Origin of the sequence: Pseudomonas sp. HB05 (genome assembly GCF_016756915.1) — a bacterium.
Lineage (GTDB): Bacteria > Pseudomonadota > Gammaproteobacteria > Pseudomonadales > Pseudomonadaceae > Aquipseudomonas > Aquipseudomonas alvandae.
Genome location: NZ_JAESPG010000037.1, coordinates 1 through 43,826, shown reverse-complemented (window position 1 = coordinate 43,826; position 43,826 = coordinate 1). Strand labels below are relative to the sequence as shown.

Below are 43,826 nucleotides of genomic sequence, written 5' to 3'. Positions count from 1 at the left end.
TTTGTCGGGCCTTAAAGAACCCCCGTGTGGCGAGGGGATTTATCCCCGCTGGGCCGCGCAGCGGCCCTAAAAACTTGGGGCTGCTGCGCAACCCAGAGGGGATAAATCCCCTCGCCACAGAAGCTAAAGCTCCGCCCTCAGGCCTGAATCGCCTCCGCCTTTTCCCTCACAACGCTGTCCTCACCTGCAAACCGATTCGCCCGCCCAAACGTGCCGAAATCATTGAACCGTACGCCCATCTCCCGCATCACTTCATGCGCCACCGGCACCGTCATCTGGCGAATATAGAACGGCTCCTTCACCACGAAATGATGAATGCCATGGCTGCTCCCGAAGTTGAAGCAGAACGCCTGCAACGGCCACAACCACCAAGGATTCAACACCTGAGTCTGCTGGATGACATTGCCCGGCTCGATGTCGCCGTAGTAGTGCATGTTCGAGCTGACGAAGTGCAGGCAAAAGGTGCGCAGCACATTCGGGCCGATGATCACCACCGCGGCGATATCGATGACGTGCATCGTCGCCAGGGTGCTCGCTGACCAATCAATGGAAGTGCCCAACAGCCCAGCCACCGCGTTGATCCCATGGAAACCGAGGAACACGTACCAGGCGCCCCAGTGCAACAGCGCCAGCGGGAAGTACACCTTCAGCGTGCGCTTGAGGATGCTGCGCTTGTGTGCCCAGGTCTTGGCTCGCAGCAGGCGGATGAACGCCGACATCACGTTGTCACCGACCATCAGCAAGCGCGCCAGTCCCCATGGTTCGCCGTTGGTAATGGCCCGCTCTTCCATGTCCGCTTCGCTGCCGGACACCTTGTGGTGGTTGAGGTGCAGATGGCGGCGGATCCACGGGTTGATGGTGCTCGGCCGTGCCAGCCACACCAGGCCCATCATCAGGTTATGGGGCAAGCGCTGCTTGCGAAAATACATGCTGTGGATCAGGTCATGCTCCAGCTCGTGGGTCAGCGAGGCGAAAAACGCGTTGAGCAGCAGGCAGGCCCAACCGGCCAGGTAACCGTTGATGTAGAGCAGCGCCGAACCGATCATCCCCGCCAGGGCGAACGCCAGGATGCCCGCGCCCAACGCATCCTGATGCCGCAGGATCGGATAGCGCCGGCGCAATTCCTCGCCCCGGGCCAGGACAACCTGGCGAATGTGGACGGCTCGCTGTTGTGCATTCAATCGCTCTGGGCTTGCGCAAGTGCCGTGCATGGCTTACATCCTCTGTTAACGATGTGCTCATCCTGCCGGGCGTTGTCCCATCGGGTGGTAGCCGTAAACGCCAACCTGTTGACCGCAAGCGCCAATTGTCATGACCGAACCCACCTCCCTCGCCAGCTGGACCCGCGCCCTGCGCAAGCAGCTCGATGCACTGGGCCTGGACAGCCAGGCCTTGTGCGTGGAAGCGGGCCTGGACCCGGCGTTGATGGACGACCCGAACGCCCGCTACCCGCTCTCGGCCACCACGCGCCTGTGGACGTTGGCGGTGCAGGCCAGCGGCGACCCGGCGATCGGCCTGCGGGTGTCGCGCTTCGTCAGTCCCACCACGTTCCATGCGTTGGGCTACGCCTTGGTGGCCAGCGGCAGCCTGCGGGAGGTGTTCGAGCGGATCGTGCGGTATCACCCGGTGGTCAGCGATGCGCTGGCCTTGCAACTGAGCCGCGGCGAAGACCGCTATCGTTTCAGTCTCGATGTGCCGGCGGGACGCCCCGCCCCCGCCTTCGAAGCCATCGACGCGTTTGCCGCGATCTACGTGCGCACCTGCCGCAACCGACTGGGCCGCGACTACGCACCGCTGGCGGTCTACCTGCGCCGGCCGGAACCGCTGGACCCCAGCCCATGGCACAAGGTGTTTCGGGCACCGGTGCATTTCGATGCCGGCCAGGATTGCCTGGAATTCAGCCTCGTGGATTTCGACAGCCACCTGGACGACGCGAACCCGGAGCTGGCCGAACACAACGAAACCGTGCTCAAGCGCACCCTCGCCCAGCTCCAGCCACTGACCTGGGAGCGCAAGGTCCGCGCCGCCATCGAAGCCCAGTTGCCCGAAGGCGAACCCAGCGCCGAACGCATCGCCCAGGCCATGCACCTGAGCCTGCGCAGCCTGCAGCGACACCTGGCCGACGAAGGCTGCCGCTTCGACGCGCTGCTCAACGAATGCCGGGAGAATCTGGCGCTGCTACACCTGCGCGATCCGCAATGCTCGCTGAGTGAGGTCAGCTATCTGCTGGGCTTCGCCGACACCAGCAGCTTCAGCCGCGCGTTCAAGCGCTGGACGGGCATGACGCCGGGGCAGTTTCGGGATGGGTTGCGGTAGGGATTTGCAGTGCCTCGGCTGGCCCTATCGCGAGCAAGCTCGCTCCCACATTGGAAGCGGTGTGACCACAATAGCTGCGACAACACCAAGCCCCTGTGGGAGCGAGCTTGCTCGCGATGGCGGTGTATCAGTCACTATCGATGTCGACTGACCTGACGTCTTCGCGAGCAAGCTCGCTCCCACAGGGTCCAGGTCGGTTTCAGATTGTGGTCAGGGCTCGCAACCGTTCGATGTCGAGGATTTCGATTTCGCCATAACTCAGGTGAACAATGCCCTGCCCCTGCAAATCCTTGAGGATCTGGTTGGTGGTCTGGCGAGACAGGGATAGCATCAGTGCCAGTTGTTCCTGGGGCAATTGCAAGATCCGGCGCGCCGGTTCGATTTCGCCGTAGCCTTCGGCGATCATCAGCAGGCGGTGGGCCAAGCGGGCCGGGGCGGGCATCAGGCTCAGGTGTTCGAGATTGATGAACGTCAGGCGCAGTTTGTGGCTCATCAACAGGGCAAGATGACGCCAATGAACGGGTTGTTCTTCCAGAAAGGCCAGTAGCGCAGCCTGCGGCAAATGCAGCAACGAACATTGCCCGACGCCTACGGCGTCATGGGTGCGCGGCTGGCCGTCGAACAGGCAGATCTCACCGAACCAGTGGGGTGGCTCCACCACGCTCAGCAGCGCTTCCTTGCCCTGCTCGCTGACCGCACCGATGCGCACCGCCCCTTCGAGCACCGCGTACAAGCCACACGGCGGATCGCCGCGCTGGAACAGCCGTTGCCCCGGCGCCAGGCGGCGCACCCGCGACATGCCCAGCAGGCTAACCTGAAACTCGGCGGGCAAATGGCTGTACCAATGTCCGGTCAGCAGATGCGTGTGCCAGGGGTGCGAATTCATGGAAACTCCGGGACAAGTGTCGGCTAGCTGACAGAGCGCCTGGTGAAACCCGATCATCATGCAGGCATCACCTCAGGAGGAACAACAATGAAAAGCCTCGTCGATCATCTCAGTCAATACGCGGCCTACCACCGCGACCCGCGCAACATCGCCAGCCACTTCATCGGTATCCCGCTGATCTTCGTCGCCGTCGCCGTGCTGCTGTCACGGCCGGGATGGCCGGTTGGCGCGATCCTGGTTTCCCCGGCGCTGCTCGTGGCCGTCGCGAGTGCCTGGTTCTACCTGCGCCTGGAACTGCGCCTGGGTGTGCTGATGACCGTGCTGCTGGGTCTCGCCGTCTGGCTGGGCCAGGTGCTCGCCGCGCAGAGCACAGCGATCTGGTTGTCCAGCGGACTGGGCATGTTCGTGGTGGGCTGGGTGATCCAGTTTGTCGGTCATTATTACGAAGGGCGCAAACCGGCGTTCGTCGATGACCTCACCGGGTTGATTGTCGGGCCGTTGTTCGTGGTGGTGGAAGCGGGCTTCCTGTTGGGACTTCGCGGTGACCTGAAACGCGCCATCGAGGAGCGCGCCGGGCCGGTGGCGTTGCGCAACCAACGTTCGGCGGCCTGAAAGCTACGCCACGCAGGTAGCGGTTAGGCTATCTCTGTGGGAGCGAGCTTGCTCGCGATTGCGCTCGGCCAGTCACCGATGTGTCAACTGCTCCACCGCCATCGCGAGCAAGCTAGCTCCCACAATGGATCTCCATATGAATACCATTATTGTGTTCACTAAAGTTCTACTATGGGAGCGAGCCTGCTCGCGATGCTTTTGCTTGTTCTTTTGCTCTTAGAGGTTGGAAACTTTCTGCCAGACCTTCGGCTTGAAGAACAACGTCTCGCCCTTCGCCAACCCCACCAGGCTGTCGTGGTCCTTCACCACTTCGGCTTCGATCAACTCGCTCTGGCCCTCGACCTTCAAGGTCACCCGAGTGGTCGCGCCGAGCGGGCGAATGTCGCGCACTTCGGCGGCGTGATGATCTTCCAGCTCCGAGCGTGACAGCGAGACTTCGTGCGGGCGGAACAGTACATGCCGGTCCTCACCCAAATGCAGCCGGTTCGAGTCGCCGAGGAAGTGATACACGAAATCGCTGGCCGGGTTTTCATAGACGTCCCCCGGCGAGCCGATCTGTTCGATCACACCCTTGTTCATCACCACGATACGGTCGGCCACTTCCATGGCTTCTTCTTGGTCGTGGGTCACGAAGACCGAGGTCAAGTTGATGTCCTCGTGCAGCCGCGCCAGCCAGCGGCGCAATTCCTTGCGGACCTTGGCGTCGAGGGCGCCGAATGGTTCGTCCAGCAGCAATACCTTGGGCTCCACCGCCAACGCGCGGGCCAGGGCGATACGCTGGCGCTGGCCGCCGGACAGCTGCTCCGGGTAGCGGTCGGCGAGCCAATCCAGTTGCACCATGTTCAGCAGCTCGTGGACCTTGGTCGCGATCTGGCTTTCGCTCGGGCGCTGGCCCTTGGGTTTCATGCGCAGACCGAAGGCGACGTTGTCGAACACCGTCATGTGGCGGAACAAGGCGTAGTGCTGGAACACGAAACCGACGTTGCGATCACGCACGTCGTGGCCGGACACGTCCTCGCCGTGGAAGACGATGCTGCCCTGGTCCGGGGTTTCAAGGCCGGCGATGATCCGCAGCAAGGTGGTCTTGCCACAACCCGACGGCCCCAGCAGCGCCACCAGCTCGCCGCTCTGGATGTCCAGGCTGATCTCGTCCAGTGCCCTGAACGCGTTGAAATTCTTGCTGACGTTACGGACTTCGATCGACATGACTTATTCCTCCGCGGCGCTGGCGCGCAGGCGGTTGATTCGGTTTTCGCTCCACTGCTTGAGCAGCAGGATGAAGAGCGCCAGGATCAGCAACAGGCTCGCCACGGCGAACGCGGCCACGTGGTTGTATTCGTTGTAGAGGATCTCGACGTGCAGCGGCAGGGTGTTGGTCACCCCGCGAATGTGCCCGGAGACCACCGACACCGCGCCGAACTCACCCATGGCCCGGGCGGTACACAGCACCACGCCATAGATCAGGCCCCACTTGATGTTCGGCACGGTGACATGCCAGAACATCTGCCAGCCATTGGCGCCCAGCAGGCGCGCGGCCTCTTCTTCCTGGGTGCCTTGTTCCTGCATCAGCGGGATCAACTCACGGGCCACGAACGGCACGGTGACGAAGATTGTCGCCAGGACGATGCCCGGCAGCGCGAACACGATCTGGATATCGTGATCCGACAGCCACGGCCCGAACAGGCCCTGGGCGCCGAACATCAGCACGTAGACCAGGCCCGCGATCACTGGCGACACCGAGAACGGCAGGTCGATCAGCGTCACCAGCATGCTCTTGCCACGGAATGAATATTTGCTCACGCACCACGCGGCACTGACGCCGAACACCAGGTTCAGCGGCACCGAGATCAGCACGGCGATCACCGTGAGCTTCAACGCCGACAGTGCGTCAGGTTCGAAGATCGCGGTGAAGAACGCCCCCAGCCCGAGCTTCAGGCCCTGGGACACGACGATGAACAACGGCAACAGCAGAAACAGCGCAAAAATCAGCCAGCCGAGGCCGATCAGCACGCGCCGCGACGTCGCGCTGCCACGACGGGCAGCGTTGGTGGAGGCAGCGGAAATAGACGATTGGGACATGGTTCGCGCCTCCTTATGGGGTTTCGATGCGCCGCTGCAGCAAGTTGATCAGCAGCAACAGGACGAAGGAAACCACCAGCATCAGCACGCCGATGGAAGTGGCGCCGGTGTAGTCGTATTGGTCGAGCTTGACCATGATCAGCAGCGGCAGGATCTCGGTTTTCATCGGCATGTTGCCGGCGATGAAAATCACCGAACCGTACTCGCCCACACCCCGGGCAAAGGCCAGGGCGAAGCCGGTCAACCAGGCAGGCAACAGCGCCGGCATCAGGATATGGCGGAACACTTGCCACGGTTTCGCACCCAGGCACGCGGCGGCTTCTTCGACTTCACGGGGAATGTCGGCCAGCACCGGCTGCACCGTGCGCACCACGAACGGCAGCGTCACGAAGGTCAGCGCCAGGGTAATGCCCAGCGGGGTGTAGGCGATCTTGAAACCCAGGTCGGTGGCGAATTGACCCACCAGGCCGGTCGGCGCGTACAACGCCGTCAGCGCGATGCCGGCCACGGCGGTGGGCAGGGCGAACGGCAGGTCGATCATCGCGTCGATGATCTTGCGGCCGGGGAAGGTGTAGCGCACCAGCACCCAGGCCAGCAACGTGCCGATCACGCCATTGATGATCGCGGCGTACAGCGCGGTGCCGAAGCTGAGCTTCAAGGCTGCCAGAACCCGCGGCGCCGAGATGATCGCCCAGAACTGCTCCCAGGTGAGTTGGGCGGCATGCACGAACATTGCCGCCAGCGGTATGAGCACAATCAGACTGAGGTACACCAGGGTGTAGCCCAGCGTCAGCCCGAAGCCGGGTATGACGGGGGATATGCGACGCGACATAAAGGTCCTTGGTTGAGAACGCACTTCCTGTGGCGTGGGAGCTTGCTCCCGCTGGGCTACGAAGTAGCCCCAGAAATTCTGGGAGCGCTTCGCACTCCAGCGGGAGCAAGCTCCCTCGCCACAATGAATTACGGCCTGGATCCGACTAGCCCAGCTTACTGCGCCTGATAGATCTGGTCGAACACCCCGCCATCGTTGAAGAATTTCGGCTGGGCCGTTTTCCAGCCGCCGAAGTCCTTGTCGATGGTCACCAGTTCCACCTTCGGGAACTGCCGGGAATACTTGGCGGCCACGTCCTTGTCACGCGGGCGATAGAAGTTCTTCGCAGCAATTTCCTGGCCGGCCGGGCTGTACAGGTGCTTGAGGTACGCTTCGGCGATCTCCGCATTGCCCTTTTTCTCGGCGTTCTTGTCCACCACCGCCACCGGCGGTTCGGCGAGGATCGACAGGGACGGCACGACGATGTCGAACTTGTCGGCGCCACCCTCCTCTTTCAGCGCCAGGAAGGCTTCGTTTTCCCAGGCCAGCAACACGTCGCCCTGACCGTTGTTGACAAAGGTGATGGTCGAGCCACGGGCGCCGGTGTCGAGGATCGGCACGTGCTTGAACAATGCCTGCACGTATTCCTTGGCCTTGGCCTCGTCGCCGCCGTTGGCTTTCAGGCCGTAGGCCCAGGCGGCGAGGAAGTTCCAGCGAGCACCGCCAGACGTTTTCGGGTTCGGCGTGATGACCGACACATCATTCTTGATCAGGTCGCCCCAGTCCTTGATGCCTTTGGGGTTGCCCTTGCGCACCAGGAAAACGATGGTCGAAGTGTAGGGCGTGCTGGCGTCCGGCAGGCGGGTTTGCCAGTCCGCTGGCAGGGACTTGCCCAGCTTGGCGATTTCATCGATGTCACCGGCCAAGGCCAGCGTCACGACGTCGGCGCGCAGGCCATCGATCACCGCCCGGCCTTGCTTGCCCGAGCCGCCGTGGGACTGCTGGATCTTCACGCTATCGTCCGGATGGGCTTTCTTCCAGAAATTGACGAATTCGGCGTTGTAGTCCTGGTACAGCTCGCGCGTCGGGTCGTAGGACACGTTGAGCAGCTCGTAATCCTTGGCGATGGCGGAACCTGCAAAAACAGCACTGGCCAGGGCGGCCAAGGCATAACGGCGAATCGGCGACATGGTGAAAGCTCCTGGAATTCTGGTTTTTATGGCTTCTGGAAATCGAGTGGCTTGTAGAAAAGATCGCAGCCTTTGGCAGCTCCTACACCTAGCCCCCCTGTAGGAGCTGCCGAAGGCTGCGATCTTTTTGGCGTTTCAAGACGGCTTATGACTCGGTTGTTGCAAGCGGAATTTTTCCTTGCGTTCGATCTGGACCACCTGGGCGTTGTGCACGGTGATCTCCACCGCGCCAAAGCGCAGGTCACGCAAAGCACTCTGGATCTCGCGCAAAATGGTTGCTTCGTCCTGGCCGTCAACGCTACGTAGGGATGCGCTCATGCTGCTGCTCCTTTGAATGATTGCCTGGCAGTGGGCGGCACTGCTTGCGGCGTGGGAGCAATACTAGATAAAGCGGGATATTCTTAAAAAGACTATTTAAGAATTTTTATATAACCAAAATGATGCTGGGATTTTGGCGTCCTACGACGGGCGTGATGGCGGGTCTTTTTACCTGCCATGTCGTCGGAGATTTCCTTCAATACGTGGTGCCTTTGATGAACTAGGCAGCACTGCCGAGCGCAGCTAACCTCTGATCGTCATCGCAAAAAACGGTGACACGGACGTGCAAGTCCGGTACATATCGGCGCGCAACTGCTATGCCAGCGGCACATGCTCGTATTGGCGTATTTATGGCGGCTGCGCGCGGGAGACTCTCGAGGTCTGCCGGGGTCCGATATGCCCGGTCTTGCACACCCGCGCACAGCTGCCACCCCTTCGGTGCAACGAAAGGTGCCAGCACCCACTCAATTACATATCGGAAATACAATCATGGCCAAAGTAACGCCTAATCCGCCAAAAGGCGGTCACAAATCCCGCGTCGAAAAACTCGAAGAAAAACGCCTGGAAGACGCCACCAACCGCGCCCTCGACTATTACCTCAAGCCCCACCCCACCTCACCGCCGGAATCTGACAAAGACCAGCTCTTCATCGTCTCCCCGCACATCGACACCGAAACCCTGCTCGCCAACGCTTCCGAAGACCTGCTCTCCATCAGCACCATCGCCGCCGACCTGGCCGACGACATCGACGAATCACGCCGTTGCGTCGCCCTGGCGATCAGTCGCATGGCCGATGGGGTTCAGTTGTTGGTTGAACGAGCATTGGATCATTTGGAAACGAAGGGGGTGGCGGCGCCTGCAGCCAAGGGTTAGCGCTGTGTCATTTCGGTATTGATGTCAGCCGAGCCGACGCCATCGTCGGATCGCCGCCCGGAGCAAGCCCGCTCCCACAATGAACCGATTTGTGTCAGGAGAAACAGGTCAACTGTGGGAGCGAGCTTGCTCGCGATGGCGGTGCATCAGTCGACATCAATGCCGCGGGGATCAAGCAATCACCGGCGCCCGCTCCCAATCCAACTGCACCGCCGCCACCGGCCGGCCAAACCAATACCCCTGCCCCAACTCACAAGCCTGGCCCAGCAAAAACGCCGCCTGCTCACGCTGCTCAATACCTTCGGCATGCACCTGCATGCCCATGCTGTGGGCCAGGGCAATGATCACGCGGACGATCGCCACGTCGTCCTCGTCCCACGGCAGCCCGGCGACAAAGCCCTGGTCGATCTTCAGTTTCTGCACCGGTAGGCGCTTGAGCCGCAGCAGCGACGAATAACCCGTGCCGAAGTCATCGATGGCCAGCCGCACGCCCAATTCGCGCAAGCGATGCATTTGTTCCAGCGCGACTTCCGGGTCTTCCATGACTGCGCTTTCGGTGACTTCCAATTCGAGGAAAGCCGGATCGAGGCCGGTCTCGTGCAGCACGCGAGCAACTTGCTCATACAGTTCACGCCGGGCGAACAAGCGGCTGGACACGTTGACCGCGACGAACGAAAGGGCCACGCCCGCCTGCTGCCACTGACACATCTGCCGGCAGGCCTGCTCCATGACCCAGGCATCGATCTGGGCGATCAGCCCCGTACGTTCGGCGATGGGAATGAACTCTGCCGGAGAAACCAGCCCACGCGTTGGATGCTCCCAGCGTACGAGCGCCTCGACGCCCACCAGACGGCTGGTCGCCAGGTCGTGCACCGGTTGGTAATGCACCCGCAACTCCTCTTGCTGCAGGGCGCGTCGAAGTTCGAAAGCGACTTCGACCCGTTGCTGAGCGTGGGCGGTGAGCTCTTCGGTGTACAGGGCGTAGCCATCCCGTCCGCTGCTCTTGGCCTTGAACAGCGCCGAATCGGCGTTGCGCAACAGTTGACCAGCGCTGAGGGCATCGCCGGGGAACAGGCTGATACCGATGCTGGCGTTGACAAACAGGGATTGCTCGCCGAGCTGCAACGGCTCTTTCAATGCATCGAGGATGCGCCGGGCCAACGCCGCTGCCTGCCCAGGCTGGGAGCAGTTTTCCACCAGCACCGCGAATTCGTCACCGCCCAGCCGGGCCAGGGTGATGCCCGGCGCAAACAGGTCGAGAAAGCGCTTGGCCACGCCCTTGAGCAACTCATCACCCACGCTGTGGCCCAGGCTGTCGTTGATGTTCTTGAAATGGTCGAGATCCAACAGCAACAGCGCACACCCGCGCTTGTGAAGCTGCGCCGAGGCCACGGCCTGTTCGGTACGATCGGAAAACAGCAGGCGATTGGGCAGGCCGGTCAGCGGGTCGTGATGGGCCAGGTGCGCCAGCTCATGCTCCGAATCCTTGATCGCACTGATGTCGGAAAACACCGCGACGTATTGGCTGACTTCGCCGTTGTCGTCGACGACGGCACGGATGGTCTGCCATTGCGGGTAGATTTCGCCGCTTTTGCGGCGGTTCCAGATTTCGCCGCTCCATTCGCCGCGGCTGGACAACGACGCAAACATATCGCGATAGAAAGCCGGTCCGTGCCGGCCGGATTTGAACAGATTGGGTTGGCGCCCCAATACTTCATCCCGGCCATAACCGGTGATCGCCATGAACGCCCGGTTGACGTGCACGATCAGGCCCTGGCGGTCCGTGACCAGGACCCCTTCGCGGGTGCAATCGAAGACAGCGGCGGCCTGGCGCAATCGTTCACGGTCGAGGCTGCCCTCGCCCTTGTCGAAACACCGCACGATCCGCACCCGAGCCATGAACATCAGCCCGGCGCTGACCAGCACCCAGGCATAACCGTTGATCAGTTGCCAGCGAAGCCGGTCGGCGGAATGATCGAAGAAACTGCTCAATAAATAACCAACCAGCTGCAGCCAGGCGACGGATAGCAGAAGGTAAAGCAGTGCTCCACGCATGGCAGTGCGTTGGTAGACAGTCATGCGGTCATCCATGTCCCTGTAATGTGAGGGGATTATAGAGTAAGAAACATCCTGCCACTCTTATCTGAAAGGCCGACTGGTTTTATCGGTCGAGCTGGTGATAATGCAACGGCAGTTTCTATTTTTATCGAGGGCCCTACAGCCTATGTGGTACGAAGGTTTTCTTGGCTTGTCGCCCTGGTCGCTGGTGGCAGTCACCTTGCTGATGACCCATGTGACGATCATCAGCGTCACGGTCTACCTGCACCGTTATTCGGCCCACCGTTCCCTGGAACTCAACGCCGGCCTCAAACATTTTTTCCGCTTCTGGCTGTGGCTGACCACAGCGCAGAACACCCGCGAGTGGACGGCCATCCACCGCAAGCACCACGCCAAATGCGAAACCGAGGATGACCCCCACAGCCCGGTCATCAAAGGCTTGTCCACGGTACTGCGCAAAGGCGCCGAGCTGTATCGCGCCGAGGCGCAAAACCCGGAAACCCTGCGTATCTATGGCAAGAACTGCCCGGAAGACTGGATCGAGCGCAACCTCTATAGCCGCTTCCCTTTGTTGGGCGTGGCGATCATGGGCGTCATCGACCTGCTGCTGTTCGGCACGATCGGCATCACCATCTGGGCCATCCAGATGATGTGGATCCCCGTCTGGGCCGCCGGCGTGGTCAACGGCCTGGGGCATGCCGTGGGTTACCGCAACTTCGAATGTCGCGACGCGGCGACCAACCTGGTGCCCTGGGGCATCCTGATCGGTGGCGAAGAGCTGCACAATAACCACCACACCTACCCCAATTCGGCCAAGCTGTCGGTGCGCAAATGGGAATTCGACCTGGGCTGGGCCTGGATCAAGGTCTTCAGCTTCCTGCGCCTGGCGAAGGTCCAGCGGGTCGCGCCGATCGCCCACCGTGTCGAAGGCAAGGGCCACCTGGACATGGACACCGCCATGGCAATTCTCAACAACCGCTTCCAGATCATGGCCCAGTACCGCCGGCTGGTCATCGCGCCGCTGGTCAAGCAGGAACTGGATAAAGTCGATCACTCCGTGCGCCACCAGTTTCATCGGGCCAAACGCCTGCTGTCACGGGAAACCAGCCTGCTGGACGATCGCCATCACCTGCGCATCCAGAACATGCTGGAGCACAGCCAGGCGCTGAAGGTGATCTACGAAAAACGCCTGGCCTTGCAGCAGATCTGGGTCAAGACCAGCAGCAACGGCCATGACATGCTCGCGGCCATCAAGGAATGGGTTCACGAGGCCGAGGCCAGTGGCATCCAGTCCCTGAGGGACTTTGCCGATCAGCTCAAGACCTACTCGCTGCGGCCGGCCACGGCCTGACAATCACTGTGGTGAGGGGCTCCTGTGGCGAGGGAGCTTGCTCCCGCTGGGCTGCGCAGCAGCCCTAAAACCTGATGGCTCGGTGTGTCAGGCTCACTCAAATTGGCTGTCTTGGGGCCGCTTCGCAGCCCAGCGGGGATAAATCCCCTCGCCACAGATTCAACCCCATACTTTGACTCGCGAAATCCCCCGCCCTTCGTCGCCTGAAAAGGAACTTCGCCCACAATCCCCTATCTCAAGAGCACTTCGCCATCCTGGCGGGCTTTGGAGTAAGCGCGTGCAAATCCATAGCAATGCACGTTCTTTGAGATTTGTGCCGATGGTCGACAAGAACCTACAGGATTCATCCCAGCCTCATTGGCCCGAAGCGGCCCAGACACTCATGGCGCTGATGCACGCCCAAGGCGAAGTGGCACGCCTGAGCGAGCGGGAGCAGTTGTTCAGTTCGTTGCTCGTCAGCGTCAATGCGGTGCTGTGGGCATTCAATTGGGAAACCCGGCAGGTGCTGTATGTCAGCCCCGCCTACGAACGGATTTTCGGTCGGCCCGCGGGCCTGGTACTGGCGGACTACAACGAGTGGCGTGACGCCATCTACCCGGACGACCTGGATTACGCCGAACGCAGCCTGGCCGAAGTGTTGGTCAAGGGGGCCGTCGAAGACCGCGAATACCGGATCATCGCCGCCGATGGGCAGATTCGCTGGCTAAGCGACAAATGCTTCATCAACCGCCAAGCCGACCCGGGACAGCCGGTGATCGTCGTCGGTATCGCCGAAGACATCACCGAGAAAAAACTGCTCGAAAGCGAACTGCAGCGGCTGGCGACCACCGATGTGCTGACCCAGAGCAGCAACCGCCGGCACTTCTTCGAGTGCGCCCATCGCGAGTTCGAGCAGGCTCGGCTGCAAGGCACGCCCATGGCGTTCCTGTTGCTGGACATCGATGATTTCAAGTTGATCAACGACACCTACGGCCATCAGGAAGGCGATACGGTGCTGCAGAAAATCGCTGAAAGCGGAAGGACCGTGCTCAGGCGTGGCGACCTGTTCGGGCGGATCGGCGGCGAGGAATTTGCCGCTGTGTTTCCAGGCTGCCCACCGGACATGGCGTTGCAGGTGGCCGAGCGCCTGCAACGGGAAATCCAACGCCTGGCGTTCCGCTGCGGGGAGCAGAACTTCGGCATCACAGTCAGCCAGGGCCTGACCGGGATCACCGCTGAAGACCAGACCCTCGATAGCTTGTTTGCCCGTGCTGACGCGGCGATGTACGAGGCCAAGCGCCAGGGTAAGAACCGCATAATCGCCGCCTGAGGCCAATCTCAGCGCAATCGAATCCGGCCATGCCGCTGATCCTGTGGGAGCGAGCTTGCTCGCGAAGGCGTCAGGTCAGTCGACATCAATATTGACTGGTACACCGCCATCGCGAGCAAGCTCGCTCCCACAGGGTTGGGCGGTGACTTTATTTACGGCGCAACCGCATCAATTCCGGCAACCCGATCTTCAGCAGACGCGCCGTGCGCCCCCGAGCGAGTTCTTCCAGGCCTTCATGGGCTGGCAAATGGGCCAGCTGCGCGGCCATGTTCATCACCAGCGCCTCGCGGGAATACACCCCACCACCGAGGCCATAGACCGCCGCGATCAATTCCCGCAGTTCCAGCGGCAGGCGCCAGCGGGTGCGCAGCGCCGAACCGAAACCGGCCCCGAACTGCTCGAGCGAATCCCCGACTTCCTCCGGCTCATCCAAATCGCCACCAGCCTGCTTCCATTCTTCCAGACAGCGCAGCAGCGCCAAGTCGCCCAAGCGATGCAACAGGCCCGCGCAATAACAGCGCTCCTGCTCCAGGTCCAGCATCCGGGCGATCGTCCGGGCGTATTCGGCAGTGTGCAGCGATAACTCCCAATAACGTTCGGCATAGTCCGCCAGGCACGGAACACTCAGCCTGGCACAGCGCTTGATGGTCAAGCCGAGGATCAGGTTCATGCTCTGTCCGGTACCGAGCTGGTGCAACGCCTGGGCCACGGTCTGTACCGGGCCGCCGCCCTGATGCTGGGCAGCGCTGTTGGCCGCGGCGATCAGCACGGCGGTGATCTGCGGATCGGTGCGGATCTCTTCTTCCAGTAGCTTCAGATCCAGCCCGCCGGGATTGAGGCTGCGCTTGATCGCCACTTGCACATCGGTCATCAACGGCGCGCCTTCGGCCAGGTCCCGTCGGCGCTCAAGGAACGTGGCCAACGTCAGCCCCGGCCCCGGGGTCGGCGCGGGATTGGAAGTGTCTTCGCCGCTCAGTAGCAAGCCTTGCAAACGCTGGGTCAGGTTCTCGCGGTTCAAGGGCTTGGTCAGGTACGCCGTCGGCGCCAGCGGCAAGACCTCGCGCACGCTGGCGCCGTCGTTGCGGCGGCTCACCAGGATGAACGGCAACGCCGGTGTACGGTGCTGCTGGCGCAAGCTGCGCAAAATGCTCAGGCCATCGACACCTGGCAACTCCCAGTCGGCGATCACCAGGTCATAGGGGTTATGCGCCAGCAATTCCAGGGCCTGCCGTCCCTCGTCACAGGTGTCCACCCGGGCATCGCAACGCACGCCCGACAAGACCTGTTCAAGCAGCTCCCTGGACGCTGGATCGGCCTCGGCGATCAGCACACGCGGTACAGCAGGTAAATCCACAGCAGTCATGCCGCATCGCTCCCTTGCAATACATGCACCTTAGACAATTGCGGCCGTTCCAGACAGTCCAAAAACACCGGCCCCTTTCCTCGGGCATGAAAAAACCCGCCGAAGCGGGTTTTTTGTGGATCAACGCACAGCTCAAGGCTCTTGAATATCAGAGCTCGGAGAAGCACTCTTCGATGATCGCCAGGCCTTTGTCCAGTTGCTCGTCTGGCGAAGTCAGCGGCACCAGCACCCGCAGGACGTTGCCGTAAGTGCCGCAGGACAGCAGGATCAAGCCCTTGTCACGGGCCTTGGCGACGACTTGCGCCACCGCGGCAGCGTTCGGCTTGTGGCTGTCGCCATTTTCGAACAGTTCCACGGCGATCATCGCGCCCAGGGCACGCACTTCACCAATCACCGGGTACTTTTTCTGGATAGCCTTGAGGCCAGTGACCAGGCGCTCGCCCACGGCCTTGCAGCGATCCAGCAGGTGTTCTTCTTCGAACACTTCCATCACCGCCAGCGCTGCGGCGCAAGCGATCGGGCTGCCCGCATAGGTGCCACCCAAGCCACCCGGCGCGATGGCATCCATGTACTCGGCCTTGCCGCACACACCGGCCAGCGGGAAGCCGCCAGCGATGGATTTGGCGAAGGTGGTCAGGTCGGCGGCGACGCCCATCTGCTCCATGGCGAAGAAGGTGCCGGTACGGCCAGCGCCGGTCTGCACTTCGTCAGCGATCAGCAGGATGCCGTGCTGGTCGCACAGGGCGCGCAGGCGCTTCATGAATTCTTTCGGCGCTACATAGAAACCACCCTCGCCCTGGACTGGCTCGATGATGATGGCGGCGATGTCACGCGGCTCGGCGTCGTTCTTGAAGATGCGCTCGATGCTGGCGATGGAATCGTCGATGCTCACGCCGTGCAATTCGTTCGGGTACAGCGCGCGGAAGATACCGCCGGGCATCAGGCCCATGCCGGCCGAGTACGGCACGACTTTACCGGTCAGGCCCAAGGTCATCATGGTGCGACCGTGGTAAGCGCCGGTGAAGGCGATCACACCGGCACGGCCAGTGGCGGCGCGGGCGATTTTCACGGCGTTTTCCACGGCTTCGGAACCGGTGGTGACCAGCAGGGTTTTCTTGGCGAAATCACCAGGAACCTTGGCGTTGATTTTTTCGCACAGTTCCACGTACGGCTCGTAGGCCAGGACCTGGAAGCAGGTGTGAGTCAGCTTGTTCAACTGTGCGGTCACGGCGGCGATGATTTTCGGGTGCACGTGGCCGGTGTTCAGCACGGCGATACCGCCAGCGAAGTCGATGAACTCGCGACCCTCAACGTCGGTTACCGTGGCGTTCTTCGCCGATTCGGCGAAGATCGGGTGGATCTGGCCGACGCCACGTGGAACAGCGGCGGTACGGCGGGCCATCAAGTCAGCGTTAGTCTTGCTCATTACAGTCCTCATTCGCCGCTCATCGGTCGGCGTGGCTCAAGGAATACATGGCGGGGAGGCAACTGCGACAGCATGCGATGATCGACTGCCACAGCGTTCCGGCCACAAGAAACAGAACGGGTGAAACGCGCAAAGGGACAGCGCTCTCGTGCCCCTTGCGCTTGAAGCGGTATCAGATACCCAGGCAGAGGTATTTGATTTCCAGGTAGTCCTCGATGCCGTACTTGGAACCTTCACGGCCCAGGCCCGAAGCCTTGATGCCGCCGAACGGCGCGACTTCGTTGGAGATCAACCCGGTGTTGACGCCAACCATGCCGTATTCCAGGGCTTCGGCCACACGGAACACACGGCCCAGGTCACGGGCATAGAAGTACGAAGCCAGGCCGAACTCGGTGTCGTTGGACATCGCGATCACTTCGGCTTCGTCTTTGAAGCGGAACAGCGGCGCCAGCGGGCCGAAGGTTTCTTCCTTCGCCACGGCGGCGTTTTTCGGTACGTTGGTCAGGATGGTCGGCTCGAAGAAGTTGCCTTCCATCTGCTTGCCGCCCGCCAGCACGGTGGCGCCTTTGCTGACGGCATCGGCGATGTGTTCCTGGACCTTGGCGACGGCTTTTTCGTCGATCAACGGGCCAGTGGTGGTGCCGTCTTCCAGGCCGTTGCCGATCTTGAGTTTGGCCACTGCGGCCTTGAGTTTTTCGGCGAACGCGTCGTACACCGAATCCTGGATGTACAGGCGGTTGGCGCAGACGCAGGTCTGGCCGTTGTTGCGGTACTTGGAAATGATCGCGCCTTCGACGGCCTTATCCAGGTCGGCGTCGTCGAACACAATGAATGGCGCGTTGCCGCCCAGTTCCAGGGAGACTTTCTTGATGTCCTTGGCGCATTCGGCCATCAGCTGGCGACCGATCTCGGTCGAGCCGGTGAAGGACAGCTTGCGCACGGTCGGGTTGCTGGTCAGCTCGCCGCCGATGTCGCCGGCGCTGCCGGTGACCACGCTCAGCACGCCTTGCGGAATACCGGCACGGTGCGCCAGTTCAACCAGGGCCAGGGCCGAGAACGGGGTTTGCGAAGCGGGCTTGATGACCATGGTGCAACCGGCAGCCAGGGCCGGGCCGGCCTTGCGGGTGATCATCGCCGCCGGGAAGTTCCACGGGGTAATGGCCGCGGTCACACCGATCGGCTGCTTGATCACGATCAGGCGCTTGTCGGGCTGGTGGCCAGGAATCACATCACCGTAGATGCGCTTGGCTTCCTCGGCGAACCATTCGATAAACGAAGCGGCGTAGACGATTTCGCCCTTGGCTTCGGCCAATGGCTTGCCCTGCTCCAGCGTCATCAGGCGACCCAGGTCGTCCTGGTTTTCGATCAGCAATTCGTACCAGCGGCGCAGCTTGTTGGCGCGCTCCTTGGCGGTCAACGCACGCCAGGCCGGCAGCGCCTTGTCGGCGGCTTCAATCGCACGACGGGTTTCGGCAGCGCCCATCTTCGGCACCGTGCCCAGTACTTCGCCCGTTGCCGGGTTGGTGACCTTGATCGTCTGACCATTGTCCGCATCGACCCAAGCGCCATCGATGAAGGCTTGCTGGCGGAACAACTGGGTGTCTTTAAGCTGCATGTCGGCTTTCCTTAACAGCACCGCGCGCACGCGGAGCGAATTAGAGTTGTAGAAAGGCGCCTTATGGGCTGCCGTCAGGGAAATCATTCACCGGGCTGAAGCACAGAAATAACGCACATAAGCACAGACGTGCGGTTCAGCACCCAGACAAGAGCGTTTGAAATCTCAAACGAATCCTAGGGCGGATGGGGGTGAAGGACAATAGGCTGTTCGAAAAAAAGAACGAAAAAGCCGCATTTGCCCGCTTTTTCTGATCAGCGTAGCCAAGAGCCGCCGAGCTGCCCAAAAACGCAGGCGATTCAGCAGCATGGACGCCCGCCATGCATATGAGTATCATGGCGCCCGCGTCGCACCAGTAGCTCAGCTGGATAGAGTACTGCCCTCCGAAGGCAGGGGTCGTGGGTTCGAATCCCGCCTGGTGCACCATACATGGAAAATCAAAAGCCCCAGCTCGCAAGAGCTGGGGCTTTTTTGTGGTCTCAGGGAAGGGAGATAATGACAAAAATGTGGATGGCCTACGGATCCCATAAGGGCTAGCCCAGCTTCCCGTACTGGAATTTATATCCACCATTTAACATCACCGAGCTTAATCTCAAGGAGTGCCAACTCAACCATAGCTAAGGCTGCTTTGGTATTTCACCCACCATTCTTCTGCCTCGATTAAAAGGCCCTGTAGATCAGCTTCTGATGACTCGCCAGACTTTAATGAGGCTCGCAACGTTTGGAATGTGTTAAATGGCAACGTGCCTAGTTGCATTTGCTCGTTCATCATCCTCTCCATTTCCTGTTTCATTACTGCTGAGGCGTGTTCCATATTTCTCAGCATATCTAACGCAGCCTTAAGTGATACGACGGGATCTCTATCCCACAGCTTCTTGCGCTCCATAAAAGCTTCAATAGCGGGCCCAACCTTGGCCTCACAAAAAAAAACTATGACAGTCAAAAAAGGTGACAGACGCGCAAAACTCCTCCCACCCCGCCTCTCAGTGAGAGTCGGAGGAGCCAGCGGACAGATGATGCCATTTATTTCGACTCCAGCATTCGTAACGTCTGCCCCCCGATGAATTATCGCGTGCCGAAGGAGCCGAACGTACTGGAAATTGTTTTTCCCTGAGTGACCGCCATATCCATCAAATATGGTTTCAATAGAATCATTGAATGACTTATCAAAATCACTCAGAAGCTCAATTGCACTGACTAAATATAAAAAATACTCTCCGTAAAACCGACGGGCGCTGGCGCTGAAAGTCAATGCGTTCATCGACTCGAATCCTCGATATGCTTCCATTTTTCGAGACCAGTACCAGTCGAGGCCATCGAGTAATTCGCCGTGCTTATCTTCCATATAGAACCTCCTAGATGATTGATGCTATTTCCTTTACGGCGCTCGTAAATAGCTGGACCATCAGACCAACGTCGGAAGGCTGTCATGAATTGATGCGAAAGAGACAGTAATAAACCACTTGTTTACTACTGCCACCAACCCTCAAGCCGCAAAAAACTGGTCAGACCGACGCCTCCATAACATACGGACAAGCAAAAAACGAGGCACAAGGACTCAAGATTGTTCTGCATCGACAATTGCAGCAGTGCACCTACTCATGCCTTACTCATCATCCAATCGCTCGACCAACTTCGGCAGTTTTTTTGCCTCAGCCGTATGTCGGCGCTCAATTTTTTTTAAATCTTCAGCGGCCGGCAACTGTTCGGGGACTATGCCACGGTCACTGAGCAAGGTGCGGACATCGGCATTGTTTTTCACATGCTCACTGGTGATCTGGCGTTCGCTAGAGAGATCGTCCTTCTTGATATTGAAGTTGGTGATCTCGTTTGCGAAATCCTTAGCCTTGATGGTAATGGTCGGTAAAAAGTCAGCCAGCGGGCGGCTCTGTGGCACACCGAGGCGCTCTTTCATTTGCTGGGTACCGACACCACCGAACAGTGCCTGGTCGCCCCGGCTGCGAATGCGGGCGAAGCTCTGATCCTCGCCCAGGCGCTCATAAATCACGCTGGATAACTGTTTTTCCGAGACGGTAAGTTTTTTGCGGGCGACCAGCCGTTCCCTTTCCGCCAGACGCTGCTCAATGAGTTCCTGCTTGCGGGTTTGCAGGGCAAAGTAAGTCTGGGCGAAGGCGATTGGTTCCTTGCTCGGATCGCCGTTTTGCGCGATCAGATAACAAGCATAGCGGGTAAGGGCTATGTCCTCGACAGCGCGTTGCGAGCCGGAACCGAGGCTGACCATTTTCGTGACGTCACGAAAATGGTCCTCGACTAGGCTCCCCGCCGCCTCACAGGAGGCTTTGGCCTTTTCGGTGATTTTGACGAAGTTTTCCCAGCGGGCATAGCCGAGCACCGCTTGGAGCTCACGGGCCAGCCAGAATTCAGTGGCGGTTTCCACGTGTCGCTGGACGATATTTTCGAAAGCGGTATGCAGTTTTGCAATCGAATCCTTTTTCATGGATAACGCTCCTTGTAGGTTTGAGCTAAGACTGACAGTGCGGCTTAGACATCGCCAGGCATTGGCGGATATTGTGAGCGATCACCGCCTCCAGTCTGCGGGACTCGTCATTCCGGTCAACTATACGCGCCTCACTCCCTCAGGCTCTCAATCACGCCTTGGGGATCGTCCATCTCGCTCCGGGTGATACCACCAAGCTCATTGAGCTGAGTAACCGCACTGCGCAACGAGATTTTTTCAAGCTTCTCGTAGGACTGAATGGACATTCTCCGCAGACGCCAGCCACCATGCGGTAGACCTTCCCATTCACCCTTTCCATGAATACGAACGTACTTGAGCAACATCTTGCCCAATTGTTCGGCCAGTGCGGGATTGGCTTCACAAAAAAGTGCTTCGCCACCAGCGCCCTCAATCCAAACAGGAACCGTCTCGCCCTTCCCACCAACAATATACAGACGTCCCTGAACGCTACCTTGCTGGATGATAACCATGGGAGGAATGGTTCTGTACTTTTGGGAGTTGAATAATGTTTGCAATTTCGTTAGCAGGGCACCGTCCTCTCGGTTTTACTCCATCCATGCAGCCATCTGGTGTACTGCCCGAGGGACGGTTACGCTCTGCCCGCACTATCAACGTTACGGCTCACGACTTCCAGCAAGTCTGATCCCTCTCGCAGCAGCAGATACGCCGCGTTGGTAAATCGATACAAATCCCCATCGTCGATGCCCTTGATCGTGACCGAAGTGATGCTTTCCAAAAGGTCAGTCCCGGCCTTGATGCGGCTGAGCGCACTGTCAATCAGCATTGCGGTGGGCATCTGGGTGTCAATCAGTAGGACGGGGCACTCGGGGTTGTTGGTTTGCAACGGTATGTAATGCGACATACGTATGACTCCTTGTCAGGCGAAACGATAAATGGATGAAACGGACTCCAGGCGTCAAGAGAGAGCCTGAACGCTCCGTTCTATCCGCCATTCAGATCAAAATACCTGAAATTCAGATATCCGAAAAGCAGATATAGCTTGGCGAAGCAAATCTCAATGGATGCAGCCATGACCAAAGCTATTTATCGACGCGAGCACGAGGTTTTTCTTCAGGTACTCAAGCGCATGCGCATCGAATCCGGGCTGACTCAGGCGCAGTGTTCGACAGCACTGGGCAGACCGCAGTCATTCATGAGCGATGTGGAGCGAGGGGTGCGAAGGCTGGATACGGTTCAGTTGCGGGATTTGTGTTTGGTTTTGGGCACGGATCTGACGAGTTTTTCAGCCGACTACGAAAAGGCGCTCAAGGGCGAATGATCCTTCAGCTTCTGGGGAACATTAGCATTTCAAAGTCTCGGTCATGGATCGTAGTGCAGTTCACTTATAGCTTGCGTGAACCATTGTGGCGAGGAAGCATGCCCCGTAGCGAGGCTGCGATCTTTCACCTGACGCTTGAAACTCAAGCGAAAGATCAAAAGATCGCAGCCTTCGACAGATCCTACAGCGCAGCCCAGCGGGAGCAAGCTCCCTCGCCACGGACGTTGTGCCTGCCTTTTGGTGCTCGGGCTTCAACGCTTGCGCAGCGCCTCCAACCGCGCCGGCAAGTCCTCCTCGGGAAAGCGCTTATGCAACGCCAGCAGCTTTTCATCAGCAGCCTTGCTCTCACCCTCCTCGCGCAAACGCAGGATCTCCAGCAAGCCTTCCTCCAGCGATGGCAGTGCAGCTGGCGCCGATTTGCTCATTTTCGCCGCAGGCTTTTCCGCCAAGGATTGCACAGGGCTTGCCGGGGCCCGGGCCAGTTCGCCCTGGGGCGCCATGCGGGTGATCGGGGCGGGGGCGGGCATGGCCGGCGGTGGTGCGGCGGCAACGGCGGGCTCCTGCCGATCGGCGGAAAACTCCATCGAGGCAGGTGAGGCCAGCTCGTCGTGGGGCACGGGTGACCGCAGCACCAGGCCGATCATCAGCGCCACGCCGGCCACCGTGGCGAATGCCATTTGCCAGCGCGGTCGTTGGCAGGCTTGCAGCCAGCGCTGCCACAGGCTTGGCGCGGGCGTCGGGGCTTCACGACGGGCGGCGGCCAGGATGAAGGCGTCCAGGGAGGCCGGCGGCTCGCCGCTGGTGTGTTGGCGGAAATGCTCGATGAGCCTTTCGTCGTCGAGGTCCGGGGTGTTTTTTGGGTCGATCATGCGGGTACCTCCTCGGCCAGCAGTCGCTGCAGTTTCTGCTGGGCGTAACGCAAGCGGCTCTTGACCGTTTCCAGCGGGGCACCGGTCAGGGCGGCAATCTGTGGCAGCTCCAGGTCGCCGTGCAGGCGCAGCAGGAAGACTTCGCGCTGGTCCTCGGGCAAGGCCTGCAACGCGGCGTCGAGACGCGCCTGGTCGCGACTCAGGCTCAGCTGTTGTTCGGGGCTGCTGGTGTCGTCGGGCTGGACGTGCAGCTGTTCGTCATAGCTGTCATGCAACGGATTGTGGACACCGTGTTTGCGCCAGTGGTCAATCAACCGGTTGCGGGCAATCTGGAACAACCAGGTGCGAAAACTCGCCCGGCCTTGTGGCTGGGTGGCGCTGCGGATCAGGCTGAGCCAGGTGTCCTGGAAGATTTCCTCCGCCAGTTCGGCCTTGTTGCTCAACGACACGAGAAAACGATAAAGCCCCTGCCGATGACGGGCATACAGGACTTCGAAAGAAGCCCCGTCGCCATTGCGGTAGCGGGCCAGCAACGCTTCGTCGCTAGGTGAATCAAGCGCTGCGGGCATGTGGGGGGCGAACTCCTTTCGATGTAGAACACGGCCTGCCGATTGTAGAGGACTCTGTGGGAGCCGGGCTTGCCCGCGAAGGCGGCGTGTCAGGCGAAACGTCTGTGCCTGACACGCCGCCTTCGCAGGCAAGCCAGCTCCCACATTTTGATCCTCGTTATGCGCAGGATCAGCGCTTGGCCGCAGGCTCGAGGCTCTGGGCCAACTCCACCAACTGCACGAACTCCGAGCGCAACCCAAACGGATCATCGCCGCGGGCCGAGCGCGCCAGTTGGGCGGTGTCCTTCAGGCTCATCGTGCCAGTGTAGCGTCCATCGCCCTTGAGCTGCTGGGCAAAGGCGGCCACGGACGCGGCGAAGCGCAGGTCATCGCTGGGTTGTTTTTCGCTCTGCACACTGGCAATGGGATGCTCGATCAAGCGACTGCTACCGCCCTCGACCGGTTTGTAGCGTACACGCAACATCGCCAGTTCACCGGACTTGCCGTCCGACTTCGGCGCGTTGCCATAACGCAGTGGTTCCAACCAGCCCGGCGTGCCCTTCGGAACGATTTCATACAACGCCGTCACTGTATGCCCGGCGCCAATCTCGCCCGCGTCAACTTTGTCGTTGTTGAAATCCTCACGCTTCAACGCGCGGTTCTCATAGCCCAGCAGTCGATACTCACTGACCTGGGCCGGGTTGAACTCCACCTGCAACTTCACATCCCGCGCCACCACGGCCAAGGTGGAGCTGAGTTGGTCCACCAGGACCTTGCGCGCTTCGAGCAGGTTATCGATGTAGGCGTAGTTACCATCGCCAGCGTCAGCCAATTGCTCCATCAAGTGTTCGTTGTAGTTATCCACACCGAAGCCCAGCGTCGTCAGGGAAACGCCGCTCTTGCGCTGATCCGTCGCCATCTGCTTGAGGCTGTCGAAGTCGCTGATGCCGACGTTGAAATCGCCATCGGTGGCCAGCAGGATGCGGTTGATGCCGTTATCGATGAAGCTCTCCCGGGCCATCTGGTAGGCCAGCTCGATACCCGAGGCGCCCGCGGTGGAACCACCAGCATTGAGCTGGTCGATGGCGTTGCGGATTTTCACCTTGTCGCGACCCGAGGTCGGCTTGAGCACCACCCGGGATTCGCCGGCATAAACCACCAAGGACACGCGATCCTGGTCGCGCAATTGATCCACCAGCAGTTTCAGCGTGCTCTTGACCAGCGGCAGGCCTTCACGCCGGTCCATGGAACCGGACACATCCACCAGGAACACCAGGTTGGCCGGGGCCAACTCCGCTACGGCGCGATCGGACGCCTTGATGCCGATGCGCAACAAACGGGTATGGGGATTCCACGGCGACGGGGCGATTTCGGTCGTTACGCCAAACGGCGAGCCATCGGTGGGCAAGGCGTAGTGATAAGGGAAGTAATTGACCATCTCCTCCAAGCGCACGGCGCCCTCGGGCGGCAGGCTGCCCTGGTTGAGGAGACGTCGCACGTTGGCGTAGCTGCCGGTATCGACGTCCACGCTGAAGGTCGATACTGGCGTCTCGGCGACGCTATGGACGGGGTTGTCCGGCAGTTTTTCGTATTGTTCGCGGGGCTCGGCACGGTAACCCTCGGCAATGGAATCGCTCGCCACGCTTGGGGCAGGCATCGCTGCCGGTTTCATGAGCATGCGCTTGACCGTCGGCTGACGCACTTCGGCGATCTCGCCTTGCGGTACAACACTGGGCGCCACGACCACCGGTTCCGCCGGCTTGGCAGTCTCCCGGGACGAAGACAACCCACAACCGGCCAACGTCACCAGCATCGTGACAGCAAAGCCCTGGGCGGCAGGACGCATAAAAGAAAGTGGACGGGACATGGGCTGAACCTCGTGAATGGATGATCCGTACGCAAGGTCAGACGCGAGGCCTGTGCGGTTCGGGTTAACCGCCTGAAAATAATTTTCTGAGTGTTCGCAGCCCTTCCTCAGCTTGATGCTTTTGCAATTCCCCTCAAGTTACCGCCTCCCGAGTCGAGACACTAAAGTGCCATCACCCCTATAAGGACATTCCGTGTTCAAAACGTTCCTCAAGGCCACCGCCCTGGTCGCCACCCTGTCGATGACCGGCTGCGTGTCATACACCGTCACCGGCCCGGTGGGCGCGCCACAGCACCCTGCCCCTGTCAGCAGCCCACGTATCGCACAAATTGCCGATGTCGCCGTGACTGCCCCCGATGTCAACGATGCCACCCGCACGGCCATCAGCCGCTCGCTCACCGCCCAGCTCAATCAGTACGTGCAGACCGGCGGCTACTTCAAGCAGGTCACCGAATACCCGACGCGCCTGGGCGAGAATGACGTGTTGCTCAAGTTCGACATGACCTCTCTCAAAGGCCATCGCGCTCCGCATCCGGGCTATTTCCCCGGCGCGTTGCTGACCCTGACCATCTGGATCTGGGTGAACGGTCCTATCTATGTCGACAGTTTCGACGTCGCAGGGAACCTGAGCATCGTCGATCGCGACGGCAAGGAACTGGCGACCGCCAAGGAAGAGATCAAGCTTGAACGCAACGTAGGCCTGTATGGCCGCGAATACTGGGCGCCGACCATGGGTGCACAGCAATTGAATCAGCTGGTGGCGCAGCTGATGGACAACGCCACGGCGCGCCTGGCCAAGCAATAATTCCTAGGAGCAGGACACCATGGGTTTCATCAAACACAGTTTCATATTGGCCGCCGTGTTGCTGACGGGTTGCGTGTCTTACTCGCAACACGAGTTGCCGGACGTTAAAACCTGGCCGCCTGCCGCTGCCACCACAGCCTCCAAGCCAACCGCCTTCGTGCGCACCACTGCGCAGAACCAGGTCAACAGCGGCCCGGCCGTCGCTGCCTCGGGCGCCCAGGCCACCGCTTGGGAAAGCTCGGTGACCGAGACCTTCCGAGACTCCGGACGTTTCGCGCGGGTCAGCACCGACAAGGTCGAATCAGACATCTACGCCGAAGCCACCTTGAGAAACAATGAACAGTTCAGCATGACTTCGGCCATCATCACCGGCGCGACCTTCTTCGTCATCCCGTCCACAGCCGAGAATACTTTTACACTCGAAACTGTGTTCAAGGACAAGGATGGCAAGGAACTGGGACGTGTGCAGAAGAGCGAATCGGTACGCACCTGGATGCACTTGGTGCTGATCTTCGGTATTCCGTTCCAGCAGGACACTCGTGACGTCGTGCAGGCGCTGACACGCAGCACTTTGGAAGAGGCTGTACAGCGGCGGTTGCTGTAACCAAGCATGATTGGCGAGGGATTTTTCCCTCGCCAGCAGACGCCAGCCTGACGGATCGGCTCACTCAGCCCCGAGTTCCACCACTGTCTTCCCTTGCCCCCGCCCCTCGGCGACCTGAGCGAAGGCTTCGTTGACGTCCTCAAGGCCAAACCGGGTCTGATCCACCTTGATCCGCAACTGCCCAGCCTCAACCAGCGCCGCGGCCTCCCGCAAGATATGACCGTGATGCGCACGGCCCTTTCCGGTCAACAGCGGCATCAAGGTAAACACCCCGGAATAACTCGCCCCCCGGAACGACAAGGGCGCGAGGCTGTGCTGGCCCCAGCCCAGGCAACTGAGCACATGGCCGGTGTAGGTCTTCACTGCGTTGAACGAAGCATCAAGCGTCGCGCCGCCCACGGTGTCGTAGACAATGTCGAAACCTTCGCCGTCCGTGTGCAGGCGGACGTAGCTGTCGGTGTCCTGGGCCCGGTAATCGATGGGCGTTGCGCCCAGCTCGCGGATGAAATCCAGGCTGCTGGCCGAGCCGGTGGCATAAACGTCAGCGCCCCGGGCCTTGGCGATCTGCACGGCGATTTGTCCGACGCCGCCCGCGCCGCCATGGATCAATACCTGTTGGCCGGGATGGACATTGGCTCGATCGACCAGTCCTTCCCAGGCCGTGATGAACACCAAGGGCAAGGCTGCCGCTTCACGCATGCTCAATGCGCGGGGCTTTGGCGCGACCAGTTGTGCATCGACGGCGATGTATTCGGCCAATGCACCTTGAGCGCCACCAATCCCACCGGCCATGCCGAACACTTCGTCGCCAATAGCGAAATCGACAACGCCTTCGCCCAGCTCAACGACAACGCCCGCCAGGTCGATGCCCAGGACCGCAGGAAGCGGTTGCCGGGCATGGCCACCCGCTCCCGCTGCGATTTTGGTATCCAGCGGATTGATCCCGGCAGCGTGCACTTGGATCAGGAGCTGTCCCTTGCCAGGAGTGGGCCGGGCGATGTGGCGGACGATCAACGGGGCCTGAGCGGTTTCAGCGACGGCGGCAAACATGGTGTTGTTCATGACGGTAAACCTCCAGTGAGTGGGCAGGTTCATCATGGGCGCGCCGACGCATTCCGATAAGTCAGCAATAATGGATAGGATTTATTCCAGCAAAAGGCCAAATCCCATGGATCTGTTCGAGGCAATGCAGGTATTCGTAAGGGTCGTGGAGCGCGGCTCGTTCTCGGCAGTGGCCAGGGAGCTGAACCTGGGCCAACCGGCGGTGAGCAAGCAGATCCGCGCGCTGGAACAACACCTTGGCGGCGCGCTGTTCGCGCGCAGCACCCGCCATCTCGCGCTGACCGACCAGGGGCAGCATTTCTACACCGAGAGCAAGGACATACTCGCTAGCCTGGACGCGGCACGCCTCGGTTTCGCCAATGGCCAGGAACAGATCGCCGGCCCCCTGCGCGTAACGGCCCCGGTCAGCTTCGGACGACTGTGCATCGCGCCCCTGGTGGGCCGGTTTCTGGCACGTCACCCACGGGTCCGGCTCGACCTGCGGCTAAGCGATCAGAACGAAGATGTGTTGAAGGAGAATATTGACGTTGCCATTCGCATCGGCGCAGTGAAAAACGAAGGGCTGGTGGCGGTTTCCCTGGGGGGCAGTCCTCGACAGGTGTATGCCACCCCCGCCTATCTGCAGCAGTACGGAAGCCCCCTTCGGCCAGCCGATCTGGCCCACCACAACTGTCTGGCTTTCACGCTGCTGGAGCATTACGACGTCTGGCGATTCGAGCGTGGAGCCGAGCAATACCAAGTGACGATCAAGGGCAACGTCACCAGCAACAGCAGCGAAGCGATCCGGGAAATGGTGCTGTCCGGTCTCGGTGTTTCGCTTTCCCCGCAATGGCTGTATGCCGCTGATATTCGCCAGGGAACGGTAGTCCCGCTGCTTGCCGATTACCAGCCACTGACGCTCCCCATCAACGCCGTGTTCAGCCACGACCGACGCCGCTCGGCGCGCACCCGGGCCTTTGTGGATTTTTTACGCGAGTGTCTTTAAAAAGACCGCAGCCAAATACTTGTAAGTGTCAAAGGCGATGCTGGAACTTCGGGCACTTAACCTTGCCAGGCGGTGAATTCTCATAAAGGCCCAAACCTTAGACGTCCATTCCAATAAAACTTAGCCACCTGTCGCAGACGGGAATCTCGCAGTCAAGACCTAGATTGGGTCTTGCTCGATAGCGAGTGGACAAGCTGGCTCAGATCCGCGAGGTTTTGATCAGAGCTCGCCGTATCTTCTTGCTGGCGCAGTTTATGAAATAGCTCGTATTGCGACTCGGCATGCTGCTTGGCCAGGTCATGAGAAATTTGGCCCGCGTTATCCAGAATTTCGCGGTCGTTCAATTTCAGGAAACCATCAAGCTTTCTCAACCACTCAGCCATGGACATTGGAATACGACGCATGGCTTGGCCTTCCGCAAACACCAGGTATTGCTCGACCAGATTGTTCAAAGCGCTAAGTTCTTCTGCCGAGAGGTAGTTTTTAGCATTCGAGATATCCTGTTTGCGAACCTTGGCACCGCGCCAGTTGGTCAGGCCCATGTGGGGTTTACCACTGTCCGCACGATTGTGAATAAGCTCGGCCGCAGTCTGCCCGGTAATTGCCCAGTGCACTTTGTTTTGTAGTCTTGAAGAAGCTGATGCTGGCTTCCTGAGTCGGGTCGTAGTCCACACTGGTGGCGTAGATGTCAGTAATCTTCTGGTAGAAGCGTTTTTCGCTGGTGCGAATATCCTGGATGCGCCGCGTCAGCTCTTCAAAGTAGTCGAACGGCTGATCGGGATTTTTCAGGCGCTCGTCATCAAGCAAAAAGCCTTTGACTATGTAGTCACGCAACTGCCGGGTGGCCCACTGACGGAAGCGCGTTGCCGTATGGCTTTGTACGCGATAACCCACGGAGATAATGGCGTCCAAATTATAGTGCTTGAGATTGCGCTTTACCTGGCGCGTACCTTCCTGACGAACTACTAAGAAATCCTTAGTGGTTGCGTGTTGATCAAGCTCTCCCTCGCTGAAGATGTTCTTCAGATGCATCAACACGTTCTCTGGCGTGGTGCTGAATAACTCTCCCATCAAGGCTTGGGTCAACCATACGGTTTCATCGACAAAGCGCACGTCCAACCGGGTTCGCCCGTCTTCGCTCTGGTAGATGATGAACTGCGAGGTATTGGCGTTATCCGTGCTCATATCTCAACGACTCCGACTTGGTCAGCAGCGCGATCAGTTCCAAATGTAGCCCCCTCAATATTCCTGTGTAAGGAGCCTGACGAATGCACAACCTCTTCAATCACTAACTGCGGTGGACAATTCATATTCTTCTTCCGACGCGCCTGGCGGGAAGCGCCGTTCGAGGTAGCCTTCCGACAGCCAGCCCGCTATATAGCTTTGCGCTGTTCCCAGATGCTCGCCTCGCACGCGAAGCTCTTCTAGTTCCCGCTCGATACGCTCATGGAAGATGGATGCGGGCAGACCCCGCTCGCTTTCGTACAGATGGGTCTGGAGCAAGCCCAGGGTCAGCGGCCCATGATCGGAGGCCAACAACCGCCACAATGGCTGGGTCCGCAACCGACGAAACGTAGCAATGGTTGTACTGGCTTTCATGCAAGGCTCCCCGACAGAAGAGATGCCCATGGTAAACACAATGTGCGTTGAATCTACCTCGAATCAGGTCGGTTCATACTGTTTCAGAAAAGGCCTACAACAAATTTTGCGGATTGTAGTCAGGGTTCCGACGCTAACGCCGAACCATAAACACGCTCACCCCGCCCCGGGAAATACGCCGCCGCGGTCACGCCCACCGCCCCCATCACCACGCAATATCCGACGCACACCCACGGGCTCCATGGCACCAGCGCAATCAACACCAACGGCGTCATGCTGGCCCACAGCGCGTAGGCGATGTTGTAGGTGAACGAGATGCCGGACACGCGAATCTTCGGCGGGAACAGGCTGACCATCACCGATGGCACCGCGCCGACCACGCCACAACCCAGCCCGGCCACTGCGTAGGCCAGGCCCAGCCAGGCACTGCCACTGATCAGGCTGGCATAGAGCACGGCGATGCCCAGGGGCAGCAGCAGGCTGTAGAGCATGACGGTGCGCCAGGCGCCAATGCGGTCGACGATGAGGCCGGCCAGGACGCAGCCGATGTTCAGGAAAACGATGCCGAGGCTGCTCAGGGCGAAGGTGTGGCTGGGGGTCAGGCCGAAGCTTTTCTGCATCACGGTTGGGGTGATGACGACGAACACGACCACGGCGGAGGTCAGCACGCAGGTGAGGATCGCAGCGGGCAGCAAGGCGTGGCGATGGTCGCGCAGGACCGTGCGCAGCGGCAGTTCCGCCGCCCCCTCACGATTGGCTTGCAGCGCCATGAAGATCGGCGTTTCGCTGAGCCAGCGGCGCAGCCAGACGCCAATCACGCCGAAGACGCCGCCCAACAGGAACGGCAGGCGCCAGGCGTAGTCGAGGATTTCCGTCGGGGTATAAATCCGCGCCAGCGCGGTGGCGGTCAGGGCGCCGAGCAAATAGCCAAAAGTCAGGCCCGCCTGGAGAAACCCCAGGGCATAGCCACGATGTCGCAGCGGCGCATGTTCAGCGACAAAGACCCAGGCACTGGGCACTTCGCCGCCCACCGCCGCGCCTTGCAGGATGCGCAACGCCAGCAACAGCAACGGGGCGAAATAGCCGATCTGCGCGTAAGTCGGCATCACGCCGATGAGCAGGCACGGCAAGGCCATCATGAGGATGCTCAAGCTGAACACCCGCTTGCGCCCCAGGCGATCGGCGAAGTGCGCCATGAGAATTCCGCCCAAGGGCCGGGCCAGGTAGCCGGTGGCGAAAATCCCGAAGCTTTGCAGCAGGCGCAGCCACTCGGGCATCTCTGGCGGGAAGAACAGCTGGCTGAGGGTCAGGGCGAAAAAGACAAAAATGATGAAATCATAGATTTCCAGCGCACCGCCGAGGGCGGCCAGGCCCAGGGTCTTGTAGTCGGATCGGCTGAACCGCGCGTCTGGCAGATGAGTCGAGGCAGTCATAGGCAAGTTTGAAAAATAGTGGAAAGAAGGCAACGGCTCAGGCAGCGGGATCTTTGTCCACGGGCTGCGCCGGCGATTGGCCTGGCTCGGCGTCTGCGGCCTCGTCAGCAGGCAGGAAATCCTTGCGGCTCTGGGCGATGGCCCGGCGTATCTCGTCGCCCTTGGTGGGGCAGTTCTTGAGGCGGGCGATGCCGTCGGTTTTCTGCGTCATCGCCATCCTCCGGCATGAGTGAACACGGGCCGATAGTGCTCGCTTTTGGCGCTCGATGCCAACTTCCGTGACGATTGGGGCTGCTGTGCAGCCCTGCGGGAGCGAGCGCCCTCGCCACGGGTTTATGCACGATCAACGGTGATAGCGGCGCACCACGCTGCTGTTGCGCAGTACATGGCCGTTGAGTTTTTCCATCAATTGGGTGCGAGTCAGGCCGGCGGGCAAAGCTTCGGGCGGCAGGTCCAGGGCGAAAATCTGGATCAGGTAATGGTGGGCACTGTCGCCAATGGGCGGGCACGGGCCGATATAGCCAGGGGTGTTCTTGCTATTGAGACCGCTCATGCCTTCCAGCGAGGACTTGGTGCCCGCGCCTGCTGGAATCTGCCGGGTGCTGGGCTTGATTCCATAATGAATCCAATGATCGACACCCTGCCCCCGCTGGCCGTCGGGGTCGAGCATGACGATGGCATAGCTGAGGGTGCCCGGAGGACCAGCGTTCCAACTCAAGGCCGGGGAAATATTCTTGCCGCCGCATTTGTTGGCGTCACTGGCGGCCGCTGCGGTGAAGAGGCGGTCGTCCGACACACCGGGAATGCTCAGGGTAAAACGCTCTTCAGCCTGGACCCCTTGTGCGCACAGCACGAGGGTGACGGCCGCGAGCCAGGAGGAAAGGGAAGTCAATCGGGTCATACCGGGCACCTTGAATGCGGTTCAGGCCATGGACGGCCTGCGAACTATAGCCGCAGCGCCGGCCCGGTTGCAGTGACAATTACGCTGAACCTCACTCCAATTGCTCGACTCCAACGGGAAACGCCTGCCGGAGAACGACCATGCCCATGCATCAAGTCGCCCGCCTCGCTGATGTGCGAGAGGACCGCGGCCTCGAAGTCAGCCTCAATGAATCACCCGTCCTGCTGCTGCGGGCCGGCGGTCAGGTGCGGGCATTCCAAGGCAAATGCCCACATGCCGGCGCACCGTTGGCCAAGGGGGCGGTGTGCCACGGCCGGCTGATCTGCCCGTGGCACAAAGCGGCATTTCGCGCCGAAGACGGCGCCCTGTGCGAACCGCCGGCCCTCGACAGCCTGGAGCGTTATCACGTGGAGGTGCGCGGCGACGAAGTCTGGGTCGATGACCAACCACTGCCGGCCGAGAAAATCCCGCCGGCCGATGATCCGCGTACCTTCGTCATCATCGGCGCCGGCGCGGCGGGCACAGCGTGCGCGGCTGCGTTGCGCGAGAAGGGTTTCGGTGGGCGGATCCTGATGCTCGACCGGGAAGCCGAGGCCGGCTATGACCGCACCGTCTTAAGCAAATATGTCCTGGCTGGCGACATGGCGGCGGACAAGACCCCGCCCCTGCGCGATGAAACTTATTTCACCCAGCAACGCATCGAACGGCGCCATGGCGAGGTCACGGACCTTGATGTGGGCGCGCGCCTGATCCGCCTCGCGGACGGCGAAACGTTGAGCTACGACGCGGTGCTCCTCGCCACCGGCGGTGTGCCCAAGACGCCCGGCTTGTCAGGGCTCGACCTGCCGAATGTTTTCACCCTGCGCTCCTTGGCCGACAGCAGGCAGATCCTCGACCGTGCCCAGCCGGGGCAACAGGCGGTGATCATCGGCGACAGCTTCATCGCCATGGAAGTTGCCTCCTCCCTGCGCAAACGCGAACTGAGCGTCACCGTCCTGGCCCGTCATCCGGTGCCGTTCGCCAAGCAGTTCGGCGACAGCATCGGCAAGGCGATCCTGGCAAGGCACCGCGCCAATGGGGTGGTGTATCACAGCGAAGGCGAAGCAGCGCGAATCGAAGGCACGGGCAAGGCCGAAGCCGTGGTGCTGGATAACGGCCAACGCTTTGCGGCGGACCTGGTCATCATCGGTGTCGGCGTGCATCCGGCCACGGAGCCGTTCGCCAACCTGCCACGAGAGAATGATAAATCGTTGATCGTCGACGACGGCATGCGCGTGACCGATGGCGTATGGGCCGTGGGCGACATCGCGACCTTTCCCCTCAACGGCCAGCCCCGGCGCATCGAACATTGGCGCCTGGCCCAGCAACAGGCCCGGATCGCCGCGACGAATATGCTCGGAGGTGAAGAGCATTACCTGGACGTGCCGTTCTTCTGGACGTATCACTTCGGCAAGCGCTACGACTATCTGGGCCACGCCGAGGAATGGGATGAGGTGCAATTCAAAGGCACACCCGAGCATCCGCCCTTTATCGCACTGCTCGGCAAGGACGGCCTCGTCGCGGCGGTCGTGGCCTGCGATGAAGGCCGGGCCATGGCAGCACTGGCCCAGCGCATGAAACAACCGCTGCCCGTGGATGAGGCTTGGCGGCTGGTTCGGGACTTTTCGGCGTAGCTTGTCTTTAAAAACGCCACAAAACCTGTGGGAGCGAGCTTGCTCGCGATGGCGTCTGCTCGGGCAGCAACACGGTTGCCTGACACTCCGCTATCGCGAGCAAGCTCGCTCCCACAAAGAAATAGTCGCAGCTGCGCTTACGCGGAGTGATCCGCCGGTAAATGGATCACCCGTGGTCGCTCCAACGGGGCCAGGGGCGGCGGCTGCAAGTCCGGGCTCAGCAAATGGAAATGCGGCACCACGTGGCTGATATCCCCATCCTGATTGTTGTGGATGATCTTCGACCCAGGCTGGCGCAAGGTTTCCAAGCGTTCGTCGGTCAACTTGAAACTGGCGCTCAGGCCCTGGTCGTCCACGGCCGGCCTCGGCAGCCGTCGCTGGGCAAAGCTACGGCTCTTGCGCTGTTGATAACGCGCCCAGGTGATCAGGATGATTGCGTTGACCAACGCAATCCAGCCGTAGATCTGCAACGTCCCCAGGGTGTCGAACAATGAACCGCCCAGGCGAGGGCCGGCGTGACTGTCGAACAGCGGCCACAGCCCATTCACCAGTAGATACAACAGCCCGATCCACGCCAGCACCGTAAAGAGCACATCGATGACCACCAGAAAGGGTCGCTGCCGGGTCCTGATAATTTTCATCGGATCACTTCCTCTTCTTCGTCATCGAACGGTTTGATCCCACGATCCGGGCTGACCCAGCGGGCACGCTTCTGATGCTGTCCGAACAACACCTTGGGGAAACTCACCAGGGTGGTGAACAGGCTGATCAACCAGAACACCAGCGGGTACCAGACCACCCAGAACATGATGTGCCACAGGCCTTTTTCGTAGCGGCGGTCGATCAGGATGCTCACCGCGAATTGCATTAGGCATACCACTGCCAGCAACAGCCCGGTAAAGGCCGGCGGCATGAGATGGTCCACTGCGATAGCCGCAGGCATCTCGACGAATTTGCCGGCGCCCCAGAAGATCACCGACAACAGGAAGGTGAACGCCCAGCCGGTGGACAGGCAGTATTCGAACAGCAGCGGCCACAGGTAGCGGTGACGGTATTGCCAGATACCGCGGATATTCTTGAACAGCACCTCGGCGCCACCCTGGGCCCAGCGCAGGCGTTGCCGCCAGAGGCCGCGCAGGGTTTCGGGCATGAGGATCCAGCACAGGGCGCGGGGCTCGTAGAAGATGCTCCAGTGGTCCAGTTGCAGTTTCCAACTGATGTCGATGTCTTCGGTGATCATGTCCGGGCTCCAATAGCCGACCCGGTGCAGGGCCGTGCGCCGGAACGCGACGATCACGCCGGACACGGTAAAGATCCGCCCGAAGACTCGCTGGGTGCGCTTGATCAAACCGATGATCGAGGAGAACTCGCCGACCTGGACCCGGCCCACCAATGTCGAACGGGTGCGGATGCGCGGGTTGCCGGTCACCGCGCCGAGGCGGGCGTTATCCAGCATCGGTGCAACCAGGTAGGCGCAAGTGTTGGGCGCCAGCAGCGCATCCCCGTCGATGCACACCAGGTATTCGCTGCGTGCAGCAATGGCGCCCATGCGCAGGGCCACGGCCTTGCCCTGGTTTTCCGCCAGGTGCAGCACGCGCAAACGTGGGTCCTCGGCGGCCAGCCGGTCGAGCACTTCGGCGGTGTTGTCCTTGGAGCCGTCGTTGATGGCGATGACTTCGATGTTCGGGTAATGCTGGCCCAGCGCGGCGTGAATCGTGTCGGCAACGTTGTCGCCTTCGTTGAAACACGGGACCAGGATGCTGATCAGCGGCTCGCCGGCCAGCGGCGGCGGCAACGTGTCGTCCTTCCATGGCCAGTGGCGCTCCCAGTGCAGCCAGAAATACAGGCCACCGGCGATCCACAGGCCGGACATGAACAGCGGGTAGAAGAACACGAAGTCCATCAGGAATTGCCCGGTGACCAGGAAGATCAGGCCCAGGGGCACCCCAAGGACGATCGCCAGCACCAGGACGGCGAGCAGTCTGTCGAACATGTCAAGGATTCCACTTGTTGGAGAGTGCAGGCCGCACGGCTTTCACGGCGGGCTGGTCTTCGATGAAGTTGTCCGGGTAGTAACCGAAACTGGTCACGCCCTGACGCTTGAGGCGCCCCATCCAGTCGGCCAGTTGTTCGCCTTCGATGTCGGCCACCGGCTTGCTGTGCCAGTCGCGGGCTTGCAGCTCGAACACCGTACGCTTGAGCGCACCCGGGCGGGCCTTGATGGTTTCCACTAACCGTTCTAGCCAGGGGCCCGATTGCTCGCGGGTCTGCCCTTCCATCAACGGCATGGCCATCGGTGCAGTCCAGTCGTACGCGGCGAGAAAATCGTCGAGGTTCTGGGCGAACCAGGCTTCGCTTTCCGGGTTGAGCATCGGCTCGGCAAAGATATTGCGCGCCGTGCGCACCTGCGGGCCACGTATCGCCCGGACCTTGGCGGTGAGCTCGGCGGTGAAGTCGATCAGGTAGCGGCTCTTGAACCGAGTCCAGCGCTGCATGGCTGCCGGGTCATCGCGCAGGGCGGCGATGGATTGCGGCAAGCCGTGGGCGGCATGGACTTTCATCGCGGCGGGGCTGGCGTCCTCGAAGTCGGAGAACACCGCGTCGTCATGGTAAAGAACACCATCCACCGAGCTCATCCGCGCCATGTCTTCGTAGATTTCGCCGATGACCTTGCGCACGTTCGGGTCGAATGGCGACAGGCGCACGTACTGGTCCGGGGCGACACCGGTCTTGCCGGTCTTCGGATCCCAGCGCAACACGCGGGGCAGTTTCGGGTCCAAGGCAAAGCTGAGCACCGGCATCCAGGCATAGACCTTGACGTTGGCCCGGGTACGCAATTGCCATGCAACCCGGTCAAACAGATCGGCGCGCACCGGCAGATGACGGTTGGGGAAGTACAGGGAGTGGACCAGGCCGTCACCTTTCGGGTCGGCGAACGCCTGCAGGAACACCGTGTTGGCGCCCAGGTCGTAGACGCGCTGGACCAGTTTGCCGACGTTGGCTTCTTGCTGCGCCGGGTCCGAATCGTAGACGTAATCCAGATCGACGTGGACCACCCGCATCGGGTCGATCGTTTGCACGGAAGAGATGCTTTCGGCGAAGTGCGCGCCGTCCGGATCGGACGACACCAGGAAACGCGGGCCATCCATCAGGTTATCGAGGCTGTCGAGACCATCCTCCAGAGTCAGCGCCATCTGGTAGCCCTCGCTGCCGATGACCTGCAACGCAGTGCCGTCGGCTTCGCCATAGGGCCAGACCCAGACGCGCGGGCTGTAGCCGGCAACCTTGCGGATCTTTTCGGAAATGGTCGCCACATCCTTGCGCATGCGAGCCTGGAAATCGGCCTCGTTTTCGTAGCGACCAGTCGCAGGATCGTAGTGCCGGGTGGTCGCGGCGGGTTGCTGGTTGCCTTGCGGGTTGGCGAGGATACCTTTGTGATTGGCGTCGGTGTGGGCGGCAATTTCCACCAGGCCCGACTTCGAAACCTCACGAACCTGCTCCCACGTCAGGAACTCGGAACGCTTGCGCGGCACACCGGCAAAATCCACCGATTGGCCCTGCGGCGTGTCGACCCAACTGCCGACCGGCGCCAGGATGGCCGGCCAGTTATAGGCGCGCAGGATCGGCATGACGCGGGTGTAGAAGCTCGAGTAGCCGTCGTCGAAACTCAGCAGCACCGCGCGCGGCGGCAGTTCCGGGCCACCATTGCGGGCGGCGATGATCTGGTCGACGGTGACCGGCTGGTAGTTGTTTTCCCGCAGCCAGGCCAACTGTTCGATCAGGCGTTCGGTACGCACGGCCACGAGCGCCTGGTCGGGGTCGAGATCCTCGACATCGTGGTAGGCGATGCCAAGCACGTGGTTTTTCGGCCACGGCGCGTCGTTGGCCGCCACCGGCCGTTGCGAAGGTGGTGTGAACGCCGGGGCTTGCTGGGCACAAGCGCTGATCAGCAAGACTCCCAGCAGAAGGATGAATCGCGAAATGACGGGCATTTTCAAACTCTTCTAGAAGCGGTAGGTGAGGTCGACAAGCAGGCGCAGATCGCTTTCACGATCGCCGTCGTAAGGGCGGTTGAGCCAGCTCAGCGCGGCCCCGGCTTCGAGCACGTCATTCCAGAGCAAACGCTGGCCGTAGCTGAGCAATCCCATCGCACCGGTGCTGTAGTCACGCTGGCTGTAGGTACCGGCGCCGGCCTGGAATTGCTGGCTCCAGGTGGTTTCGTAACGGCGGTACAACACATGGTTGGCGGTCACGGTCGGCATGACGCTGAAGTCCGATTTCGGATTGAAGTACGGCACTTCGTTGGAACCGCTGTTGCGGCTGGCACCGACTTCCAGACCCATTTCCACTTGCAGCCTCGGGGCGCTGTAGAGGCCTTCGCGGCCGGTCAGCAAGGTCTCGAGGCGGTTGTTGCCGTCGCTGAAGTGCGACGGGCTGACAGCCAGTCGCCATTCGCGGCTCTCATTGGCCCGCCAGCGGACGAAACCGCTTCCGCCATTGGCGCGGATACCGCTGTTGAGAGCCCGCAACGGGGTGTCGGCCGAGAGGTAATCCAGGCTGCCGCCGTACTGCCAGTGGTCGTTGATGTCCCGAGCCACAGCTACACGTGCACCCTGCTTGTCACCGGAGCCATACGAGTGATTGGAGACTTCCGCTTCCAGGGTCATGTCGCGGGTGCGCCGCTCGACGCCCAGGCGCTGCCAGCGATGATGGCCGGTGCCTTCCTCGAAATCGCCAGTGGCGTAGCCGGCACCACCGAACAACCGCCAGTCCTCGTCAATGGGCGGGCTGTAGAGCAACGTTTCAATACCAAAGTCCCGGCTGCCGGTCACCGCACCAGCATCGCCATTGCCACCGCCAAAGCTCTTGCCGGTGTAGGCTTCGATGCGCAATTCGGCCATGTCGTGAACTTCGCGCTGGCGTTGCAGGCGCTTGACGTGGGCGTTCTCCGGATAGCGAGCGACGACGTCGTCGGTGAGCGCATCCATCTGCCGCCACTCCTGCAGATCCATCGCGGCGCGGGCCTGGGCGATTTCCAGATCGCGACTGCGCGGCGTCGTCGCCTCGACTTCCTTGAGCAGGTTCTCGGACCGGCGCGGCCAGTCTCGGGCCTGATACAGATCGGCCTGGGCCAGGCGCAAACCGATGTTGCCGGGGCCTTGATAGACAAGGTCGTTCAGGCGCGCTTCGGCGGAAGGCAGGTCAGCGCCATAAGTGCCCGCCTGGGCGGCGAGTTGCTGAGCGTCCATCCATTCGTCGTTAGGGTTGCCGATCGGCATCCCTTTAAGCTCCACGCGTGACGGCTGTGATTTCGCCAGATCCTCAGCAAGCGCGCGGGCTTCTTCGGAGCGTTCGCTTTCCAGCAAAGCGTAATAGAGCGCCGTGCTGTCTTCGAAGCGATCCGCAGGGTCGGCATCGGGCGCGGTCAGTACGCGACGATACAGATCGATGGCAATCTCCGGCTCCCGTTGCTCCAAGTAGGAAGAGGCCACCCAACGCAAGGCATAAGTAGGAATGCCGACGCCTTCAGCGACCAGTTTCTGGTATTCGGCAATCACCTCTGCCCGGCGAGCCCGGGCATTGAGGGCACCCATGCGGTCGATCCGCCAGCGCAGGACGTCCTCATGGGCCTCGGCCACCGGGGTCCAGGTGGCGAGCAGTTTGTCGTAATCAACCAGGGCGCGATCCGCGATGACGAAGCGATCCTTTTCGCTGCGGCTGGCCATGTCCGCCAGGCGCACCCGCTCGGCCGCTACATCGCCTTCAAGCCGGCGCTGCACGCCACGGTCGATCAGCCCGGGCTGGAGACGGGCCAGGCGCAGGGCCGGCTCCGGCAACCGGGCACGTTGCAGTGCATAGATATACTCGCGCGCAACCTCAGGCTTGTGACTACCCGCACGGGTGAACGCCTGGTCGTATTCAAATAGCGCTTCGTGGGGATTATTGGCGCGGGTCAGCGCATAACCCAAAGCCAGACGGCGCATTGGATCGTCAGGTTTGGCGGCAACCAGCGCCTTGGCACGGCTGACGGCTTCATCAGGCTTGCCAGCATCGGCCTGGGTCAGGGCCAGGCCCAGTTGCAGATCGGGATTTTGTGGATCGATCGCCAGTGCGCGGCGATACAAATCGGTCGCCGAATCCCAACGCTTGAGGTTGCGATAGGACCGCGCCACAGCCGCCAGCGCCTGGACTGGCAGGTCGCGATAGCGGCCCTGGGTTTCATAGACGGTCGCCACCTCGGCATCGAGGCCAGCCCAACTGGCAATCTGCAGGTGATCACTGATCTGCGCGGTGCTGGCCTGGCCGGCCGATAGCTGACGCAACTCGGTCAACGCGGGCGTGTAATGACCTGCACGGGCGTCGAGCACCTTCTGGTCATAGCCAGAATCGGCCAACGCCACAAGCGGCCAGCACAATTGGCTGCACAGCGCGACGCGAAACAACGGGCGCAAACCGAATTGAATAAAAGGACCCACAGTACGCGGCATTCGTCAGCATCCTTACATGGCCAGCCGGGTCGCAGTGCCCCCTTGCCCATCAAACAGGAGGCCGGGTCAAAGGAACCCAGCCAAGCTCTAACGGGCCAAGTCTGGCACTGCGCGGAGGGTCATCTTTCAGAACGCCATAATTCTTCAGAATCCATGCAGATTTCAGCGTGGTACTTTTTCACAGGCAAAAAAAACCGACCGTGCGCAATGCACAGGCCGGTTTGGGGGACTGTTGAAGCGGGATTACTGAATGGCGACGCCGCCGCCCAGCTTGCTCATCACAAATGCCGAGAACTGTTCAACGGTCATTTTCTGGCCGTTGAAATCGACTTGATTGTTGGCGTAATGCAGGTTGGTGACAACATCGTTCCCTTCCAGCTTGGCCAGCTCCGTACCTACTGCCATGGCACTGAACATATCGCTGGTGGCGGTGGCCTGGTCAGCGATCAGCTTGGCATCGGTCTGACCTTCCATCTGCGCCTGCACAGTCAGCAGGTCCACCAGCATCGGCTTGGAGACTTTCACCTTGAATTCCAGCAGGGCAAGCAGTTGGCGGCCCAGTTCATCAGGCGGCAAGTCCATGGATTGCGGCTTGGCCAAATCGACGACCAGGCTCGCGCGGCTTTCACCATTAGCGGTATTGAACGACAGGTTCTCCAGGGCGACTTGTGGAGCGCCTGCCAGGAGTTTCTCCAGATCAGCCTTGACCTGTGCCTCTTCCGCCTCGGTCAGGTTCAGCTCTGGCGCTGGCTCGCCCGCTTCAGCCGCTTCGGCAGCGGCTTTTTCGTAAGGCTGCAGCTTGGCTTGGTAGACCTGCATCAGCGACATGGTTGCTGGGATGTCCAGGTTCTTGAGGCTTACCGCCATTTGCGCCGAACCGATGACTTTGTCGTTGAACGACAACTCACCGATCTTGTAATCGGCACGGCCCGAAGCGCTGGTGCCGTTTTCGGAGCTGTTGTTCTTCATTTCGAAGTTCTTCAGGCCCAACACCGATTTCTGCTCGCCGAAGCTGGTCTTGCTATTGCTCAGCAACAGGGTGTTATCACCCATGTAGTAGCCATAGGTGCTCTTGGTCAGGTTGCTGGCCAATGTCAGGCCGCTGAACTCAACTTGCACCGGCGTCTGGTCTTCGGCGACGGTGGTCAGTTTGAAACTGTCCATATAGCCATCGACCTTGATCTTTTGGGCTTGGGCGCTGGCAGCCACGTCGATCTTCAGGCCTGAAAAGATGAGCTGGGATTGTTCATCCAGCTTGGTATCCAGAGGCAGCAGCTCGAATGTGCCGTTGGTGGATTGATCGTAGCCCAGGTTGAACACGCCTTTGAGGGGCGACTTGTCCTTGGCGGCAACGAACCACTTTTCGGTCAGCGGGGTGCGCTCAAGCTCGGTGTGACTGGTGGCCATGACTGGCAGCCATTTGAGCGTCATCAGGCGGGAAAAGGGCAGCGGACCATGTTCGATGTTATCGACGAACAGCAGTTCGACCGGTTCGCTACCAAACATCTCGCCTTCGCCCTTGAGACGATAATGCGCGGTACTGCTGAATGTTCCGCGATCCAGGGAGACCAGTTCGATCGATGCAGTGCCATTGGAGCCGGCCAGAGCCGTTTGCATTTGCTTGTTGCTGTCGGCAATAGCGGTATTCAGCACTCCTTCAAGCTTCGTGCCGGTATACCAGGCGCCACCTGCGCTGACGGCACCGATAACCACAACGATTCCGAGAAGTACGCTTGCTGATTTATTCATGAGTGACCCGATCGTTATTCCATGGTTGAAAAAATCGTCGTCTTCCTTGACCCGCAAAGGGCTATGGCTCGACGCTGTAAAAGTGGTGGGGAGATTAGCATCAGGCAGGCACGCTAGCCCAATGTTTAAAGGGGGAAAAGCGTGTTCTTGAGAAATGGTCTACGAATATTGGACTTCGATCTCGTCGAGCTGGTGATCAAAAGTCTTGAGCCTTGCGGTCCAGGTATATACCAGCACTTCGAAATCACGATTGATCACCGCCGTGCCCGACGAATCTGCGCGCCCATCGCAAAAATCCAGTTGGTAGCGCTCCCGAGCCATGGCGTTGGCGACATCGCACAGCTCGCGCGCATTGTTGAGCCAATGCCAATCGTCTTGCGCGACCTGCTCGTCCAAAGCGGCACACTGGATTTTCAAGGCCTCGAGACTCTTTTCCAGAGGAGTCCCGGTGAGTTCTCCCATGACCTCCTGGAAGGTGCGCCCCGGTTGCCAATAACTGCCCCAGAAATAGCGATCGAACACCGTCTCGACCCTTCGCAGCGCAACCTTTGTATCCCAGATCAACACCAGGGTCTTGCCTTGCTCGAGTTGTTTTTTCTTGATGCGCTGGCCTTGCAGTGAAGCCCAGGCGACAACAGCTATGGATATGACGCCGATCAGCGCAGACACGCTATCGAGGAAGATCAATGCCTTATCTATCTGATGGGTCAGCATGACGCCATAGAAATAGGTACCTGAAAGCAGCAACAACGCTGCAATAGCGCACCAGAAGCCAGGAGCATAAGGGTTTTTCATTATTGGAATCCCCATGACCAGTCACATCGCGGGCGCCTTTTGCCTACGCCCAACAATCAAAGCATAGCAACGGCCTCGGGGTTTGCTGGAGCGGGACAGCAATTTAGGGGACGATCCGATTACCGGCCCTAAACGACAAAACCCCTGTCTGCGCTGGCAGACAGGGGTTTCGGGAATTCAATCTTGACGATGACCTACTCTCACATGGGGAAACCCCACACTACCATCGGCGATGCATCGTTTCACTTCTGAGTTCGGGATGGGATCAGGTGGTTCCAATGCTCTATGGTCGTCAAGAAATTCGGTGACCAACCCGTTCAGAAACAACGTGTCGGTAAAAATCTAAGACTTCTACTAAAACAAAACCCCTACCTGCGTCAGCAGATAGGGGTTTCGGAATTTAATCTTGACGATGACCTACTCTCACATGGGGAAACCCCACACTACCATCGGCGATGCATCGTTTCACTTCTGAGTTCGGGA

Annotated in this window: 39 protein-coding genes, 1 tRNA gene, 2 rRNA genes and 1 pseudogene; 11 read left to right on the top strand and 32 right to left on the bottom strand. The window is 60.4% G+C overall.

Going from position 1 to position 43,826, the window contains the following annotated elements; genetic code table 11:
• Positions 1-137 precede the first annotated feature (137 nt).
• A complete protein-coding gene (locus JMN22_RS24005; RefSeq protein ID WP_198798028.1) occupies positions 138-1,211 on the bottom strand; it encodes a fatty acid desaturase in 1,074 nt (357 codons plus the stop codon).
• Positions 1,212-1,311: 100 nt separating this feature from the next.
• Here JMN22_RS24005 and JMN22_RS24000 point away from each other — a divergent pair, with 100 nt between their 5' ends.
• On the top strand, positions 1,312-2,316 hold the full coding sequence (locus tag JMN22_RS24000) for an AraC family transcriptional regulator (protein ID WP_030138487.1): 1,005 nt from the start codon (positions 1,312-1,314) through the stop codon (positions 2,314-2,316).
• Positions 2,317-2,515: 199 nt separating this feature from the next.
• Here the strand turns inward: JMN22_RS24000 and JMN22_RS23995 are convergent, their stop codons facing one another.
• A complete protein-coding gene (locus tag JMN22_RS23995; protein WP_198798027.1) occupies positions 2,516-3,202 on the bottom strand; it encodes a Crp/Fnr family transcriptional regulator in 687 nt (228 codons plus the stop codon).
• A gap of 87 nt (positions 3,203-3,289) precedes the next feature.
• Here JMN22_RS23995 and JMN22_RS23990 point away from each other — a divergent pair, with 87 nt between their 5' ends.
• A complete protein-coding gene (locus tag JMN22_RS23990) occupies positions 3,290-3,814 on the top strand; it encodes an Mpo1 family 2-hydroxy fatty acid dioxygenase (RefSeq protein ID WP_030138489.1) in 525 nt (174 codons plus the stop codon).
• Between the two features lie 216 nt (positions 3,815-4,030).
• Here the strand turns inward: JMN22_RS23990 and JMN22_RS23985 are convergent, their stop codons facing one another.
• From JMN22_RS23985 to oscA, 5 genes are all read right to left on the bottom strand, one after another.
• The gene (locus JMN22_RS23985) at positions 4,031-5,020 is read right to left on the bottom strand and encodes a sulfate/molybdate ABC transporter ATP-binding protein (protein WP_198798026.1); all 990 of its coding nucleotides are present in this window, start codon (positions 5,018-5,020) and stop codon (positions 4,031-4,033) included.
• A 3-nt stretch (positions 5,021-5,023) separates the two neighbouring features.
• On the bottom strand, positions 5,024-5,893 hold the full coding sequence (gene cysW / locus JMN22_RS23980; protein WP_024618577.1) for a sulfate ABC transporter permease subunit CysW: 870 nt from the start codon (positions 5,891-5,893) through the stop codon (positions 5,024-5,026).
• A 13-nt stretch (positions 5,894-5,906) separates the two neighbouring features.
• Positions 5,907-6,725, bottom strand: a complete 819-nt coding sequence (gene cysT, locus JMN22_RS23975; protein ID WP_039594204.1) for a sulfate ABC transporter permease subunit CysT — start codon at positions 6,723-6,725, stop codon at positions 5,907-5,909.
• Positions 6,726-6,880: 155 nt separating this feature from the next.
• Positions 6,881-7,894: a sulfate ABC transporter substrate-binding protein gene (locus tag JMN22_RS23970; protein WP_198798025.1), complete on the bottom strand. Its 1,014-nt coding sequence runs from the start codon at positions 7,892-7,894 to the stop codon at positions 6,881-6,883.
• Positions 7,895-8,029: 135 nt separating this feature from the next.
• The gene (oscA, locus tag JMN22_RS23965) at positions 8,030-8,212 is read right to left on the bottom strand and encodes a sulfur starvation response protein OscA (protein ID WP_003186967.1); all 183 of its coding nucleotides are present in this window, start codon (positions 8,210-8,212) and stop codon (positions 8,030-8,032) included.
• A gap of 489 nt (positions 8,213-8,701) precedes the next feature.
• Here oscA and JMN22_RS23960 point away from each other — a divergent pair, with 489 nt between their 5' ends.
• Entirely contained in the window at positions 8,702-9,085 is a 384-nt protein-coding gene (locus JMN22_RS23960; protein WP_198798024.1) for a DUF6124 family protein, read from the top strand.
• Positions 9,086-9,256: 171 nt separating this feature from the next.
• Here JMN22_RS23960 and dibA read toward each other — a convergent pair whose 3' ends face one another.
• Positions 9,257-11,164 carry a phosphodiesterase DibA gene (gene dibA, locus JMN22_RS23955; protein ID WP_198798023.1) on the bottom strand — a complete coding sequence of 636 codons (1,908 nt, stop codon included), beginning with the start codon at positions 11,162-11,164 and terminating at the stop codon, positions 9,257-9,259.
• Positions 11,165-11,309: 145 nt separating this feature from the next.
• Here dibA and desA point away from each other — a divergent pair, with 145 nt between their 5' ends.
• Both desA and JMN22_RS23945 read left to right on the top strand, forming a co-directional pair.
• Complete coding sequence (gene desA / locus JMN22_RS23950; RefSeq protein ID WP_030142190.1) at positions 11,310-12,494, top strand: delta-9 fatty acid desaturase DesA; 1,185 nt, start codon at positions 11,310-11,312, stop codon at positions 12,492-12,494.
• Between the two features lie 319 nt (positions 12,495-12,813).
• Entirely contained in the window at positions 12,814-13,803 is a 990-nt protein-coding gene (locus tag JMN22_RS23945) for a GGDEF domain-containing protein (RefSeq protein ID WP_030142191.1), read from the top strand.
• A gap of 148 nt (positions 13,804-13,951) precedes the next feature.
• On the opposite strand, the gene JMN22_RS23940 is transcribed toward JMN22_RS23945, so the two are convergent.
• The 3 genes from JMN22_RS23940 to gabD all read right to left on the bottom strand — a co-directional run bounded on the left by JMN22_RS23940 (position 13,952) and on the right by gabD (position 18,207).
• Complete coding sequence (locus JMN22_RS23940) at positions 13,952-15,166, bottom strand: response regulator (RefSeq protein ID WP_198798022.1); 1,215 nt, start codon at positions 15,164-15,166, stop codon at positions 13,952-13,954.
• A 148-nt stretch (positions 15,167-15,314) separates the two neighbouring features.
• Positions 15,315-16,592: a 4-aminobutyrate--2-oxoglutarate transaminase gene (gene gabT / locus JMN22_RS23935; protein ID WP_030142193.1), complete on the bottom strand. Its 1,278-nt coding sequence runs from the start codon at positions 16,590-16,592 to the stop codon at positions 15,315-15,317.
• A 172-nt stretch (positions 16,593-16,764) separates the two neighbouring features.
• Complete coding sequence (gene gabD / locus JMN22_RS23930) at positions 16,765-18,207, bottom strand: NADP-dependent succinate-semialdehyde dehydrogenase (protein ID WP_030142194.1); 1,443 nt, start codon at positions 18,205-18,207, stop codon at positions 16,765-16,767.
• 349 nt (positions 18,208-18,556) lie between these two features.
• Between gabD and JMN22_RS23925 the strand changes: the two genes are divergently transcribed.
• Positions 18,557-18,633: transfer RNA gene (locus tag JMN22_RS23925), tRNA-Arg, on the top strand.
• A gap of 181 nt (positions 18,634-18,814) precedes the next feature.
• On the opposite strand, the gene JMN22_RS23920 is transcribed toward JMN22_RS23925, so the two are convergent.
• The 4 genes from JMN22_RS23920 to JMN22_RS23905 form a co-directional block, all read right to left on the bottom strand.
• A complete protein-coding gene (locus JMN22_RS23920; protein ID WP_198798021.1) occupies positions 18,815-19,552 on the bottom strand; it encodes a hypothetical protein in 738 nt (245 codons plus the stop codon).
• A 261-nt stretch (positions 19,553-19,813) separates the two neighbouring features.
• Entirely contained in the window at positions 19,814-20,665 is an 852-nt protein-coding gene (gene dinD, locus JMN22_RS23915) for a DNA damage-inducible protein D (protein WP_198798020.1), read from the bottom strand.
• A gap of 131 nt (positions 20,666-20,796) precedes the next feature.
• Entirely contained in the window at positions 20,797-21,156 is a 360-nt protein-coding gene (locus JMN22_RS23910) for a hypothetical protein (RefSeq protein ID WP_198798019.1), read from the bottom strand.
• A 119-nt stretch (positions 21,157-21,275) separates the two neighbouring features.
• On the bottom strand, positions 21,276-21,548 hold the full coding sequence (locus JMN22_RS23905; protein WP_198798018.1) for a hypothetical protein: 273 nt from the start codon (positions 21,546-21,548) through the stop codon (positions 21,276-21,278).
• A 168-nt stretch (positions 21,549-21,716) separates the two neighbouring features.
• Between JMN22_RS23905 and JMN22_RS23900 the strand changes: the two genes are divergently transcribed.
• Positions 21,717-21,965 (top strand): helix-turn-helix domain-containing protein, encoded by a 249-nt coding sequence (locus JMN22_RS23900; RefSeq protein WP_198798017.1) that lies wholly within the window; start codon positions 21,717-21,719, stop codon positions 21,963-21,965.
• 251 nt (positions 21,966-22,216) lie between these two features.
• On the opposite strand, the gene JMN22_RS23895 is transcribed toward JMN22_RS23900, so the two are convergent.
• The 3 genes from JMN22_RS23895 to JMN22_RS23885 all read right to left on the bottom strand — a co-directional run bounded on the left by JMN22_RS23895 (position 22,217) and on the right by JMN22_RS23885 (position 25,249).
• Positions 22,217-22,834, bottom strand: a complete 618-nt coding sequence (locus JMN22_RS23895) for a hypothetical protein (RefSeq protein ID WP_198798016.1) — start codon at positions 22,832-22,834, stop codon at positions 22,217-22,219.
• Positions 22,831-23,403: an RNA polymerase sigma factor gene (locus JMN22_RS23890; protein ID WP_198798015.1), complete on the bottom strand. Its 573-nt coding sequence runs from the start codon at positions 23,401-23,403 to the stop codon at positions 22,831-22,833. The genes JMN22_RS23895 and JMN22_RS23890 overlap by 4 nt, the downstream gene beginning before the upstream one ends.
• Before the next feature lie 169 nt (positions 23,404-23,572).
• The gene (locus tag JMN22_RS23885) at positions 23,573-25,249 is read right to left on the bottom strand and encodes a vWA domain-containing protein (protein ID WP_198798014.1); all 1,677 of its coding nucleotides are present in this window, start codon (positions 25,247-25,249) and stop codon (positions 23,573-23,575) included.
• A gap of 241 nt (positions 25,250-25,490) precedes the next feature.
• On the opposite strand from JMN22_RS23885, the gene JMN22_RS23880 reads away from it, so the two are divergent.
• Together JMN22_RS23880 and JMN22_RS23875 are read left to right on the top strand one after the other, a co-directional pair.
• Positions 25,491-26,054: a hypothetical protein gene (locus tag JMN22_RS23880; RefSeq protein WP_206768660.1), complete on the top strand. Its 564-nt coding sequence runs from the start codon at positions 25,491-25,493 to the stop codon at positions 26,052-26,054.
• 19 nt (positions 26,055-26,073) lie between these two features.
• Positions 26,074-26,658: a hypothetical protein gene (locus JMN22_RS23875; RefSeq protein WP_198798012.1), complete on the top strand. Its 585-nt coding sequence runs from the start codon at positions 26,074-26,076 to the stop codon at positions 26,656-26,658.
• Between the two features lie 60 nt (positions 26,659-26,718).
• On the opposite strand, the gene JMN22_RS23870 is transcribed toward JMN22_RS23875, so the two are convergent.
• Complete coding sequence (locus JMN22_RS23870; RefSeq protein WP_030142200.1) at positions 26,719-27,720, bottom strand: zinc-dependent alcohol dehydrogenase family protein; 1,002 nt, start codon at positions 27,718-27,720, stop codon at positions 26,719-26,721.
• Positions 27,721-27,826: 106 nt separating this feature from the next.
• Between JMN22_RS23870 and JMN22_RS23865 the strand changes: the two genes are divergently transcribed.
• Entirely contained in the window at positions 27,827-28,705 is an 879-nt protein-coding gene (locus JMN22_RS23865; RefSeq protein WP_198798011.1) for a LysR family transcriptional regulator, read from the top strand.
• Positions 28,706-28,857: 152 nt separating this feature from the next.
• On the opposite strand, the pseudogene JMN22_RS23860 reads toward JMN22_RS23865, so the two are convergent.
• The 5 genes and pseudogenes from JMN22_RS23860 to JMN22_RS23840 form a co-directional block, all read right to left on the bottom strand.
• Positions 28,858-29,737 (bottom strand): annotated as a pseudogene (locus JMN22_RS23860) (virulence RhuM family protein).
• A 249-nt stretch (positions 29,738-29,986) separates the two neighbouring features.
• A complete protein-coding gene (locus JMN22_RS23855; RefSeq protein ID WP_030142202.1) occupies positions 29,987-30,304 on the bottom strand; it encodes a DUF3375 family protein in 318 nt (105 codons plus the stop codon).
• Between the two features lie 119 nt (positions 30,305-30,423).
• Complete coding sequence (locus JMN22_RS23850) at positions 30,424-31,737, bottom strand: MFS transporter (protein WP_198798010.1); 1,314 nt, start codon at positions 31,735-31,737, stop codon at positions 30,424-30,426.
• A 37-nt stretch (positions 31,738-31,774) separates the two neighbouring features.
• On the bottom strand, positions 31,775-31,948 hold the full coding sequence (locus JMN22_RS23845) for a hypothetical protein (RefSeq protein WP_181290589.1): 174 nt from the start codon (positions 31,946-31,948) through the stop codon (positions 31,775-31,777).
• Positions 31,949-32,080: 132 nt separating this feature from the next.
• Entirely contained in the window at positions 32,081-32,638 is a 558-nt protein-coding gene (locus JMN22_RS23840; RefSeq protein ID WP_030142204.1) for a YbhB/YbcL family Raf kinase inhibitor-like protein, read from the bottom strand.
• 140 nt (positions 32,639-32,778) lie between these two features.
• Here JMN22_RS23840 and JMN22_RS23835 point away from each other — a divergent pair, with 140 nt between their 5' ends.
• Complete coding sequence (locus JMN22_RS23835; RefSeq protein WP_198798009.1) at positions 32,779-34,311, top strand: apoptosis inducing factor family protein; 1,533 nt, start codon at positions 32,779-32,781, stop codon at positions 34,309-34,311.
• 137 nt (positions 34,312-34,448) lie between these two features.
• Here the strand turns inward: JMN22_RS23835 and pgaD are convergent, their stop codons facing one another.
• The 8 genes from pgaD to rrf (JMN22_RS26925) all read right to left on the bottom strand — a co-directional run.
• Positions 34,449-34,952 carry a poly-beta-1,6-N-acetyl-D-glucosamine biosynthesis protein PgaD gene (pgaD, locus tag JMN22_RS23830; RefSeq protein ID WP_198798008.1) on the bottom strand — a complete coding sequence of 168 codons (504 nt, stop codon included), beginning with the start codon at positions 34,950-34,952 and terminating at the stop codon, positions 34,449-34,451.
• Complete coding sequence (gene pgaC / locus JMN22_RS23825; RefSeq protein WP_198798007.1) at positions 34,949-36,304, bottom strand: poly-beta-1,6-N-acetyl-D-glucosamine synthase; 1,356 nt, start codon at positions 36,302-36,304, stop codon at positions 34,949-34,951. The genes pgaD and pgaC overlap by 4 nt, the downstream gene beginning before the upstream one ends.
• A 1-nt stretch (position 36,305) precedes the next feature.
• Positions 36,306-38,303, bottom strand: a complete 1,998-nt coding sequence (pgaB, locus tag JMN22_RS23820; RefSeq protein WP_198798006.1) for a poly-beta-1,6-N-acetyl-D-glucosamine N-deacetylase PgaB — start codon at positions 38,301-38,303, stop codon at positions 36,306-36,308.
• A 12-nt stretch (positions 38,304-38,315) separates the two neighbouring features.
• Positions 38,316-40,799 (bottom strand): poly-beta-1,6 N-acetyl-D-glucosamine export porin PgaA, encoded by a 2,484-nt coding sequence (gene pgaA, locus JMN22_RS23815; RefSeq protein WP_198798005.1) that lies wholly within the window; start codon positions 40,797-40,799, stop codon positions 38,316-38,318.
• A 243-nt stretch (positions 40,800-41,042) separates the two neighbouring features.
• On the bottom strand, positions 41,043-42,548 hold the full coding sequence (locus JMN22_RS23810; RefSeq protein ID WP_030142211.1) for a YdgA family protein: 1,506 nt from the start codon (positions 42,546-42,548) through the stop codon (positions 41,043-41,045).
• A gap of 159 nt (positions 42,549-42,707) precedes the next feature.
• Entirely contained in the window at positions 42,708-43,343 is a 636-nt protein-coding gene (locus tag JMN22_RS23805) for an NADH:ubiquinone oxidoreductase subunit N (protein ID WP_198798004.1), read from the bottom strand.
• Between the two features lie 181 nt (positions 43,344-43,524).
• A 5S ribosomal RNA gene (gene rrf, locus JMN22_RS23800) occupies positions 43,525-43,640 on the bottom strand.
• A gap of 107 nt (positions 43,641-43,747) precedes the next feature.
• A 5S ribosomal RNA gene (gene rrf, locus JMN22_RS26925) occupies positions 43,748-43,826 on the bottom strand; the annotation flags it as partial.

What these genes read in the sequence shown, in the direction of transcription:
- pgaA (WP_198798005.1), bottom strand. Translation starts at nt 40,799, where the DNA reads ATGCCGCGTACTGTGGGTCCTTTTATTCAATTCGGTTTGCGCCCGTTG.
- JMN22_RS23885 (WP_198798014.1), bottom strand. Translation starts at nt 25,249, where the DNA reads ATGTCCCGTCCACTTTCTTTTATGCGTCCTGCCGCCCAGGGCTTTGCT.
- JMN22_RS23945 (WP_030142191.1), top strand. Translation starts at nt 12,814, where the DNA reads ATGGTCGACAAGAACCTACAGGATTCATCCCAGCCTCATTGGCCCGAA.
- JMN22_RS23995 (WP_198798027.1), bottom strand. Translation starts at nt 3,202, where the DNA reads ATGAATTCGCACCCCTGGCACACGCATCTGCTGACCGGACATTGGTAC.
- JMN22_RS23960 (WP_198798024.1), top strand. Translation starts at nt 8,702, where the DNA reads ATGGCCAAAGTAACGCCTAATCCGCCAAAAGGCGGTCACAAATCCCGC.
- oscA (WP_003186967.1), bottom strand. Translation starts at nt 8,212, where the DNA reads ATGAGCGCATCCCTACGTAGCGTTGACGGCCAGGACGAAGCAACCATT.
- JMN22_RS23805 (WP_198798004.1), bottom strand. Translation starts at nt 43,343, where the DNA reads ATGAAAAACCCTTATGCTCCTGGCTTCTGGTGCGCTATTGCAGCGTTG.
- pgaB (WP_198798006.1), bottom strand. Translation starts at nt 38,303, where the DNA reads ATGCCCGTCATTTCGCGATTCATCCTTCTGCTGGGAGTCTTGCTGATC.
- JMN22_RS23990 (WP_030138489.1), top strand. Translation starts at nt 3,290, where the DNA reads ATGAAAAGCCTCGTCGATCATCTCAGTCAATACGCGGCCTACCACCGC.
- JMN22_RS23905 (WP_198798018.1), bottom strand. Translation starts at nt 21,548, where the DNA reads ATGTCGCATTACATACCGTTGCAAACCAACAACCCCGAGTGCCCCGTC.
- JMN22_RS24000 (WP_030138487.1), top strand. Translation starts at nt 1,312, where the DNA reads ATGACCGAACCCACCTCCCTCGCCAGCTGGACCCGCGCCCTGCGCAAG.
- cysT (WP_039594204.1), bottom strand. Translation starts at nt 6,725, where the DNA reads ATGTCGCGTCGCATATCCCCCGTCATACCCGGCTTCGGGCTGACGCTG.
- dibA (WP_198798023.1), bottom strand. Translation starts at nt 11,164, where the DNA reads ATGACTGTCTACCAACGCACTGCCATGCGTGGAGCACTGCTTTACCTT.
- desA (WP_030142190.1), top strand. Translation starts at nt 11,310, where the DNA reads ATGTGGTACGAAGGTTTTCTTGGCTTGTCGCCCTGGTCGCTGGTGGCA.
- pgaC (WP_198798007.1), bottom strand. Translation starts at nt 36,304, where the DNA reads ATGTTCGACAGACTGCTCGCCGTCCTGGTGCTGGCGATCGTCCTTGGG.
- JMN22_RS23840 (WP_030142204.1), bottom strand. Translation starts at nt 32,638, where the DNA reads ATGACCCGATTGACTTCCCTTTCCTCCTGGCTCGCGGCCGTCACCCTC.
- JMN22_RS23810 (WP_030142211.1), bottom strand. Translation starts at nt 42,548, where the DNA reads ATGAATAAATCAGCAAGCGTACTTCTCGGAATCGTTGTGGTTATCGGT.
- gabT (WP_030142193.1), bottom strand. Translation starts at nt 16,592, where the DNA reads ATGAGCAAGACTAACGCTGACTTGATGGCCCGCCGTACCGCCGCTGTT.
- JMN22_RS23970 (WP_198798025.1), bottom strand. Translation starts at nt 7,894, where the DNA reads ATGTCGCCGATTCGCCGTTATGCCTTGGCCGCCCTGGCCAGTGCTGTT.
- pgaD (WP_198798008.1), bottom strand. Translation starts at nt 34,952, where the DNA reads ATGAAAATTATCAGGACCCGGCAGCGACCCTTTCTGGTGGTCATCGAT.
- JMN22_RS23985 (WP_198798026.1), bottom strand. Translation starts at nt 5,020, where the DNA reads ATGTCGATCGAAGTCCGTAACGTCAGCAAGAATTTCAACGCGTTCAGG.
- JMN22_RS23855 (WP_030142202.1), bottom strand. Translation starts at nt 30,304, where the DNA reads ATGAAAGCCAGTACAACCATTGCTACGTTTCGTCGGTTGCGGACCCAG.
- JMN22_RS23835 (WP_198798009.1), top strand. Translation starts at nt 32,779, where the DNA reads ATGCCCATGCATCAAGTCGCCCGCCTCGCTGATGTGCGAGAGGACCGC.
- cysW (WP_024618577.1), bottom strand. Translation starts at nt 5,893, where the DNA reads ATGTCCCAATCGTCTATTTCCGCTGCCTCCACCAACGCTGCCCGTCGT.
- JMN22_RS23875 (WP_198798012.1), top strand. Translation starts at nt 26,074, where the DNA reads ATGGGTTTCATCAAACACAGTTTCATATTGGCCGCCGTGTTGCTGACG.
- gabD (WP_030142194.1), bottom strand. Translation starts at nt 18,207, where the DNA reads ATGCAGCTTAAAGACACCCAGTTGTTCCGCCAGCAAGCCTTCATCGAT.
- JMN22_RS23900 (WP_198798017.1), top strand. Translation starts at nt 21,717, where the DNA reads ATGACCAAAGCTATTTATCGACGCGAGCACGAGGTTTTTCTTCAGGTA.
- JMN22_RS23890 (WP_198798015.1), bottom strand. Translation starts at nt 23,403, where the DNA reads ATGCCCGCAGCGCTTGATTCACCTAGCGACGAAGCGTTGCTGGCCCGC.
- dinD (WP_198798020.1), bottom strand. Translation starts at nt 20,665, where the DNA reads ATGAAAAAGGATTCGATTGCAAAACTGCATACCGCTTTCGAAAATATC.
- JMN22_RS23865 (WP_198798011.1), top strand. Translation starts at nt 27,827, where the DNA reads ATGGATCTGTTCGAGGCAATGCAGGTATTCGTAAGGGTCGTGGAGCGC.
- JMN22_RS23895 (WP_198798016.1), bottom strand. Translation starts at nt 22,834, where the DNA reads ATGATCGACCCAAAAAACACCCCGGACCTCGACGACGAAAGGCTCATC.
- JMN22_RS23920 (WP_198798021.1), bottom strand. Translation starts at nt 19,552, where the DNA reads ATGGAAGATAAGCACGGCGAATTACTCGATGGCCTCGACTGGTACTGG.
- JMN22_RS23845 (WP_181290589.1), bottom strand. Translation starts at nt 31,948, where the DNA reads ATGACGCAGAAAACCGACGGCATCGCCCGCCTCAAGAACTGCCCCACC.
- JMN22_RS23940 (WP_198798022.1), bottom strand. Translation starts at nt 15,166, where the DNA reads ATGACTGCTGTGGATTTACCTGCTGTACCGCGTGTGCTGATCGCCGAG.
- JMN22_RS23870 (WP_030142200.1), bottom strand. Translation starts at nt 27,720, where the DNA reads ATGAACAACACCATGTTTGCCGCCGTCGCTGAAACCGCTCAGGCCCCG.
- JMN22_RS23910 (WP_198798019.1), bottom strand. Translation starts at nt 21,156, where the DNA reads ATGGTTATCATCCAGCAAGGTAGCGTTCAGGGACGTCTGTATATTGTT.
- JMN22_RS23880 (WP_206768660.1), top strand. Translation starts at nt 25,491, where the DNA reads ATGACCGGCTGCGTGTCATACACCGTCACCGGCCCGGTGGGCGCGCCA.
- JMN22_RS23850 (WP_198798010.1), bottom strand. Translation starts at nt 31,737, where the DNA reads ATGACTGCCTCGACTCATCTGCCAGACGCGCGGTTCAGCCGATCCGAC.
- JMN22_RS24005 (WP_198798028.1), bottom strand. Translation starts at nt 1,211, where the DNA reads ATGCACGGCACTTGCGCAAGCCCAGAGCGATTGAATGCACAACAGCGA.